This window comes from Pseudomonas sp. NMI760_13, assembly GCF_021283245.1.
Lineage (GTDB): Bacteria > Pseudomonadota > Gammaproteobacteria > Pseudomonadales > Pseudomonadaceae > Aquipseudomonas > Aquipseudomonas peradeniyensis.
Genome location: NZ_JAJSRC010000006.1, coordinates 56974 through 113876 on the forward strand (window position 1 = coordinate 56974; position 56903 = coordinate 113876).

Below are 56903 nucleotides of genomic sequence, written 5' to 3' on the forward strand. Positions count from 1 at the left end.
CACTGCGTGCTGCTCTATCACCCGCCGCTGTCGCAGATCGGCCGCGAGCGCCTGGGCATCATGCGGGAAACCAACGACGGATTCGTCATAGCAGAGAAGGACCTGGAGTTGCGTGGCCCCGGCGAGATGCTCGGGACCCGCCAGACCGGCCTGCTACAGTTCAAGGTCGCCGACCTGATGCGCGACGCCGACCTGCTGCCGGCCGTACGCGACGCCGCCCAGGCCCTGCTGGCACGCTGGCCCGACCACGTCAGCCCGTTGCTCGATCGCTGGCTGCGCCACGGTCAACAATATGGCCAGGTGTGACGCCCGTCCCATAATGGATCCAGCTTGTCGGACAGGCTGGTTATACTTCGCGTTTACAGAATGATTGGATACAGGCCATGACTGAAGTTGCCCTGGATACCGCAACCCTACACGCACCGTCTGTCATCCGGCTGTTGCTCGACAAGCTCGGCGTCAGCTTCCGCGAGGTGCCCGAGCACCCGGGGCTGCCGGCCGCCTCGCGGGTGCAGGCCGTGCTGCTCGATGACGAGATCGGTGCCTTGATGGTGCTGTTCCCGCAAAGCCAGTTGCTGGACCTCAAGCGCCTTGAAGAGCTGACCGGCCGCAAGCTCAAGGCCGTGCCGCTGGAGCGCCTGAAGCAGATGCTCGACAAGCATCACCTCAAGGCCCTGCCGGCCATTCCCGCCCTGACCAGCTCGCCGTGCCAGTACGAAAAGAGCCTGCTCGACAACGAGACGCTGCTGATCCAGTCCGGCGAAGCCGGCCTGCTCCTGGAAATCGGCAGGACAGCCTTCAAGAAGATGCTGTTCAAGGCCAGCGCCAGCACCTTCGGACAGCAGATCAGCGATATTCGCCTGAGTTTCGATCAGTTGGACGGCCCTCCCAAGGAAGTCATCCGCGCCGTCCAGGCCTTCACCGCCCGCCGCATCCAGCAACGCCTGGAGCAGACCATCGAGATTCCGCCGCTGGCCGACACCGCGCAGAAGATCATCAAGCTGCGCGTCGACCCCAATGCCAGCATCGACGACATCACCGGTGTGGTGGAGACCGACCCGGCCTTGGCCGCGCAGGTGGTCAGCTGGGCTGCCTCTCCGTACTACGCCTCGCCCGGCAAGATTCGCTCGGTGGAGGACGCCATCGTCCGCGTGCTGGGCTTCGACCTGGTGATCAACCTGGCCCTGGGCCTGGCGCTGGGCAAGACCCTGAGCCTGCCCAAGGACCACCCGCAACAGGCCACGCCGTACTGGCAGCAGTCGATCTACACCGCCGCGGTGATCGAGGGCCTGACCCGCGCCATGCCGCGCGCCGAGCGCCCGGAAGCGGGCCTGACCTACCTGGCCGGCCTGCTGCACAACTTCGGTTACCTGCTGCTGGCCCACGTCTTCCCGCCGCATTTCTCGCTGATCTGTCGTCACCTGGAGGTCAACCCGCACCTGTGCCACAGCTATGTGGAACAGCACCTGCTGGGGATCAGCCGTGAACAGATCGGGGCCTGGCTGATGAAGCTGTGGGACATGCCCGACGAGCTGTCCACGGCCCTGCGCTTCCAGCACGATCCGGCGTACGCCGGCGATTATGCGGCGTTCCCCAACCTGGTGTGCCTGGCGACGCGCCTGCTGCGCGCCCGGGGAATCGGCTCGGGGCCGAAGGACGAGATCCCGGATGCCCTGCTCGAGCGCCTGGGGCTGACCCGGGACAAGGCCGAAGAGGTGGTGAACAAGGTGCTGGAGGCCGAGGCCCTGCTGCGCGAGCTGGCGTCGCAGTTCCACGCGCCGCACTCGCATTAAGATCACTCTGTAGGAGCGGCCTTGCGCCGCGAAAGGGGCGCGAAGCGGCCCCAGCAATTTCAATAATGGCGCAGACCAGCTGGGGCTGCTACGCAGCCCATTCGCGGCACAAGGCCGCTCCTACAGAGAAGCCCTGCGCCTGGGGCTCAGGCCTTCCTCTTCGGCTTCAGGTACTTCATCAAGCCCTGGAACCAGATCACCAGCGCCGGATTGCCCTTGATCTGGATGTTCTTCTCCTGGATCCCCTGCATGAACGCCAGCTGCTTGTTGCCGGCCTGCAGCGTGGCGAAGCCGTAGGCGGCGTCCTTGAAGGCGATGGCGAAGGCCGGCTGCGGGTGCAGGCCGCCCTTGCTGCTGATGCGCAGGTCCTTGACGATGAAGTGCCGGGCGACCTTGCCATCGAGCGTCTGCATCTGGAAGACCAGGTCCTTGTCCTGCAACTGCTGCTGGAACGCCGGGTTGTTGCGGCTGGCCTTGGCCATCAGCAGACCCATGGCCCAGAGAAGAAAGCGAAACTTCATCAACACGCCTCGAATGAAAAGTGACTGAGTCGCGCAGTTTATCCGTTTCTCGCCCTGATTATGCAAGTTCGCTGCATTTGCTTACCAGAAACGCAACGGGCGCCTCCAGGCGCCCGTCGGGTGAAACTGTTCGATCACTTTTTCTTGGCAGGTTTGGCCGGGACGTTGACGCTGTCACGCAGGTTCTTGCCTGGTTTGAAAGCGACGGTATTGCTGGCCTTGATCTTCACCGGCTGGCCGGTCTGCGGGTTCTTGCCGGTGCGGGCGCCACGGTGGCGTTTTTCGAAGGTGCCGAAACCGACCAGGGTGACGGTGTCCTTGTCGAGCGCGCCGGTGATGCTGTCGAGAATCGCGTTGAGGACCTGGTTGGCCTTTTCCTTGGTCAGATCGGCCTTTTCGGCGATGACGGCGGCGAGTTCTGGTTTACGCATAGTGAAGCCTCTTTGACGGGATTTCTTGTTGTTATGCCGTGCTGCCGAAGGGAGCAGCGTTCAAGGCACCGCAGGCTCTAGGCTGCGGCAGACGCCAGTGAGGATGGCACGCCGACCGGGGCCGCGCCAGTATCTGGGCGGCCATTGTCGCGGCAAGAACAGGATAATTCCGACAGAACGCCCGCTATTTACGCCATCAAGGGCGGTAACTGGCGATTCAGCGCCAGTTTCTCCATGACCGCGCCGCCGGTCAGGGCGTAGCCCAGCAGCTGGCCATCGGCACCGTGGCAGAGCACTTTCAGGTCGGCGCCGCTGCCTTCGACCACCCAGGTGCCCTCATGGCCGGGCGGCACCGGGGATACCACCAGTGGACAGGCCGGGGTCTTCACGGTGACCGGCATCGGGCCGTAGGCCACCGCGGTCGGGTTGCCGGCCAGGGTCTGGGCCAGGGCACGGGCGCAGGTCATCAGCGGCATGACGTACAGCAGGTTGATGCCGTCGACCTCGGCGCAGTCGCCCAGGGCGAAGATATTGGCATGTGAAGTGCGCAGCTGGCGGTCCACCACCACCCCACGGTTGACCTGCAAACCCGCCGCCGCCGCCAGGTCGGTGCGCGGACGCAGGCCGATGGCTGACACCACCAGGTCGCAGGGAATCACGCTGCCATCGGACAGGTGCGCCTCGAGCGCCTCCCCTGCCCGCTGCAGGCGGGTCAGCACCGGGCCGAGGTGAAAGCGCACGCCCAGTCCTTCCAGGCCCGCCTGCACGGCTGCGGCGGCAGCTGGGTGCAGCAGAGTCGGCATCACCTGCTCACAGGGGGCGACGACCTCGCAGTGCAGGCCGCCCAGGCTGAGGTCGTTGGCGAATTCGCAACCGATCAGGCCGGCACCGAGGATCAGCACACGCTGCTTGCCCGCGGCCGCAGCGCGAAAGCGTGCGTAGTCCTCCAGGTCGTTGATCGGGAAGACCAGCTCGCCGGCATCGCCTTCCACAGGCACCTGCACCGTCTGCGCGCCCCAGGCCAGTACCAGGTCGCGGTACTCCACCGCTTCCTCGCCAATCCACAGGCGCTTGTGGCCCGGGTCGATGCCGCTGATACGGGTATGGGTACGAATCTCGGCCTTGAGCTGCTCGGCCATCGCACCCGGTTCGGCCATGCACAGGCCGTCGGCGTCCTTCTGCTTGGCGAAGCCGGTGGACAGCATGGGCTTGGAGTAGGAGCGACCGTCGTCGGCGGTGATCAGCAACAGCGGCGTATCGCCGTCGAGCTTGCGAAACTCTCGCGCCAGGTTGTAGCCGGCAAGGCCGGTACCGATGATCACCACGGGGGACGTCATGTCGTGCGTTCCTTCTTCAAGCCAGGGTTGCGATCAGCCGATGGCGATCATTTCGAAATCACTCTTGCCCACGCCGCAGTCGGGGCACAGCCAGTCTTGCGGTACATCTTCCCAGCGGGTGCCGGGGGCGATGCCGTCGTCCGGCCAACCTTGGGCCTCGTCGTAGATCAGGCCGCAGACAATACATTGCCACTTCTTCATTTACTGCTGTTCCTCGGTCAGGCTTAAGGATGCGTTGCAGCTGACGGCCTCATCGCGGGGCAAGCCCGCTCCTACAAGGGACGCGCAGTTCCCGAGGGCTGCACTGTACCTGTGGGAGCGGGTTTACCCGCGAAGGGGCTACCGCGCAATTCGTGGGGGCTTTGTACTGGCCCTGCCAGCAGTATGCAAGCAGTCCGGGCAAACATGCTAAGCTCGCCGCCTCTCTGGCCTGTATCAAGCATACCGACGTGCCGTACGAAACCCCGCAAGCAGCCGCTGTCGCGTGGCTGGCGTATCCGCAGCTGGCGACCACCCTCGACCTGCCGACCCTGGGCTGGCTGTTCGACGAGGGCTCCCTGACCCGTCGCCTGACCCGTCTCTCCCACGATCACTTCAGCGTCACGCCCCTGTTCGAAGGCTGGCAGCCCCTGCGCGACGACGAGTGCGCCGCCTTGGGCCTGGCGCCTGGCGCGCAGGGCTGGGTGCGCGAGGTCTACCTGCGCGGCCACGGCCATCCGTGGGTGTTCGCCCGCAGCGTGGCCAGTCGCACGGCGCTGGAACGCGGCGGGCTGGACCTGGAGACCCTGGGCAGCCGCTCGCTGGGCGAGCTGCTGTTCTGTGACCAGGCGTTCGTCCGCCACCCGATCGAAGTGTGCAGTTATCCACAGGGCTGGCTGCCCGCCGAGGTCGCCGGCGCCGGATTGTGGGGGCGGCGCTCGCGCTTCGAGCGCGACGGCCTCGACCTGCTGGTGGCCGAGGTGTTCCTGCCCGCCCTGTGGCACGCGGCCAAGGAGGAGAACCGCTGATGTACCTGCAACTGCTCAAGTCGCTCAACCGCCTGCACCCACGGGCCTGGGACTTCATCCAGCTGAGCCGCATGGACCGCCCGATCGGCATCTACCTGCTGCTGTGGCCGACGCTGGTGGCGGTGTGGATCGCCGGCAACGGTTCGCCGACCCTGGCCAACGTGCTGATCTTCGGTTTGGGCGTGGTGCTGATGCGCGCCGCCGGCTGCTGCATCAACGACTTCGCCGACCGCAAGGTGGACGGCCACGTCAAGCGCACCGCTGACCGGCCACTGGCCAGCGGCCGGGTGAAACCCCGCGAAGCGCTGGCGCTGTTCGCCCTGCTGGTGGGGCTGAGTTTCCTGCTGGTGCTGTGCACCAACGCTACCACGGTATGGCTGTCGTTCGGCGCGGTCGCCCTGGCGTTCTGCTACCCGTTCATGAAGCGCTACACCTACTACCCGCAGGTGGTGCTGGGCGCGGCGTACTCCTGGGGTATCCCCATGGCCTTCACCGCCGCGGGCGGCGAGCTGCCGGCCAGCGCCTGGCTGCTGTACATCGCCAACCTGCTATGGACGGTGGGCTACGACACCTACTACGCCATGGTTGACCGTGACGACGACCTGAAGATCGGCGTGAAATCCACCGCCATCCTGTTCGGCGAGGCCGACCGGGTGATCATCCTGACCTTGCAGTTGCTGTCGCTGGGCTGCCTGTTGCTGGCGGGCAACCGTTTCGAGCTGGGCGGCTGGTTCCACCTGGGGCTGTTGGCGGCGGCGGTGTGCTTTGCCTGGGAGTTCTGGTCGACGCGCAAGCTGGATCGGGAGTCGTGCTTCAAGGCGTTTCTGCACAACCATTGGGCGGGGATGCTGATTTTTGGCGGGGTGGTGCTGGATTACGCGTTGCGCTGAGGCTCACCGTCTCTGTGGGAGCGGGTTTACCCGCGAATGCTGCGGTGCCGCCGCCATCGCATTCGCGGGTAAACCCGCTCCCACAGGGTCAAATATCAACCTTCAGGGCTTGGCGATATGCCAGACGTCCTTCATGCCATCACCGGTGGTCTCCCCGGCCTGCTTGTCCTTGACGAAGGTGTACAGCGGCTTGCCGTCGTAGGCCCACTGCTTCTTGCCGTCGTCACGCTTGATCTGCGTCCACTTGCCTTCGGCCTTCTCACCATCGCTGACCATCAACGGCGGCCAGTTCTTGGCGCACTCGCCGTTGCACATGGACTTGCCGCCGGCATCCTTGTCGAAGGTGTACAGCGTCATGCCGTTGTGATCGACCCACATGCCGTCCTTTTCCGTGGCGTGATGAGCCGACGCCACCCCCGGCACTGCCAGCGCAGCGCAAAGGGCCATCCAGCTCAGCGTATGTCGTGTCATTAGAATCACCATTGTTTCGGGGGTGGATTGAATGTCCGCGCCGCCTTCGCGGCCCCCTGAAGCCTAGCCCAGTCACGCAATGTCGCCAGAATGGCCAACACCCTGTCACACAGCTGCAATAATTCCGTTATCTAATGCGGGCCAAGACACCGTTCCTGGGAGAGGTAATTGAGCATGGTTGGCAGAAACATTCTGATCGTCGACGACGAAGCGCCTATCCGCGAGATGATCGCCGTTGCATTGGAAATGGCCGGCTATGACTGCCTCGAGGCCGAGAACTCGCAACAGGCCCACGCCATCATCGTCGACCGCAAGCCGGACCTGATCCTGCTCGACTGGATGCTGCCGGGCACCTCGGGCATCGAGCTGGCCCGCCGCCTCAAGCGCGACGAACTGACCGGCGACATCCCGATCATCATGCTCACCGCCAAGGGTGAAGAGGACAACAAGATCCAGGGCCTGGAAGTCGGCGCCGACGACTACATCACCAAGCCGTTCTCCCCCCGCGAGCTGGTGGCGCGCCTGAAGGCCGTGCTGCGCCGCACCGGCCCGAGCGACAGCGAGGCGCCGATCGAAGTCGGTGGCCTGCTGCTCGACCCGATCAGCCACCGCGTGACCATCGACGGCAAGCCGGCCGAGATGGGGCCCACCGAATACCGCCTGCTGCAGTTCTTCATGACCCACCAGGAGCGCGCCTACACCCGTGGCCAACTGCTCGACCAGGTCTGGGGCGGCAACGTCTACGTCGAGGAACGCACCGTCGACGTGCACATCCGTCGCCTGCGCAAGGCGCTGGGTGAAGCCTATGAAAATCTGGTACAAACCGTCCGCGGCACCGGCTATCGCTTCTCGACCAAGAGCTGATCGAAGCCCCAGCGCCCGCTGTACAAGGACTGTCAATTGAACCAGAACTGGCACGCGACCCTGATTCGCCACATGCTCCTGCTGATCACCGTCTGCCTGATCGGCGGGCTGGTCAGCGGCTACTACGGCTGGAGCCTGGCCATCGGCCTGGCCCTGTACCTGGGCTGGACGCTGAAGCAGCTGCTGCGCCTGCACGACTGGCTGCGCAACCACCAGCCCGACGAAGCGCCCCCCGATGGCTACGGCCTGTGGGGCGAGGTGTTCGACAGCATCTACCACCTGCAACGCCGCGACCAGCGCGTGCGCGGCCGCCTGCAAGCAGTGATCGACCGGGTCCAGGAGTCCACCGCCGCCCTGCGCGACGCGGTGATCATGCTCGACAGCGAAGGCAACCTGGAGTGGTGGAACCGCGCCGCCGAGACCCTGCTGGGCTTCAAGACGCCGCAGGACGGCGGCCAGCCGGTGACCAACCTGGTGCGCCACCCGCGCTTCAAGGAGTATTTCGAGTCGGACAACTACGCCGAGCCGCTGGAGATCCCCTCGCCGATCAACGACCGCCTGCGCGTGCAACTGCACCTGACCCGCTACGGCAACAACGAACACCTGATGCTGGTGCGCGACGTGACCCGCATCCACCAGCTGGAACAGATGCGCAAGGACTTCGTCGCCAACGTTTCCCACGAGCTGCGCACGCCGCTGACGGTGATCACCGGTTACCTGGAGACGCTGCTGGACAATGTCGAGGACGTGAACCCACGCTGGAGCCGCGCCCTGCAGCAGATGAGCGCGCAAGGCTCGCGCATGCAGACCCTGCTCAACGACCTGCTGCTGCTGGCCAAGCTCGAGGCCACCGACTACCCCTCGGACAACCAGCCGGTGCTGGTCGACACCCTGCTCGGTGCCATCAAGAACGACGCCCAGGCCCTGTCAGGCCCGCGCAACCAGCGCATCAGCCTGGAGGCGACGCCCGGCATTCGTCTCAAGGGCAGTGAGTCGGAGCTGCGCAGCGCGTTCTCCAACCTGGTGTTCAACGCGGTCAAGTACACCCAGGACGAAGGCAATATCCGCATCCGCTGGTGGGCCGACGAACAGGGCGCGCACCTGAGCGTGCAGGACTCGGGGGTGGGGATCGAAGCCAAGCACCTGCCACGCCTGACCGAACGCTTCTACCGGGTCGACTCAAGCCGTGCGTCCAATACCGGCGGCACAGGGCTGGGGCTGGCGATCGTCAAGCATGTGCTGATGCGCCATCGCGCACGCCTGGAAATCAGCAGCGTGCCGGGGCATGGCAGCACCTTTACCTGCCACTTCGCGCCGGCGCAATTGGTGTCAAGCAAAGCCTGAATCATCGCGGGGCAAGCCCGCTCCCACGCACTGCCTAAGCGATCGTGGGAGCGGGCTTGCCCCGCGATGGGACGCATCCCCTTTGCTTTTGCGGCTCCAGCCGCTACATTGGATCCCCCGTGCCAGCCATCGCTGGCACTTTTTTTCTCTTCAATTCAAAGACGGACCCCGTAAAAACTCCATCATGGACCCTTCCCCTGGTATCAGCCTCACCTCGTTGTTCGCCGATTTCGGCATGATTCTCTTCGCCTTGTTCCTGGTGCTGCTCAACGGCTTCTTCGTTGCCGCCGAGTTCGCCATGGTCAAGCTGCGTTCCACCCGAGTCGAATCCATCGCCGAGCTGCACGGCTGGCGTGGCAGCATCCTGCGCAAGGTGCACAACCAGCTCGACGCCTACCTGTCGGCCTGCCAGCTGGGCATCACCCTCGCCTCCCTGGGCCTGGGCTGGGTCGGCGAGCCGGCGTTCGCCCACCTGCTCGAGCCGCTGCTGGCCGCCGTGGGCGTGGACAGCCCCGAGCTGATCAAGGCGATCTCGTTCTTCGTCGCCTTCTTCGTGATCTCCTACCTGCACATCGTGGTCGGCGAGCTGGCACCGAAGTCGTGGGCGATCCGCAAGCCCGAGCTGCTGTCGCTGTGGACTGCCGTGCCGCTGTACCTGTTCTACTGGGCAATGTACCCGGCCATCTACCTGCTCAACGCCAGCGCCAACACCATCCTGCGCATCGCCGGCCAAGGTGAGCCCGGGCCGCACCACGAGCACCACTACAGCCGCGAGGAGCTCAAGCTGATCCTGCACTCCAGCCGCGGCCAGGATCCGAGCGACCAGGGCATGCGCGTGCTGGCCTCGGCCGTGGAGATGGGCGAGCTGGAAGTGGTCGACTGGGCCAACTCCCGCGAAGACATGGTCAGCATCGACGCCCATGCGCCACTGAAGGAAATCCTCGCCCTGCTGCGCCGTCACAAGTTCAGCCGCTACCCGCTGTATGACGCCGAGCGCGAGGAGTTCACCGGCCTGCTGCACATCAAGGACCTGCTGCTGGAGCTGGCCGAACTGGACCACCTGCCCGAGACCATCGACCTCGAGGACCTCGCCCGCCCGCTGGAGCGCGTGTCGCGGCACATGCCGTTGTCCCAGCTGCTGGAGCAGTTCCGCAAGGGTGGCGCGCACTTCGTGCTGGTGGAGGAAGCCGATGGCAAGGTGATCGGCTACCTGACCATGGAAGACGTGCTGGAGGTGCTGGTCGGCGATATCCAGGACGAACACCGCAAGACCGAGCGCGGCATCCTCGCCTACCAGCCGGGCAAGCTGCTGGTACGCGGTGATACGCCGCTGTTCAAGGTCGAGCGCCTGCTGGGCGTCGACCTCGACCATATCGAGGCGGAAACCCTGGCCGGCCTGGTCTACGAGACCCTCAAGCGCGTGCCCGAGGAAGAGGAAGTGCTGGAGGTCGACGGCCTGCGCATCATCATCAAGAAGATGAAAGGACCGAAGATCGTGCTGGCCAAGGTGCTCAAGCTCGATTGATATCCCTGGGGCTGCTTTGCAGCCCTATCGCGGCACAAGGCCGCTCCTACAGTAGATCGCATTCCCCTGTAGGAGCGGCCTTGTGCCGCGAAAGCCTCAAGGGTTGCCGGCAGTAAAATCCGGTAACCCGCCAATCGGCCGGTCGAACTGATACGGTATCGACTCCAGCGCCAACCCCACATTGCGCTGCACCACGAAATGCAGGTGCGGCCCGCTGCTGTTGCCGGTGTTGCCCGACTTGGCCAGCGCCTGCCCCTGGGCCACCCGCTGCCCCTCGCCCACCACCACCGAACCGCGCATCAGGTGCAGGTACACGCCCATGGTGCCGTCCGGGTGCAGGATCCTGACGAAGTTGCCCGCCGGGTTGTTGCCCCGCCCGCTCTGGTTGTTCTCGATCTTCACCACCACCCCACCCCGCGCCGCGATAATCGGTGTACCTTCGGGCATGGCGATGTCCATGGCGTAGCGACCCTTGGGCCCGAAGTGGCTGAAACGGCCGTTGGGCCCCTGGCTCAGGCGAAACGGCCCGCCCTTCCAGGGGAAGGGATAGCGATAGCCCTGCGGGCGCTGCCCCGGGTCACCCATGGCATAGCGAAACCTGGTGTCGTACCTGAGGCCGGCCCCCTGGCGGGCCTGGACCACACTGAGCACCTGGGTCGAGCGCGGCGGCACCAGGCGCCGGACGATACGCGGCGCGTTGCCGCCCTGGGCATTGGCCAGGCGCTCCACGCGCAGTTCCACCTCCATCGGCACGAACAGTTCGTTGCGGGCGACAAAGCGCACGCCACCGGCAAAGGGCTCGGTCTTGAGGCGAACCTGGCCATCCAGGCGCTCGACCATGGGTTCACGGAACACAAAGGCTTTCGCCCCCGGGCTCGGGCGGTCTGAATAGGAGACCACGCCGAAGGTGTCGGTGGTCTTGTAGACGGTCATGCCCAGGCTCGACGCCGAGGCCGTGAGCAAGGCACAGAACAGCAGCAGGCGGGCGGGCGGCATGATGGTGGCTTTTTGACAGTTGTGTTCTGTCGAAGCCTAGCAGCCCGAATAAAGACAAGTTGTGACAGCTGGTCGGAAGTTTCAGAGGATCAAGCAGAGAGCATTGATCTCTGTGGGAGCGGGTTCACCCGCGAATGCGTCGGCGACAGCACCATCGTATTCGCGGGCAAACATGCTCCCACAGGGTTCACGTCGACCTATCCAACCCAGGCCATCAGGCCCCGGGCGTGAAGTGCTTCTGCGCCGTACCGCGAGCGATCAGCCGCGACAGGTAGTCGAGCTTCTGCGCATCCTGGTCGACGAACTTGAAGGTCAATTGCAGCCAGTCGCTCTCGGGCTTGGGCTCCAGCGCCGCAATGGCGTGCAGGTAGCCGTTCAGCCGCGCCGTTTCGGCATTCTCGCCTTGCTCCAGGTCCAGCACCGCGCCTTCGAGCACCTGCGGCAGGTTGGCGCCGCGGCGCACCACCAGCAGGGCTTCTTTCAGGCTCAGGGCCTTGATCATGCACGGCTGGGTTCCGCTGGACAGGCGCAGTTGGCCTTGGCCACGGCCAGTCTGGGCCGCGGCGGCGGCAGTCTTTGGCGTGGGGGCGTTGATCAGCGGCTTGGCCGCTGCTGCCACGGGTGCGGCGGCAGGCGCGGTCACCTTGGCCGCTTCCGGACGACCGCCGGTCAGGGCGCTGAGCGAGTCGTTGGCGAACGCCGAGTTGACCCGCGCCGGCGCGCTGGACATCAGGGCATCGAGCTTGCCGATCTTGGTCAGCGACTTCTTCACCTTGGTCAGCAGCTGCTCGTTGGTGAACGGCTTGCCGACGAAATCGGAAACACCGGCCTGGATGGCCTGGATCACGTTTTCCTTGTCACCACGGCTGGTCACCATGATGAACTGCATGGTCTTCATCTCTTCCTGCTGGCGGCACCAGGTCAGCAGCTCGAGGCCGGACATCTCGGGCATCTCCCAGTCGCACAGGACCAGGTCGAAACGTTCCTTGCTCAGCATGGCCATGGCCTTGCGACCGTTGACCGCGTCCTCGATCACCACGCCGGGAAAGGCATTGCGCAGGCACTTTTTTACCAGGTCGCGGATGAACGGGGCATCGTCCACGACCAGCACATTCACTTTACTCATCGATACTCCTCTTGAATCCCGGCTAGCATACCGCCGACTGATGGCCATTTGCCAAACCACTGGTCACGCCGGGACTTCTCACACGGTTCGCGGGTGCCTGCTGGTGCTCGACCGCAAACGAAAACGCCCGGCGGTTGCCGGGCGTTCATGCTCGGGAGCAATCCTATTTATCGTCCGGTTCAGCCGGAACATTAGCGATTTCGCCCTCATCGAACGCTTCGCCCTGCACCTCGGCTTTCATGCGCTTGAGGCCCATGTGGCGCACGTCGGTGCCACGCACCAGGTAGATCACCAGCTCCGAAATGTTGCGCGCGTGGTCGCCGATGCGTTCCAGCGAACGCAGGGCCCAGATCACGCTGAGCACACGGGAGATCGAGCGCGGGTCTTCCATCATGTAGGTGACCAGCTCGCGCAGCGCGGTCTTGTACTCGCGGTCGATGGTCTTGTCGTACTGGGCCACCGACAGCGCCAGCTCGGCGTCGAAGCGGGCGAAAGCGTCCAGTGCGTCGCGAACCATGTTGCGCACCTGGTCGCCGATGTGGCGCACCTCGACGTAGCCACGCGGCGACTCGCCTTCCTCGCACAGCTGGATGGCGCGGCGGGCGATCTTGGTCGACTCGTCGCCGATGCGCTCCAGGTCGATCACCGACTTGGAAATGCTGATGATCAGGCGCAGGTCGGAGGCCGCCGGCTGGCGACGGGCGAGGATGCGCACGCACTCCTCGTCGATGTTGCGCTCCATCTGGTTGATCTGTTCATCGACCTCGCGCACTTGCTGGGCCAGGCCCGAGTCGGCCTCGATCAGTGCAGTGACGGCGTCGTTCACCTGTTTCTCGACCAGCCCGCCCATGGCCAGCAGGTGGCTGCGCACCTCCTCGAGCTCGGCGTTGAACTGCTGGGAGATATGGTGGGTAAGGCTTTCTTTGTTGATCATCGTTTCGCTCCGCGAAGCAGCTGCAGGCTTCAAGTCGTTCGTGTCGTCCTGGCAATGAAAATCCAGCGTGGGAGCGGGCTTGACCCGCGATTTCCGGCGGCAGCACCGACGCAATCGCGGGGCAAGCCCGCTCCCACTGAGCCTACCTAGCCGTAACGGCCAGTAATGTAGTCTTCGGTCTGCTTCTTCGCCGGGTTGGTGAACAGGGTGTCGGTGTCACCGAATTCGACCAGTTTGCCCATGTACATGAACGCGGTGTAGTCCGAAACGCGGGCCGCCTGCTGCATGTTGTGGGTGACGATGACGATGGTGTACTTGGATTTCAGTTCGTAGATCAGCTCTTCGACCTTCAGCGTCGAGATCGGGTCCAGCGCCGAACACGGTTCGTCGAGCAGCAGCACTTCCGGCTCCACGGCGATGGTACGGGCGATCACCAGACGCTGCTGCTGGCCACCGGACAGGCCCAGGGCCGAGTCGTGCAGGCGGTCCTTGACCTCATCCCACAGCGCCGCGCCCTTCAGCGCCCACTCGACGGCTTCGTCGAGCACGCGCTTCTTGTTGATGCCCTGGATGCGCAGGCCGTAGACCACGTTCTCGTAGATGGTCTTGGGGAACGGGTTGGGCTTCTGGAACACCATGCCCACGCGGCGGCGCAGCTCGGCCACGTCCTCGCCCTTGCGGTAGATGTTGCTGCCGTACAGGTTGATGGCGCCTTCCACGCGGCAGCCATCGACCAGGTCGTTCATGCGGTTGAAGGTCCGCAGCAGGGTCGACTTGCCGCAGCCGGACGGGCCGATGAAGGCAGTCACGCGCTGCTTGGGGATGTTCATGCTGACGTCGAACAGCGCTTGCTTGTCGCCGTAGAACAGGGACAGCCCGGGTACTTCGATGGCCACGGTCTCTTCGGCCAGGCGCAGGCTCTGCTTGTCGCGGCCCAGGGCCGACATGTCGATGCCGTGGGCGTGGGATTCATGCTGCATGGTCAACTCCATACGCTATCAATTCGTTTCAAAGGGCCGCCCGGCGTTCGGGCGGCACGCTTGCAATCAGGATCAGTGGTCGAGGGCCTTGTACTTCTCGCGCAGGTGGTTACGGATCCACACCGCCGAGAGGTTGAGGGTGGCGATCACCAGCACCAGCAACAGCGCCGTGGCGTACACCAGCGGCCGCGCGGCCTCGACGTTGGGGCTCTGGAAGCCGACGTCGTAGATGTGGAAGCCCAGGTGCATGATCTTCTGGTCCAGGTGCAGGTACGGGTAGTTGCCATCCACCGGCAGCGACGGCGCCAGCTTCACCACACCCACCAGCATCAGCGGCGCCACTTCGCCGGCGGCACGGGCCACGGCGAGGATCATGCCGGTCATCATGGCCGGGCTGGCCATCGGCAGGACGATCTTCCACAGGGTCTCGGCCTTGGTCGCGCCCAGGGCCAGCGAGCCCTCGCGCACCGTGCGCGGAATCCGCGCCAGGCCTTCCTCGGTGGCCACGATCACCACTGGCACCGCCAGCAGCGCCAGGGTCAGCGAGGCCCACAGCAGGCCGGGGGTGCCGAGGGTCGGCGCCGGCAGCGACTCGGGGAAGAACAATCGGTCGATCGAGCCGCCCAGCACGTAGACGAAGAAGCCCAGGCCGAACACGCCGTAGACGATCGCCGGAACACCGGCCAGGTTGTTCACCGCGATGCGGATCAAGCGGGTCACCGGGCCCTGCTTGGCGTACTCGCGCAGGTAGACCGCCGCCAATACGCCGAACGGGGTGACGATCACGGCCATGATCAGGGTCATCATCACGGTGCCGAAGATGGCCGGGAAGATACCGCCTTCGGTGTTGGCCTCACGCGGGTCGTCGCTGAGGAACTCCCAGACCTTGGCAAAGTAGGCGCCCATCTTGGTCATGCCCGACATGGCGTTCGGCTGGATGGCGTGGACCACCTTGCTCAGGTTGATCTCCACCTCGCGGCCGTTGCCGTCGCGGGCCACCAGGCTGTCGCGGGCGAAGGCCTGGTGCAGGCCGGTCAGGCGCTCTTCGATGGCCTTGTAGCGGTTGTTCAGCTCGGCGCGCTCGGCGTCCATGTCGGCCTGGGCGGCAGCGTCCAGCTTGCCGTCCAGTTCCAGCTTGCGGCTGTGCAGGCGCAGGCGCTCGAGGCCATGGTTGATGGCACCGATATCCTTCTTCTCCAGCTTCACCAACTGGTCGTTGAACTCGCTGGCGCGCTTGAGGCGGGCCTGCAGCTCGTTCCAGGCCTCGGGGCCCTGGGCGACCACGCGGCCCTCTTCCTTGACGCTGACCAGGTAGCCGTAGAAGTTGCCCCACTCACGACGCTCCAGGGCGATCAGGTCGACCGGCTTTTGCTGGTCCACCAGCCACTCGCCAACGACCCAGGTGAAGTCGCTGCCGTTGAGGTCGCGGTTACCGACCTTGATCAGCTCGCGGGTCATGAACTCCGGGCCCTGCTCGGGCACCGGCAGGCCGGCACCCTTGAGGCGTTCACGCGGTACTTCTTCCTTCTGCACCACTTCACCGACGACCACGTGGTCGGCCTGGCCCGGCACCTTGTAGGTGGCCTGGACCAAGTCGGCCGGCCAGAAGTGGCCCAGGCCGCGCACGGCGATCACGGCCAGCAGGCCGACGGTCATGATGACCGCCATGGCGACCGCGCCACCACTGATCCAGACGCCGGGGGCGCCGCTCTTGAACCAGCCTTTGAGGGAATCCTTTTTCACGGATCTCTACCTTTCTATCAAAGCGACGAGTATTTCTTGCGCAGGCGCTGGCGAATCAGCTCGGCCAGGGTGTTCATCACGAAGGTGAACATCAGCAGCACGAGGGCGGCGAGGAACAGCACACGATAGTGGCTGCCGCCGACTTCCGATTCGGGCATTTCCACGGCCACGTTGGCGGCCAGGGTGCGCATGCCCTCGAACAGGTTCATCTCCATCACCGGGGTGTTGCCGGTGGCCATCAGCACGATCATGGTCTCGCCCACCGCACGGCCCATGCCGATCATCAGCGCCGAGAAGATACCCGGGCTCGCGGTGAGGATGACCACGCGGGTCAGGGTCTGCCACGGCGTGGCGCCCAGGGCCAGCGAACCCAGGGTCAGGCTGCGCGGCACGCTGAACACGGCGTCTTCGGCGATGGAATAGATGTTCGGGATGACCGCGAAGCCCATGGCGATACCGACCACCAGGGCGTTGCGCTGGTCGTAGGTTATGCCAAGATCGTTGCTGATCCACAGGCGCATGTCGCCCTTGAAGAACCAGCTCTCGAGGAGCGGGCTCATGTACAGGGCGAACCAACCGATCACCAGGATCACCGGGATCAGGATCGCCGCTTCCCAGCCATCCGGGATACGCAGGCGGATCGACTCCGGCAGGCGGCTCCAGCTGAAGCCGGCGAGCAGGATGCCGATCGGCATGATCACGAACAGGCTGAACACGCCCGGCAGGTGGCCTTCGAGGTACGGCGCGAGGAACAGGCCGGCGAAGAAGCCGAGGATCACCGTCGGCATCGCTTCCATCAGCTCGATCACCGGCTTGACCTTGCGGCGCATGCCCGGGGCCATGAAGTAGGCGGTGTAGATGGCGGCGGCGATGGCCAGCGGCGCAGCCAGGATCATCGCGTAGAACGCGGCCTTGAGCGTACCGAAGGTCAGCGGCGACAGGCTCAGCTTGGGTTCGAAGTCGGTGTTCGAGGCGGTCGACTGCCAGACGTATTTAGGCTCGTCGTAGTTCTCGTACCAGACCTTGCCCCACAGCGCGCTGAAGGAGATCTCCGGGTGCGGGTTGCGCAGGCTCAGCGGCAGCAGCTTGCCGCCTTCCTCGATGATGATGCGGTTGGCGCGTGGCGACAGGGCCAGCACGCCCGCGCCTTCGGCGACCGACTCGACCAGCAGGGTGCGGTGCGCGGTGCTGTGGAACACGCCCAGCTTGCCTTCGCTGTCCAGGGCGATGAAGCCCTTGCGGCGCTCTTCGGCGTCGATCTGCACCACCGGGGCCTTGCCCAGCTGGAAGCTGCGGATCAGCTTGAAGCGCGACTCGCCATCCGGATCGCGAGCCATGAACCACTGGCTCAGGCCACCCTTGGAGTCACCGAAGATCAGCGAGATGCCGCCGACCAGCTGGGCGGTCGCGGTGATCTCGGCGTTGCCGTCTTCCAGCAGCTTGTAGCGGCCATTGAGGCTCTTGTCGCGCAGGCTGAACACATCGGCGGTGGCGCGGCCGTTGACCACGTACAGCCACTGCTGGCGCGGGTCGATGAAGATGTTCTTCACCACCTCGGTCATCTGCGGCAGCTCGATGCGGTTCTGCTCGATGGTGACCTCGTCGGTCATCATGTTCTCGGTGCGCGACAGTTCGAGCACCTGCAGGTGCGCGCCGGTGGAACCGGCCAGCAACAGGGTGTCGCCATTGACGTTGACGCTCACGTGTTCCAGCGCGCGGCCCTGGTCATCCAGGGTGAACAGGTCCTGACCATAGGGGTAGTCGATACCCGGCTCGATGGTCTTCTTGTTGTCCGGATAGGTGATCTTGTAGGTGTGATGGAACACCAGCGCCTGGCCGTTGGACAGGCCCAGCACCACCAGCGGGCTGCCGGGCTGGTCGGTACTGATCGAGCTGACCTGGGCGCCGGCGGGCAGTGGCAGGTCGACGCGCTTCAGTTCATTGCCGGTCTTGGTATCGAAGAACAGCGCCTGGCCCTTGTCGGACACGCGCATGCCCACGAGGTTCTGCTCCTCGAGGGCGATCATCAGGGGTTTGCCGGCGTCCTGTTGCAGCCAGGTCGGCTCCAGGGCTTTCTTGCTGGTCAACTCGGCACCCTGGAACAGCGGCAGCACCACGTAGGCCAGGTAGAAGAAGATCAGCGTGATCGCAGCCAGCACGGCAAGGCCGCCCACCAGGACGTACCAGCGGGTCAGACGGTCCTTGAGGGCGCGCATGCGGCGCTTGCGTTGCAACTCGGGCGTATTGAAATCAATGCGCACGGGAGGAGAATTTTGGGTCATTGTGGAGTTGGCCAGATCATTCATGCGCACACCCTAGCGGTCCCGTATGACAAAAACATGACAGTGCAGTGACGCAAAAAAGCCCGCCGCTCAGGAGCCCTGGCTTCGGACTAAGGAATTCGTGGAGGAGGCCGGGCATAGTTGGCACCGGCCTCATCCTCAGTTACTTACTTCTTTGCAACGTTACCCGCGTGGGACAGGCCCAGGTCGGCCAGGGTCTTGTCGACCACTTTGGCTGGCAGCGGGATGTAGCCGTCCTTCACGACAACTTGCTGGCCGGCCTGCGACAGCACCAGCTTGACGAACTCGGCTTCCAGCGGGGCCAGAGGCTTGTTCGGGGCCTTGTTGACGTAGACGTAGAGGAAGCGCGACAGCGGGTAGGTGCCGTTCAGGGCGTTGGCTTCGTTGTCTTCAACGAAGGCGCCGCCTTCTTTCTTGGCCAGGGCCACGGTCTTGACGCTGGCGGTCTTGTAGCCGATGCCCGAGTAGCCGATGCCGTTCAGCGAGGAGCTGATCGACTGCACGACCGAGGCCGAGCCAGGCTGTTCGTTGACGTTAGGCTTGAAGTCGCCTTTGCACAGGGCTTCTTCCTTGAAGTAGCCGTAGGTACCCGATACCGAGTTGCGGCCGAACAGCTGCACTGGCTTGTTGGCCAGGTCGCCGGTCACGCCCAGGTCGCCCCAGGTCTTGACGTCAGCCTTGGCGCCGCACAGGCGGGTGGAGGAGAAGATGGCGTCAACCTGAGCCATGGTCAGGCCCTTGATCGGGTTGTCCTTGTGCACGAACACGGCCAGGGCGTCGACGGCGACCGGGATGGCGGTCGGCTTGTAGCCGTACTTCTGCTCGAAGGCCTGCAGCTCGACGTCCTTCATCTTGCGGCTCATCGGGCCCAGGTTGGCGGTGCCTTCGGTCAGCGCGGGTGGCGCGGTCGAGGAGCCGGCGGCCTGGATCTGGATGTTTACGTTCGGATATTCCTTCTTGTAGGCCTCGGCCCACAGGGTCATCAGGTTCGCGAGGGTGTCGGAACCGACGCTGGAGAGGTTGCCCGATACACCGGTGGTCTTGGTGTAGGTCGGGATTGCAGGATCGACAGCGGCGACCGCATTGGCGGCAGCGACGCCAGCGGCGGCAAAGGTCAGGGCCGCCATCAAACGCTTCAGTTTCATGCCTTGCTCCTAGCAGGAATATCGTGGGTTGTGAGATGGAACGGGCCCAAGTATCTGCAGGCCGCATGAACACTCTATGACTCGAATGTGACAATTGGATGAAAGGCCATCACCGGTTATCCGGGATGGCCTTTCAAGATGTTTCTGGAGGGGGTCGGAGCACGCCCCTGTAGGAGCGGCCTTGCGCCGCGAAAGGGCTGCAAAGCAGCCCCCGACGTTCTTGCAGGAGGCCGAGATCCTGGGGCCGCTGCGCGCCCCTTTCGCGGCACGAGGCCGCTCCTACAGGTCCGCGATTTTTGTTCGGCTCAGCGCTTGTTGACGAGCAGATAGGTACCAACCAGCAGACCAACGGCACACAGGCACGCCACATAATAGGCCGGTGCCATAGGGCTGAACTTGAGCAGCGCGGTCACCACCATCGGCGTCAGCCCGCCAAAGATCGCGTAGGCCAGGTTGTAGGAGAACGACAGGCCACTGAAGCGCACCACTGGCGGGAAGGCCTTGACCATCACGTAGGGCACGGCGCCGACGATACCCACGCACAGGCCAGTCAGGGCGTACAGCGGGAACAGCAGGTCCGGTCGAGTCGGCAGGCTGTGGTAGAAGGCCCAGGACGACGCCAGCAGCGCCAGGCTGCCGACGATGAACACGCGCCCGGCGCCGAAACGGTCGGCAAGGCTGCCAGCCCCGATGCAGCCCAGGCTGAGCAGCACGATGGCCAGGCTGTTGGCCTTGAGCGAATCGGTGGGGCTGACGTGATAGATGCTCTGCAGCAAGGCCGGGGTCATCAGGATGATCACCACGATGCCTGCCGACAGCAGCCAGGTGAGCAGCATCGACAGGATGATCGCGCCGCGGTGGTCGCGCAGCACCGCGCGCAGCGGCAGTTCCTCGGCCAGCGCCTTGCGCGCCTGCATCTCGGCGAACACCGGGGTTTCATGCAGCCAGCGGCGCAGGTAGACCGCGAAGAAGCCGAACACCCCACCGAGCAGGAACGGGATACGCCAGGCAAAGTCCGCCACTTCGTACGGGGTATAGATCGTGTTGATCAGCGTCGCCACCAGCGAGCCAAGCAGGATGCCCGAGGTCAGGCCCGCGGTCAGGGTGCCGCAGGCATAGCCGGTGTTGCGCGCCGGCACGTGCTCGGAGACGAACACCCAGGCCCCCGGCACCTCGCCGCCGATGGCCGCGCCCTGGATCACCCGCATCAACAACAGCAGAATCGGTGCCCACAGGCCGATCTGCTCATAGGTGGGCAGCAGGCCCATCACCAGGGTCGGCACGGCCATCAGGAAGATGCTCAGGGTGAACATCTTCTTGCGTCCGAGCAGGTCGCCGAAGTGGGCCATGACGATGCCGCCCAGGGGGCGGGCCAGGTAGCCGGCGGCGAAGATGCCGAAAGTCTGCATCAGGCGCAGCCATTCGGGCATGTCGGCCGGGAAGAACAGTTTGCCGACCACCGTGGCGAAGAACACGAAGATGATGAAGTCGTAGAACTCCAGGGCCCCGCCGAGGGCGGACAGCGAGAGGGTCTTGTAGTCACTGCGGGACAACGGCCGGGACGGCTGCTCGATACTGCTCTGCACGGAGGTCATCGCTGTTCTTTCTCTTGTAGGTCTGCGGACCGCTTGGCATGCGGCTTCTGGATTGGCTAGGCAGCGAAGATAGCAAATTGCCGAGCCGCGCTCATAGCGGTACAAAATCCGTACAGATATTCATGAATGTGCGGTCGTCGCTGGCTGTGCAGGTATATATACTGCCCGCTCGTAGGAAAAGGTTGCTTCCATTGTGGGAAGTTGTGCGAAAACGTCGGTCATTGTTGTCAGACTGTTTCGCAGAGTTTCCCTTTGGCCGCCTCGCGAAGCGAAATCAGCGTAGTATGCGTGTTGCTGAATCGTTTTTACGGCGTCCTTCATTGCGCCACCAACGAAGCTTCACGGGTCAGAGGCCCCACGGCATGATTGAGCTCGAACAAGAAGATCCTATCCCGCAGGGCGACCTGGCCTTGCAGATCACCGCGCTGCCACGCGAGACCAATGGTTTCGGCGATATCTTCGGCGGCTGGCTGGTCGCCCAGATGGACCTGGCCGGCACCGCCATGGCCAGCCGCGTCGCCGGTGGCCGAGTGGCCACGGTGGCCATCGACCGCATGGCCTTCCTGGTGCCGGTGGCGGTGGGCGCGCAGCTGTCCTTCTATACCCAGACCCTGGAGATCGGCCGCAGCTCGATCCAGATGATGGTCGAAGTGTGGAGCGACGACCCGCTGTCCAGCGAATGGCGCAAGGTCACCGAAGCCGTGTTCGTGTTCGTCGCCATCGACGGCAGCGGTCGCACCCGCTCGGTGCCTCGTCGCTGAGCCGAGCGAGCGGTAAACTCATTGCACGTCACCGGGTCCAACGGCCTGACAGACAATCAATGAGATGAGCGCAATGGCTAACTTCACGGTCGAGACCGAGCTTCACGGCGAACTCAATTGCTGGCGCATCACCAGCGAGCATGCCGAACTATTGATCGCCCAGCAGGGCGCGCAGGTCCTCAGCTACCAGCGGATCGGCGAACCGCCGCTGCTGTGGCTGAGCGACCAGGCCATCTTGCGCAAGGGCAAGTCGGTGCGCGCCGGCGCACCGGTGTGCTGGCCATGGTTCGGCATCTTCGAGCGCAACCCGGATTCGGTCAAAGCCATGTTCAAGGGCGAGCAGCCACCGACCCACGGCCTGGTGCGCGGGCGCGACTGGCAGTTGCTGGGGGCCGAGGAGCGCGGCGAAAGCCTGCACATCGAATTCGAACTGCCCGAAGCCCAGGGCAACCTCCCGGGCTGGGTCCACAAGGTCCAGCTCAAGCTGCTGGTGGAACTGGGTGACCAGCTGAAGCTGACCCTGACCAGCCACAACCTCGGCAATACCGATGTCACCCTGAGCCAGGCCCTGCACAGCTACTTCGCGGTAAGCGACGTGCGCCAGGTACAGGTGCAAGGTGTGGACGGGTTGGCCTATATCGAAACCCTGGCCAACTGGGAGCAACGCCAACAGCAGGGCAACCTGGGCTTCGCGGGCGAGACCGATCGCATCTACCTGAACGCCCCTGAGCGCCTGGCCATCGTCGACCCACACTGGAACCGCCGCATCACCCTGCAGGCCGGCGGCTCACGCACCGCAGTGATCTGGAACCCCTGGACCGAGCGCGCCCGCGACCTGCCGGACATGGCCGACGATGGCTGGCAGCGCATGCTGTGCATCGAGACGGCGAATGTGATGGACGACGTGGTGGTGCTCAAGCCGGGGGCGAGCCATGCGATGAGCGTGGCGATCGGTAGCGAAGTGCTCTGATCCGTAATTTTCAGAGTCAGTGCCGCCCCTTTCGCGGGTAAACCCGCTCCCACAGGCCCTCCACTGTTCTCAAGGTCAGTGAAATACCTGTGGGAGCGGGTTTACCCGCGAAGAGGCCGGCACAGGTAAATCAGAGGTCGGCATCCTCCACCACCCTAACCTGCCCCGCCTCCAATGCATACGCCGCATCCGCCAGGTCATTGCTGACCGTCTCCACCTTCAGCGTGCCGGTCACCCACAACGGCGTGTAGATGTCGTCGATCTTCAAACCTTTCGGATAACGCACCAGCACCAGCTGGTTCGGCGGCGGCGGCGGTACGTGGATGCAAGCGCCCGGGTACGGCACCAGGAAGAACAGCGTGCTGTTGCCCTTGGCATCGCTCTCCAGCGGCACCGGATACCCGCCCAGGCGGATCTGCTTGCCGTTCATCGCTGCCACGGTCTTGGTCGAGTACATCACCGCAGGCAAGCCCTTGCTCTGCTTCAGGCCACCCTTGGCAGTAAAGGTCCCCTGGGCTTCCGGGGAGTCGTGGTCGATCTCGGGCATCTGCTCGAGGGCTTTCTGGTCCGACTTGGGCATCAGCTCAAGCCAGTCGGTCTCGGGCAGTTCGGCATGGGCCAGGGCGCTGGCCAACAGCAGGGGGACGAGGAATAACGCACGCATGGGAATGCTCGACAACTCGGGATTGAATTGCCGGGCATTCTAGCCTGTGTTCAGTTCTTCTTGATGAAGCCGTAGATCACCAGAAGGATGATGGCGCCGACCAGGGCCCCGAAGAAGCCTGCGGCCTGTCCGGCCTGGTAGATGCCCAGGGCTTGCCCGCCATAGGTGGCGGCCAGGGAGCCGGCGATGCCGAGGAGGATGGTCATGATCCAGCCCATGCTGTCGTCACCCGGTTTCAGGAAACGCGCCAGCAGGCCGACGATCAGGCCGATGAAGATGGTTCCAATGATGCCCATGGCAATCCCTCTGTGATGAACATGAAACATGCCAAAGCCTAGTCAGCGCTTTGGCATGTTGCCATCTCAGAGCGGCATTGCCGGGCAGAAGTTCGATCAGCCGGCGATCAACGCCTCTACTTCGGCGATCTTGGCCTTTAGGGTGGCCATGTCGGCGCAGCGCAGGGTGGCATGGCCGACCTTGCGTCCGACCTTGAACGCCTTGCCGTAGTGGTGCAGGTGGCAATCGTCGATGGCCACGACCTTGTCCACCGGCGGCACTTCGCCGATGAAGTTGAGCATGGCGCTCTCGCCGACCTTGGCGGTCGAACCCAGCGGCAGGCCGGCGACGGCGCGCAGGTGGTTCTCGAACTGGCTGCACTCGCTGCCTTCGATGGTCCAGTGCCCGGAGTTGTGCACGCGCGGGGCGATCTCGTTGGCCTTCAGGCCGCCGTCGACTTCGAAGAACTCGAAGGCCATGACGCCGACATAGTCCAGCTTCTGCAGCACGCGACCGACGTAGTCTTCGGCCAGGGCCTGCAGCGGGTGCGCGTCGCTGGCCACCGACAGTTTCAGGATGCCGCTGTCGTGGGTGTTGTGCACCAGCGGATAGAAGCGGGTTTCGCCATCGCGGGCACGCACGGCCACCAGCGACACTTCGCCGGTGAACGGCACGAAACCTTCCAGCAGGCAGGGCACGCTACCCAGCTCGGCGAAGGTATCGACCACGTCCTCAGGCTTGCGCAGGACCTTCTGGCCCTTGCCGTCATACCCCAGGGTGCGGGTCTTGAGCACGGCCGGCAGGCCGATGCTGGCGACGGCCGCATCCAGGTCTTCCTGCGAGAGGATGTCGGCGAAAGCCGGGGTCGGAATCCCCAGGTCGCGGAACATGCTCTTCTCGAACAGACGATCACGGGCGATGCGCAGGGCCTCGGCACTCGGGTAGACCGGCACAAACTGCGAGAGAAAGGCGACGGTTTCCGCCGGCACGCTCTCGAACTCGAAGGTTACCAGGTCGACTTCGTCGGCCAGCTGGCGCAGGTGGTCCTGGTCGCCGTAGTCGGCGCGCAGGTGCTCGCCCAGCGGGGCGGCGCAGGCGTCCGGGGCCGGGTCGAGGAAGGCGAAGTTCATGCCCAGCGGGGTGCCCGCCAGGGCCAGCATGCGGCCCAGTTGGCCGCCACCGATTACACCGATCTTCATAGCGTCAACCTCAAGCCTGGCGCGGGTCTGGATTGTCCAGCACGGTGTCGGTCTGCTCGGTGCGGAACTGCTTGAGCGCCGCGTGGAACTGCGGGTACTTGGCGCCCAGGATGCTCGCCGACAGCAGCGCGGCGTTGATCGCGCCGGCCTTGCCGATGGCCAGGGTGGCTACCGGCACGCCGGCCGGCATCTGCACGATCGACAGCAGCGAATCGACACCCGACAGCATCGACGACTGCACCGGCACGCCCAGCACCGGCAGGTGGGTCTTGGCGGCGCACATGCCTGGCAGGTGGGCGGCGCCGCCGGCACCGGCGATGATCACCTCGATGCCGCGGCCTTCGGCCTCCTCGGCGTACTGGAACAGCAGGTCCGGGGTACGGTGGGCGGAAACCACCTTCACCTCGTAGGGGATGCCGAGTTTTTCCAGCATATCGGCGGTGTGGCTAAGGGTGGACCAATCGGACTTGGAGCCCATGATCACGCCAACCAGTGCACTCATCGTCGAGCCTCTTCGCTTGTGCGCCCGCAGGCGCGTCAAAAAACAACAAGCCACGCGGGACGACCGGCGTGGCTTGTTTGCTGATCATGACCGGATCTATCCGGTCGAGGGGCCGCGCAGTATAGCGTAACGCGAGGCGATCACGGCACCCCCGGCGACCAACTGTCGCCCTTATTTTTCGGGGGTTTGGCTGACTTTCGGGTCAACTGAGCCGCCCTCCAGCTTGCGCCACAGCAACCGCACGTTGGCCTTGCGCACCAGCGCGCAGCGATACAGGCGGATTTCCAGCGGCACATGCCACTGGCTGCCGCCACAGATCACCAGTTCGCCGCGCTCCAGCTCACCACGCATCGACAGCCTCGGCACCCAGGCGATGCCCATGCCTTCGAGGGCCATGCTCTTGAGACTGTCGGCCATCGCGGTTTCATAGACAGTGGTATAGCGCAGGTTGCGCTGGCGCAGCAGCAGATTGACCGAACGGCCGAGAAAGGCGCCGGCGCTATAGGCCAGCAGCGGCACGCTACCCTCGCCCTCCAGGTCGAACAGCGGCTTGCCGTCCGGGCCCACCGCGCACACCGGAAGCATTTCGGTGGTGCCCATGTGCAATGAGGGGAATATCTCGGCGTCCATCTGCAGGGCGGCGTCCGGGTCATAGAAAGCCAGCATCAGGTCGCAGCCACCTTCGCGCAATGCATGAACGGCATCACCGACGTTGGTGGCCACCAGGCGCGTGGCGATGTTCAAGCCATCGTTGCGCAACTGCGCCACCCAGCGCGGGAAAAAGCCCGACGCCAGGGAGTGCGCCGCCGACACCTGGATCACCTCGCCCTGCCCGCCTTCGAGGTGATGCAAATGGCGGAGAACTTCGCTCAACTGGTCGACAACGGTACGCGCAGTGACGAGAAACAGCTGACCGGCTTCGGTCAGTTCGATGGGTGTGCGGGAACGATTCACTAAGGTCAGCCCCAGCGCCGCCTCCAGGCTGCGTATACGTCGGCTGAAGGCCGGCTGGGTGACAAAACGGCGCTCGGCCGCCTGGGAAAAACTGCGGGTGGAGGCCAAGGCACTGAAGTCTTCCAGCCATTTGCTTTCGAGGTTCATCGACTACTCCGCAACGCGTGCACCAAAATGGAACACGCTCGATTGTCAATCGGCGTCACATCAAACCGTATGCCGTTTGTGCATAGGTTAGCGTGCAACAGCATTGGCCGCAAAATCCGGGCAGCCCTAGCATTGGCGCCATTCCGGCAGGTGCCGGGTCAAAATCGAGATGATATCCATCATGTCCTCCGCTGCATCGTTCCGCGTCGAAAAAGATCTGCTTGGTACCCTTGAAGTCCCTGCCGATGCCTACTACGGCATCCAGACTCTGCGCGCTGCCAACAACTTCCACCTCTCCGGCGTTCCGCTGTCGCACTACCCGAAACTGGTAGTCGGCCTGGCGATGGTCAAGCAGGCTGCTGCTGACGCCAACCGTGAGCTGGGGCACCTGAGCGATGCCAAGCACGCTGCCATCACTGCAGCCTGCGCCCGACTGATCAAGGGTGACTTCCACGATCAGTTCGTCGTGGACATGATCCAGGGCGGTGCTGGCACCTCCACCAACATGAACGCCAACGAAGTCATCGCCAACGTCGCGCTGGAGCACATGGGCCACCAGAAAGGTGAGTACCAGTACCTGCACCCGAACAACGACGTGAACATGGCGCAGTCGACCAACGACGCCTACCCGACCGCGATCCGTCTGGGCTTGCTGCTGGGTCACGACGCCCTGCTGGCCAGCCTCGACAGCCTGATCCAGGCCTTCGCCGCCAAGGGTAAAGAGTTCGACCACGTACTGAAGATGGGCCGCACCCAGCTGCAGGACGCCGTGCCGATGACCCTGGGCCAGGAATTCCGCGCCTTCGCCACCACCATGACCGAAGACCTGCAGCGCCTGCGCTCGCTGGCTCCGGAACTGCTGACCGAAATCAACCTGGGCGGCACCGCCATCGGTACCGGCATCAACGCCGACCCGGGCTACCAGATGCTGGCCGTTCAGCGCCTGGCGATCATCAGCGGCCAGCCGCTGGTCCCGGCTGCCGACCTGATCGAAGCCACCTCCGACATGGGCGCCTTCGTGCTGTTCTCCGGCATGCTCAAGCGCACCGCAGTCAAGCTGTCGAAGATCTGCAACGATCTGCGCCTGCTGTCCAGCGGCCCACGCACCGGCATCAACGAGATCAACCTGCCGGCGCGCCAGCCAGGCAGCTCGATCATGCCAGGCAAGGTCAACCCGGTGATCCCGGAAGCCGTCAACCAGGTGGCCTTCGCCATCATGGGCAACGACCTGGCGCTGACCGTCGCCGCCGAAGGTGGCCAGCTGCAGCTGAACGTGATGGAACCGCTGATCGCCTACAAGATCTTCGACTCGATCCGCCTGCTGCAACGCGCCATGGACATGCTGCGCGAGCACTGCATCGTCGGCATCACCGCCAACGAACAGCGCTGCCGTGAACTGGTCGAGCACTCGATCGGCCTGGTCACCGCCCTGAACCCGTACATCGGCTACGAAAACGCCACCCGTATCGCCCGCGTCGCCCTGGAAACCGGCCGCGGTGTACTGGAACTGGTGCGCGAAGAGAAGCTGCTGGACGAAGAGATGCTCAACGACATCCTGCGTCCGGAAAACATGATCGCTCCCCGTCTGGTTCCGCTGAAGGCGTAACCCAGACCGCTGCAAACAGTCTCACCAGGTCGAGGGACTAGACACCTCTCAACCTTTCAAGGGCCCGAGCGCACGCTCCGGGCCCTTTTTTTGTACCTGCACTTCAAGCCATGCGCGCCCCCTGTAGGAGCGGCCTTGTGCCGCGAAAGGGCCGCAAAGCGGCCCCGCCGATCTTTGCGTCAATGCTGAAATCCCGGGGCTGCCATGCAGCCCTTTCGCGGCACAAGGCCGCTCCTACAGTCTCGGGCGGCACACAACTTGCTCCATTATCCGCTCAGCCCAATGGGACGCCGAGCATGCTGCACAGCCACCTCACCACCCTCAACGCGGTTTCGCTGATCCTCCAGGTGTTCCAGGAGGCCGGCGTCGACTCGCGGCAGCTGCTCGCCGGCAGCGGCATAGGCCCGGCGGACCTGGGCCACGCCGATGCGCGCATCACCACCCAGCAGGAGCTGCAGGTGTGCGCCAACGCCGTGGCCAGACGCGAGGACATCGGCCTGGAACTGGGCCGACGGATGCATGTTTCGTGCTACGGGATGCTGGGTTACGCCCTGCTCTCCAGTGCCACTTTGGGTGACGCCCTGCGCCTGGCGCTGAGTTACCCGGCACTGCTGGGAACAGTCTTCCAGCTGCGCCTGGTGGACGACGGCCAGCGGGTCTGGCTCTGCGCCAGCGATCATTACGACGCCCCCGGCCTTGCCGCCTTCAACGCCGAGTTCTGCCTGGTGTCGCTGAAAGTGATCTGCGATGACCTGCTCGGCCGCCCGCTGCCGCTGCTGGCGGCGCGCTTCGAACACTCGCGCCCCGGCTACCACACGCTCTACGACGGTGCATTCCAGTGCCCGCTCGGCTTCGAGGCCGGCGATAACGCCTTCGCCTTCGAGCGCCGCTGGCTGGACATGCCGCTGCCGCTGGCCGACCCGATCACCCACAAGGCCATGGGCGAACGCTGCCGGCGCCTGAACCTGGAGTTCACCGGACGCCAGGCCTGGCTCGGGCGCATTCGCCAGTTGCTGGTCCAACAGCTGGATGCCGCTCCCGGGCTGGAGGGGCTGGCACGGCAGATGAACTGCTCGTCGCGCACCTTGCGCCGGCACCTGCAGGCGCTGGGCAGCAGTTATCAACAGCTGCTCGACGAGTTGCGCTTCGAACGGGCCAAGCAACTGCTGGCCGAAGACCAGATGCCGATCTATCGCATTGCCGAATCGCTGGGGTTCAGCGAGACGGCGAGTTTCAGGCATGCCTTCCAGCGTTGGAGCGGCGTGGCGCCCAGTCATTTCCGCGGTTGATCTGAGCCGACCCTATCGCGGGGCAAGCCCGCTCCCACGGAAGATCTGGCGTGGGAGCGGGCTTGCCCCGCGATGAGGCCAGCACATGCCTTGGCCACATCGATCCCCTTTTGGCCATCCGCACCGTTCTCTCCTCACTGGCCCACCCAGCAGAATGGCCTCACGCCAGTCATAAACGGAGAACAACAAATGCTGACGGTCTATTCCGATGACCACCGCCTGCACCATGGCCGCTGCGAGCTGATCGACGGCCAGCTGATGCCCTGCTTTGAAATGCCCTCCCGCGCCGACCACGTCCTGGAGCAGGTGCAAAGGCGCAACCTCGGCCCTGTGCAAGGCCCCACCGATTTCGGCCGCGCTCCGCTGCAACGCATCCACAGCACCGACTACCTGAACTTCTTCGAAGGCGCCTGGGCCCGCTGGGCCGCACTGGGCCACGACGGCGACCTGCTGCCCTTCACCTGGCCGGCGCGCACCCTGCGCCAGGTCAAGCCCACCGGCCTGCACGGCGAACTCGGCTACTACAGCTTCGATGCCGGCGCGCCGATCACCGCCGGTACCTGGCAGGCCGCCTACAGCGCAGCGCAAGTGGCCCTGACCGCCCAGGCCGCGATCCAGCAAGGCGCCTACGCGGCCTTCGCCCTGTGCCGCCCGCCGGGACACCACGCCGCCGCCGAGGTGATGGGTGGCTACTGCTACCTGAACAACGCCGCCATCGCCGCCCAGGCCTTTCTCGACCAGGGCCGGCGCAAGGTGGCCATCCTCGATGTCGACTACCACCACGGCAACGGCACCCAGGACATCTTCTACACCCGCAACGATGTGTTCTTCGCCTCAATCCACGGCGACCCGCAGGACGAGTTCCCGTTCTTCCTGGGCTATGCCGACGAGGTCGGCGAAGGCGCGGGTGAAGGCTGCAACATCAATTACCCACTGCCCGCCGGCAGTGACTGGGCGGCCTGGAGCGCGGCACTGGAAGCCGCCTGCCAGCGCATCGCCACCTACGATGCGGATGTACTAGTGATCTCGCTCGGCGTCGACACCTTCAAGGACGACCCGATCTCCCAGTTCAAGCTCGACAGCCCGGACTACCTGGAGATGGGCAAGCGCATCGCCCTGCTGGGCAAGCCGACCTTGTTCGTGATGGAGGGCGGCTACGCTGTGGAGGAAATCGGCATCAACGCGGTCAATGTGCTGGAAGGCTTCCAGCGCGCCCAGCCAGGAGCCTGAACATGGTCCGACTCAAGCGTCTGCTCGCCCCGCTCATCACCGCCGGCCTGCTCGCCGGCGCGCTCCAGGCCCACGCCGACCAGCGCACCCTGCGGGTCTACAACTGGTTCGACTACATCACCCCGCAGACCCTCACCGACTTCCAGAAGGACAGCGGGGTGAAACTGGTCTACGACATCTTCGACACCAACGAGGCGCTGGAGGCCAAACTGCTGACCGGCAACTCCGGCTACGACGTGGTGGTGCCGTCCAATGTGTTCCTCGCCAAGCAGATCGAGGCCGGCGTGTTCCAGCCGCTCGATCGCACCAAGCTGCCCAACTGGCAACATCTGGACCCGGCGCTGATGAAGCTGATCGAGGCCAACGATCCCGGCAACAAGTTCGCCGTGCCCTACATGTACGGCACCGTGCTGATCGGCTTCAACCCGGACAAGGTCAAGGCCGTGCTCGGCGACAACGCTCCGGTGGACAGCTGGGACCTGATCTTCAAGCCGGAGAACATCGCCAAGCTCAAGCAATGCGGCGTGGCACTGCTCGACTCGCCGTCGGAGATCCTGCCGCTGGCCCTGTCGTACCTGGGCCTGGACCCCAACAGCGGCAAGCCGGCCGACTACCAGAAGGCCCAGGACCTGCTGCTGAAGATTCGCCCGCATGTCACCTACTTCCACTCCTCCAAGTACATGGCCGACATTGCCAACGGCGACATCTGCGTGGCGGTGGGCTATTCGGGCAGCTTCTCCCAGGCCGCCAACCGCGCCCACGAGGCGAAGAACGGCGTAGTGGTGGACATGCGCCTGCCCAGGGAAGGCGCACCGATCTGGTTCGACATGCTGGCAATCCCGAAGAATGCCGCCAACCCGGAGGATGCCCATGCCTTCATCAACTACCTGCTGCGGCCTGAGGTGATCGCGCCGATCAGCGATTTCGTCGGCTACCCGAACCCGAACAAGGATGCGACCGACAAGGTCAGCCCGGCGATCCGCAACAACCCGAACCTGTACCCGACGGCGGAGGCGATGGCCAAGCTGTATACCCTCAAGCCGTTGCCGCGGGATGCCGAACGGGCACGGACGCGGGCCTGGACCAAGATCAAGTCCGGTACCTGAACACCATCGCGGGGCAAGCCCGCTCCCACGCCGATTGTGTTGGCTGCGTGGGAGCGGGCTTGCCCCGCGATGGCTAGCGCCAGGTCTTGCGCAGGCGCATCAAAGCCTGCGCAATCTCCCCCTCCGGCACCGCGGCAAACCCCAGCACCAGCCCCGCCCTTTTATCCACAGGCTCCTCGCTGTCCTCCAGCCAGTAGCTGCTCAGCGGATTGACCTCCACCCCCACCGCTTCCGCCCGAGCCACCAGGTCCTGTTCCTGCGCGAAGTTATCCACATCCACCTTCACATGAAGCCCCGCCGCCACCACCGGCATGGCCCCCAGCCCCGGCACATCCTGTGGCCAGCCAGCCTGGAGCACATTGCGCCGCGCCAGCGCAGCCCGGCGCATGCGGCGGACATGCCGCTGGAAATGCCCCTGGGCCATGAACTGCGCCATCACGCACTGGGTACCAACCTCCGAATGGCGCACCGCCAGCGCCCGGCATTGACTGAACGCCTGCACCAGACGCCCAGGGAGCACCAGGTATCCCAGGCGCAGGGCCGGCAGGGCGATCTTGCCAAAGGTCCCCACGTACAGCACGCGCCCTTGGCGGTCCAGCGCGGCCAGTGGCGCCAGCGGCGCACCGCTGTAACGGTACTCGCCGTCGTAGTCGTCCTCGAGGATCCAGCCATCCTGGCGCTCGGCCCAGGCCAGCAACGACAGGCGACGAGCCAGGCTCATGGTGATACCCGTGGGGTACTGGTGGGCAGGCGTCACGTAGGCCAGCCGGCACTCGGGCATCTCGGCCAGTCTCGCGCAGTCCATGCCCTCGGCATCCACCGGCACACCCCTGAGCGTCGCCCCAGCCATCGCGAACGCATGCCCGGCAGCCCGGTACCCCGGGTTTTCCACAGCCACGCCATCGCCAGGCTGCAACAGCAGCTGTGCACAAAGGCTGATGGCCTCCTGCGCGCCACTGGTGATCACAATTTGTTCAGCCGCGCAGTAAAGCCCCCGCGAGCGTCGCAGGTAGGTGGCAATCAACTCGCGCAGCTGCCACTCACCCGCCGGGTCGCCATAACCCAGCATCGCCGGGTCGGGATTTCGCCAGAAACCCGCTTGCAGCTTGGCCCACACCTCGAACGGGAACAGGTCGAACGCCGGCACACCCACGCGAAAAGCCCTGGGTGCCCCGCCCCTGGGCAGCGGCAAATGATGATTTTTCAGACGTTGCAGGGGCTCGCTGATGACAGCCTGACTGGATAAATCCTCAGTATCCGCAGTGCGAAATGTGGATAAGTCTGTTGATAAACCCAGGGATAACCCTGTTGATAATTGTGTGGATAGTTTCGGTAGCTGGCTCACATAGGTGCCATCGCCGACCCGGCTCTCGATGAAGCCTTCGGCATACAGCTGGTCGTAGGCCCGCACCACGCTGTTTCGCGACAGCGTCAGCATCGCCGCCAGGTCGCGGGTGGCCGGCAACCGCGTGCCGCTGCCCAAACGCCCATCCAAAACCCTGGCGCGCAAGGCATGGTAGAGCTGCTGGCTCAGCCCGCGGCGGCGGTCCAGGACGATACCCGTGGGGTCGAAAGGCAGAGGATGGCAACGTTCGATCATGGCATTGGACCTATGAAAACAGCCGTGAATGGCTCTTACCCAGAGCCAATAGCCTGCCTAGCATGGAGCCATTCAACAAGGACATCCAGCATGTACAACAACAAGCCCCACCAGGAACACGACCTCGACCGCCTGCACCGGCACATGCTGCAAACCCGCCTGGCGCTGCTGGTCAGCCAGGGTGAACAGGGCCTGCTGGCCACCCACCTGCCGGTACTGGTCGAGACCGGCGAAGGCGAGTTCGGCACGGTCTACGCCCACCTCGCTCGGGCCAACCGCCAGTGGCAGGACCTGGAGCAAGGGGGCGAGGCGCTGCTGGTGTTTCCCGGTGCCGATGCCTACGTCAGCCCGAGCTACTACCCGAGCAAGGCGGACAACCCCAAGGTGGTGCCGACCTGGAACTACCTGGCTGTGCACGCCTACGGCCCGGTCGAAGTTATCCACAACGCCCAGTCGTTGCTGGGCATCGTCACCCGCCTCACCGAACGCCATGAACAACACCGCAACGAACCCTGGAAAGTGTCTGACGCCCCCAGCGACTACCTCGACGGCATGCTCCGCGCCATCGTCGGCATCCGCCTGCCCATCAGCCGCCTGCAAGGTGCGCGCAAGCTGAGCCAGAACCGCTCGGCGCAGGACATTGCCGGCGTGTGCGAAGGCCTCGGCGCCAGCAATGACCACTTGGACAACCAACTCGCCGCGCACATGCGCGATCTCTGAAGGAAAAGCCCATGAGCCACGTTACCCTGCGCCCGGTCGGCGCCCACGATCACGCCGCCTGGCGCTCCCTGTGGCAGGCCTACCTGCGCTTCTACCAGACCGAACTGGCCGACGAGATCTACGTCAGCTCCTGGCAACGCCTGCTCGACCCCAACGAGCCCACCCATTCGACCCTGGCCTGGGTCGACGGCAAGGCAGTGGGCCTGGTCAACTTCATCTACCATCGCACCAACTGGAGCATCCAGAATTCCTGCTACCTGCAGGACCTCTACGTGGACAGCGAGCAACGCGGTCTGGGTATTGGCCGCCAGTTGATCGAGCATGTCTACGCGACGGCCAAGGCCGCCGACTGCACGAAGGTGCACTGGCTGACCCATGAGACCAACGCCACCGCCATCAGCCTGTACGAACAGGTCGCCGAGCGGCCAGGCTTCATTCAATTTCGCAAAGCACTGTAGGCCGAACATGAACGACGCATTGAACTGGAAGCCCGCCGGCACACCCAAGGCCGACCCTATGGAAGGCCGTTTCATCCGCCTGGAAAAGCTCGATCCGGCCCGCCATGGCGACGACCTCTGGGAAGTACTGCAAGGTCCGGGTTCGGACCCGGTGCTGTGGGACTACCTGCCCTACGGCCCATTTGCCGAGCGCGCCGGCTTCGACCACTGGCTGCAAGGCAACGCCGCCAGCCGCGATCCGCTGTTCTACAGCGTGATCGACCGCGCCAGCGGCCAGGTTCAAGGCATCCTGAGCTACATGTCGATCGTCCCGGAACAGGGCCGCTTCGAGATCGGCCACATCGCCTTCGGCGCCGCCATGCAACGCACGCCGAAAGGCACCGAGGCGGTGTACCTGCTGGGCAAGCTGGGCTTCGAGCTGGGCAACCGCCGTCTGGAATGGAAGTGCAACGACGCCAATGCCCGCTCCAAACGCGCGGCGGAGCGCTTCGGCTTCGTCTTCGAAGGTGTGTTCCGTCAGCACATGGTGGTCAAGGACCGCAACCGGGATACGGCGTGGTATTCGATTACCGACGGCGAATGGCCGGCGGTGGCGGCGGGGTTCGAGCGATGGTTGAGTGTGGATAACCAGCAACCTGAAGGTCAGGCGAGGACGCTGGAGGCCTGTCGCCAGGGCTGACCTTATCGCGGGGCAAGCCCGCTCCCACGCTGGAACTCTGTTACCTGCGCGACAGCGTAGCCTGAAGGGCTGGGCGATCTCCCACGGTAATGCGTGGGAGCAGACTTGCCCCCAAGGTCCTCATCTGATCTGACGATGACGCCTGACGACGCCCATCTGCAGCCCGAACGGCTTGAAGACCGCATTCAGCGATTTGAGCGTGGGGTTGCCCTCCCCCTGTTCGATCTGGATCAACGTGCGAACCGAAACCTTGCACATCCGCGCAAACTGGGTCTGCTGCATCTTCGCCACTTCCGTACGCAAGCGCCTGACCGCTGCGCCCAGCTCCAGGCTGCCGTCGGCGATTCCCTCACGCACACCGTCAATCAACAACCCGCGGGCATCGATGGATACCGTCATGCCAACCCCCACTCGGCCATCCGCCGCTCAAGCTTGCCCAGCGCAATCGCCGGGTGATTCATGACTCGGCTTGCCAACCCCAGTCCGCTCAGGATATCGGGCAATGCCAGCAACTGGCGGGCATCCTCGCGCAAACGCTGGTACGCCTGCTCCGGGTCAATGACCGAGGCCAGGGCGTCGCACACCGCCATCCAGTCGATTTCACCAGCCCGCTCGATCGGCACTGGCCATTTGGTTGTCCGGGTTACCCCCTCCTGATCCATCACCATCGGCGCAAGGTCATAGATTGGCGCCAGGCGCACCGTATCGCGGGTGCGGATGATGGCGGTATTGCGTCCATGGTTGTCGGAGTTGCCCAGGATCTTGTTGATCAGGTCGCGGCGCAGGTAGTCCGCAATCAGCCCAGGCACCTGATCCGACTGCCCAGCCTCATGCCATAGGGCGACAAGGGTATCGATCACTTCCAGGTGACCCATACGGCTGCCGGGCTCGGTCACGCCGCACAACGAGTAGACCGACTCCACCGCAAGGCGCTGCACCCCCCCTGCGGACACCTTACGATCGAAGCGCGCCATCCAGAGGCTGGGCTTGCGGCCCTCCTCCAACGCCATATGTTCACTGGCGACCGTATCAATACCTAAACGCTGCAAGGCTTTGTAGTAGAGGTGCTCGGCTCGCAGAATCTCCTGGTCATCGACCAGTGCCTGGTTTCTGGCAAATTTGATGAACCAGTGACGGCGAGCGTGTTCGTCGGCAAGCACGGCATCCGGGTACAACTGCCCGCTTTCGTCCTCGGTCATCAACAGCTTCGGCGCTTCTCCGCCAGCACCGGTCGCACCGCCAATGGCCGCTCCCTGCTCATAGGCGTACTCGAGAAAGCGCTGATCCCGGGAAACGACATCCTCGCGGGTAAAACCGATGGGGCTTGCCAGATCCAGTTGCTCGAAGGACTCCTTGATGCGCAGGTTGCCGATCGGCGCAGGGGTGGAGCGCCCAAGCAGAAACAGGTCCTCTCCCATGCCGGCCGGCTTCTCGCGGCCAATATGCTTGAGCAGGAAACGCTTGGCGGCACCAGCAGGCGCGATGTCGTAAAGGAATGCAGGGGCGTGGGGCAGGCGATGGTTGCCAAAATCCACCGGCAGCATTGCACTCGCCGCCCGGCAGAACAGGCTGTCATAGCCATCCGGATTCGCCCTGACGTAATCGGACAGATAGCCAAACTCGCAAGGGCTGGCGAGGCTGTGCTCCGGCTGTGCGAAGGCCATCGCCAGAGCGTCCTGCCACTTGCCGTCGTCATGGAGCTGGAGCGTAAGTCTGTGCATGGGCCGCCTGTGATTGACTGCATGTGAAGGGGTCAACCATTCCTTCGATATGCAGCATAGTGCAGATTTTTACAAAGGTTCAACAAATAATCTGCATCAAAATACATAAGCTTTAAAGCCTCCATGTCTTGTTCTGCAAAATAGTGCAGATGGAATGACAAAAAAAGGGGAGCATTCGCTCCCCAGAGGTTAACCGCTTGCAGATGAAGGCTTCTGTCAGCCTTCGATCTCGATCAGGATCTCGCCCGGGGTTACCCGGTCGCCCTTGGCCACGTGGATGGCCACGACCTTGCCGGCGATGGCCGCCTGGACTTCGGTCTCCATCTTCATCGCCTCGGTGATCAGCACTGCCTGGCCGGCCTTGACCACATCGCCTTCCTTGACCAGCACATCGACGATGTTGCCCGGCATGGTGGTGCTGACATGGCCCGGTTCGCTGGCCTGCTTGCGCTTGCTGCCGCCACCGCCGACGAAGTCGTTGAGCGGCTCGAACACCACTTCTTCCGGCATGCCGTCGATGGACAGGTAGAAGTGGCGCTTGCCTTCGGCCTTGACGCCCACGCCGGTGATGTCGACGCGGTAGGTCTCGCCGTGCACGTCGATGACGAACTCGGTCGGTACGCCCTCACCGCCCACCGAGCCCACCGCGCCGGCTTCCGGAATCGGCAGCAGGGCTTCGGGCTTGAGGGTGCCGGCTTCGCGCTCCTCGAGGAACTTGCGGCCAATGTCGGGGAACATGGCGAAAGTCAGCACGTCTTCCTCGGAGTGCGCCAGGCTGCCGATATCGGCACGCAGCTTGGCCATCTCCGGCTTGAGCAGATCGGCCGGGCGCACGTCGATCACTTCCTCGCTGCCGATGGCCTGGCGGCGCAGCTGCTCGTTGACCACGCCCGGAGCCTTGCCGTAACCGCCCTGCAGGTACAGCTTCACTTCGTTGGTAATGGTCTTGTAGCGCTCGCCGGCCAGCACGTTGAAGAACGCCTGGGTGCCGACGATCTGCGAGGTCGGGGTCACCAGCGGCGGGAAGCCGAGGTCTTCACGCACCCGCGGGATCTCCGCCAGCACTTCGTTCATGCGGTTGAGCGCGCCCTGCTCCTTGAGCTGGTTGGCCAGGTTGGAAATCATCCCGCCCGGCACCTGGTTGACCTGCACGCGGGTGTCCACGGCGGTGAACTCGCTCTCGAACTGGTGGTACTTCTTGCGCACGGCGTAGAAATACAGGCCGATCTCCTGCAGCAGCTCCAGGTCCAGGCCGGTGTCGAACTCGCTGCCCTTGAGCGCGGCGACCATCGATTCGGTACCCGGGTGGCTGGTGCCCCAGGCGAAGCTGGAAATCGCGGTGTCGATATGGTCGGCGCCGTTTTCCACCGCCTTGAGCTGGCACATCGCGGCCAGGCCGGCGGTGTCGTGGGAGTGGATGAACACCGGCAGCGACTGCTCGGCCTTCAGCGCCTTGACCAGCTCGCCGGTGGCGAACGGGGTCAGCAGGCCGGCCATGTCCTTGATCGCCACCGAGTCGCAGCCCATGGCTTCCATCTGCTTGGCCTGCTGCACGAAGGCATCGATGGTGTGCACGGGGCTGGTGGTGTAGGCGATGGTGCCCTGGGCGTGCTTGCCGGCGGCCTTCACCGCCTCGATGGCCACGCGCAGGTTACGCACGTCGTTCATGGCGTCGAAGATGCGGAACACGTCGATGCCGTTGACCGCCGCCTTGGCGACGAAGGCCTTGACCACGTCGTCGCTGTAGTGGCGGTAGCCCAGCAGGTTCTGGCCGCGCAGGAGCATCTGCAGGCGGGTGTTGGGCAATGCGGCGCGCAGCTTGCGCAGGCGCTCCCACGGGTCTTCCTTGAGGAAGCGCACGCAGGCGTCGAAGGTGGCGCCGCCCCAGACTTCCAGCGACCAGTAGCCGACCTTGTCGAGCTTGTCGCAGATCGGCAGCATGTCTTCGGTGCGCATGCGGGTAGCCAGCAGGGACTGGTGGGCGTCGCGCAGGATCGTGTCGGTAACAAAGATTTTCTTGGACATTGTTCGGTTCCTCACAGGCCTGCGTGCGCGGCGATGGCGGCGGCGATGGCCAGGGCCAGCTCTTCGGGTTTGCGCTTGATCGAGTAGTTGGTCAGTTCAGGGTGGCTTTCGACGAAGCTGGTGTTGAACTGCCCGCTGCGGAATTCCGGGTTGCGCAGGATTTCCTGGTAATACGCGGCGGTGGTCTTCACCCCCTGCACGCGCATGTCGTCCAGGGCTCGCAGGCCGCGGTCCATGGCTTCTTCCCAGGTCAGTGCCCAGACCACCAGTTTCAGGCACATGGAGTCGTAGAACGGCGGGATGGTGTAGCCGGTATAGATCGCCGTGTCAGTGCGCACGCCGGGGCCGCCGGGAGCGTAGTAGCGGGTGATCTTGCCGAAGCTGGGCAGGAAGTTGTTCTTCGGATCTTCGGCGTTGATGCGGAACTGCAACGCGAAGCCGCGGTGCTGGATGTCTTCCTGCTTGATCGACAGCGGCAGGCCGGAGGCGATGCGAATCTGCTCGCGGACGATGTCGATGCCGGTGATTTCCTCGGTGATGGTGTGTTCCACCTGCACCCGCGTGTTCATTTCCATGAAGTACACCTCGCCATCGGCGAGCAGGAACTCCACGGTACCGGCGTTCTCGTAGTCCACCGCCTTGGCTGCGCGCACCGCCAGGTCGCCGATATAGGCGCGCTGCTCGGGGGTGAGCTGCGGGCTCGGAGCAATCTCGATGAGCTTCTGGTTGCGGCGCTGGATCGAGCAATCGCGCTCGAACAGGTGCACCACGTTGCCGAAGCTGTCACCGAGGATCTGCGCCTCGATGTGCTTGGGGTTGACGATGCATTTTTCCAGGAACACTTCCGCCGAGCCGAAGGCCTTGGTGGCCTCGGAGATGACACGGGGGAAGTTCTGCTCCAGCTCTTCACGGCTGTTGCAGCGGCGGATGCCACGCCCGCCGCCACCGGAGGTGGCCTTGAGCATCACCGGGTAACCGATGCGGTCACCCTCGCGCAGGGCTTCATGGATATCGGCGACGTTGCCTTCGGTGCCGGGGGTGACCGGGACACCGGCCGCGATCATGGTGCGGCGCGCTTCGGTCTTGTCGCCCATGCGGCGAATGACATCAGCGGACGGGCCGATGAACTTGATTCCACGTTCGGCGCAGATTTCTGCCAGTTCGGCGTTTTCCGACAGGAAACCGTAGCCTGGATGCAGGGCATCGCAGCCGGTCTCGACAGCAAGGTTCACCAGCTTGCGCGGGTTCAGGTAGCCGGCCAGGGGCTCGGCACCGATGCTGTAGGCCTCGTCGGCGCGCTTGACGTGCAGGGCGTGACGGTCGGCGTCGGCATAGATCGCGACGGAGCGAATGCCCATCTCGGCGCAGGCACGCACGATCCGAACTGCGATCTCACCCCGGTTGGCGATCAGGATTTTTGTTATCACTGGAGTCTTCCCAAAGCCGTAGGAACAGACGATCCGGTTTTACCGGTCGGCGCGTGACCAGACGTCGCTGGCCAGTCGCATATTCACCCTAGCGCTGAAGATCGATAAACAAAAATCAATATTTGTTAGGGGCAGTATTAGCAAAAGCTTATAGTGAGGTAACAAGGTTTTGCCGGAGCCCCGGAAAAAATGCGTAAGTCCTTGATGCGTATGACTTTACGTCAACTGCAGGTGTTCAACGAGGTGTGTGATCTGCGCTCCTACAGCCGGGCGGCCGAGGAGATGGCGCTGACGCAACCCGCCGTTAGTCTACAGATCCGCCAACTCGAGGAGCTGGTCGGCCAGCCGCTGTTCGAGTACGTCGGCAAGAAGCTCTACCTGACCGAGGCGGCCGAGGCGCTGCAACGCGCCAGCCGGGATATCTTCGGGCGCCTGGAGAACCTCGACATGCAGCTGTCGGACCTGCAGGGCTCATTGCAGGGGCAGCTGAAACTGGCGATCGAGTCCAGCGCCAAGTACTTCGTGCCACACCTGTTCGCCGCCTTCAAGCAGCGCCACCCGGAGGTCAACCTCACCCTCACGGTGGTCAACCGGGCCCAGGCGATCCGGCGCCTTTCGGACAACCGCGACGACCTGACCATCATGTCCATGGTGCCCCAGGACATGGGTCTGGAATTCCTGCCCTTCCTCAACAACCCGATCATCGCCGTGGCACCGCCGGACCACCCGCTGTGCAAGCTGGAGCAACTGCGCCTGCAGGACCTCGAACCTCATACCCTGCTGGTTCGCGAGCAGGGCTCGGGCACGCGCAAGGCCTGCGAGGAGTTCTTCAAGGACAAGCGCGTGCACTTCACCCAGACCCTCGAGGTAGCCTCAACCGATGCCCAGCGCGAATGCGTGGTGGCCGGCCTGGGCATCGCCCTGCTGACCCGCCACGCAGTCAATTTGGAGCTGGCCACCGGCGTGCTCAGGGAACTGCCGGTGGAGGAGTTGCCGCTGTACCGCAGCTGGTGCCTGGTGCAATCCAAAAGCAAGCGCCAGTCGCCGGTCGCCTTGGCGTTCCAGGCGTTCATCCGCGGCGAACGTGCGCAAATCAGTGGGCTTGTTGAGCGTTTCTCGGGGAAGTTGCCGCCGATACCTGCCACACCGTGATGTCCTGCAGGTCGGGGTAGTCGGCCAGTTCGCGCAGCAGCTGGCGCTGGTCGCAGTAGCTTTCGATCGCGCGACGGAACTCCATGCGGCGCTGGTCCTTTTCCTGTTGCTTGCGAGCCTTGGCGTTGGGTTGGTACACACCTGCGTGATCATGTGCCATTGCCTGTCTCCCAGATAGGATGCGGGAGTTTCAGACTGGCCTTGGCGGTTTACGGTTTGGCGGAGGAATGGTGACGAAATGATGAAATCTGCGTGGGAGCGGGCTTGCCCCGCGATTGCAATCGCGGGGCAAGCCCGCTCCCACGGAACCTCTGCATTGCTCAGTCGTCGGTGGCCTTGATCGACTTCGGCGACAAACGCAGGCTGCGCAAGCTGCGCTTCACGCTCTTGAGGTGGTTGACCAGGCTTGGCCCACGGGCCATGGCCACGCCCATGGCCAGCACGTCGATCACCACCAGGTGGGCGATACGCGAGGTCAGCGGGGTGTAGATCTCGGTGTCTTCATGCACGTCGATGGCCAGGTTGACCGTCGACAATTCGGCCAGCGGCGTCTGGCTCGGGCACAGGGTGATCAGGTTGGCGCCGCTTTCACGCACCAGGTTGGCGGTGATCAGCAGGTCCTTGGAACGCCCCGACTGCGAAATGCACACCGCCACATCGCCCGGCTTCAGGGTGACCGCTGACATCGCCTGCATGTGCGGGTCGGAATAGGCCGCGGCGCTGAGCAGCAGGCGGAAGAACTTGTGCTGGGCATCGGCCGCGACCGCGCCGGAAGCGCCAAAGCCGTAGAACTCCACGCGCTGGGCCAGGGCCATGGCGGTCACCGCCTGCTGCAGCGCTTGCGGGTCGAGGTGCTCGCGCACTTCCATCAGCGTGTGCAGGGTGGTGTCGAAGATCTTCAGGCTGTAGTCGGCGACCGAGTCGTCTTCATGGATGGCAAACTGGCCGAAACTGGCGCCGGCGGCCAGGCTCTGCGCCAGCTTGAGCTTGAGGTCCTGGAAGCCCGAACAGCCTATCGCCCGGCAAAAGCGCACGATGGTTGGCTCGCTGATCCCCACGCTGTGCGCCAGGTCGGCCATCGAGCTGTGCATGACGGCAGCCGGATCGAGCAGCACATGGTCGGCCACTTTGAGTTCCGATTTACGCAGCAGGTGCCGCGATTGGTCGATATGTTGCAACAGATTCACGGGCTGGACTCGGTTATGATCGGCGTGCCGGGATGTAGCTTTCTTGTAGTTATACTACATGCTTGCCAACCCGCCCAGCTAAACGAACGTGGAGAGTGGTGGTTTGACGATTCCTTGCGACATCCTGGTCTTCGGCGGCACGGGCGACCTGGCCCTGCACAAACTGCTCCCGGCGCTCTACCACCTGTATCGCGAGGCCCGCCTGCACAACGCCGTGCGAATCATTGCCCTGGCCCGGCGCAACCTTTCGCGCAACGACTACCTCAAGCTCGCCGAACGCCACTGCCGGGCGCAGATCGCCCGCCAGGACTTCGACGAGGACGTCTGGCAGCGCTTCTGCGCACGCCTGGACTATTTCCCCATGGACGCCGCGCAAAGCGCCGACTTCGGTCGCCTGGCCCGCTACCTGGGCGAACCTGGCGGGTTGACCCGGATCTTCTACCTGGCCACCGCGCCCAAGCTGTTCGTGCCCATCGCCAACCACCTGCGCATCGCCGGCCTTGCCGACAGCGAGGCGCGCATCGTGCTGGAGAAGCCCATCGGTCACTCGCTGGAGTCGGCCACCGCGATCAACGAGGCCATCGGTGCGGTGTTCAGCGAACCGCAGGTGTTCCGCATCGACCACTACCTGGGCAAGGAAACCGTGCAGAACCTCATGGCGCTGCGCTTTGCCAATGCCCTGCTGGAGCCGGTGTGGCGCAACGGCCAGGTCGACCATGTGCAGATCAGCGTCTGCGAGACCCTTGGCGTGGAAAACCGCGGCGCCTACTACGACCGTGCCGGCGCCACCCGCGACATGCTGCAGAACCACCTGCTGCAATTGCTCTGCCTGGTGGCCATGGAGCCGCCGGCGCAGTTCGAGGCCGAGGCGGTGCGCGACGAAAAGGTGAAGATCCTCCGCGCGCTCAAGCCCATCACCGGCCAGGACGTGCAGGACAAGACCGTGCGCGGCCAGTACGGCACCGGCAAGATCGGCGGCCAGGAAGTACCGGCCTACTACTTCGAGAAGGACGTGGACAACGACAGCGACACCGAGACCTTCGTCGCGGTGCAGGCGCACATCGACAACTGGCGCTGGGCCGGCGTGCCCTTCTACCTGCGCACCGGCAAGCGCATGGCGCGGCGCTCGTCGCAGATCGTCATCCAGTTCAAGCCGGTGCCCCACGAGCTGTTCAGCGGCGGCCAGGTCAACCAGTTGCTGATCCAGCTACAGCCGGACGAGCACATCAGCCTGCGCATGATGACCAAGAGCCCGGGCAAGGGCATGCGCCTGGCACCGGTCGAACTGGACCTGAACCTCGCCCAGGCCTTCGCCCAGACCCGCCGCTGGGACGCCTACGAGCGGCTGCTGCTGGATGTGCTGGAAGGCGACTCGACACTGTTCATGCGCCGCGACGAGGTCGAGGCCGCCTGGGCCTGGATCGACCCGATCCTGCAGGGCTGGGAGGAGCACTTCCAGGCGCCACGTCCCTACCCCGCCGGCAGCAATGGCCCGGAACAGGCCAACAGCCTGTTGGCCCGCCAAGGCCAGGCCTGGCACCTGTAGGAGCGGCCTCGTGCCGCGAAACGGCTGCAAAGCAGCCCCGGCAACTCCAAGCCGGGCGCCTATTATCAACGCCTTGAAAAGGCCGACCTTCAGCGCAACAGGTCGGCCGTCGAGCGATCAAGCAGCGCGCGGAACGAGGTCGCATCCACCGGCCGGCTGATCAGGTAGCCCTGCACCTCGTCACAGCCATGCTCGCGCAGGAACTGCAACTGCTCGCGGGTTTCCACCCCTTCGGCCACTACCTTCAGTCGCAGGCTCTTGGCCATGGCGATGATCGCCCGGGTGATGGCCGCGTCCTGAGTCCCTTCGAGCAGGCCGCGAATGAACGCCTGGTCAATCTTCACGTAGTCGACCGGGAACCGTTTGAGGTAGCTCAGCGACGAGTAGCCGGTGCCGAAATCGTCGATGGCCAGCTTCACCCCCAGCGCGTGCAGCTGTTCGAAGGTGGTGATGATGTGCTCGACGCTGTCCAGCAACTGGCTTTCGGTCAGCTCCAACTCCAGCAGGTGCGGCGCCAGGCCTGACTCCTGCAGGACCTGGCGCACCAGGCTGACCAGCTTGCCTTGGCGCAGCTGGTACACCGACAGGTTGACCGAAACGCGTACCTCCAGGCCCTGGCGCAACCATTCGCACGCCTGCCAGCAGGCCTGGCGCAGCACGAACTCACCCATGGGCGCGATCAGCCCGGTCTCTTCGGCCAGGCCGATGAACTCACTGGGCGGCACCATGCCCCACTCGGGGTGCTGCCAGCGCACAAGCGCCTCGGCCGCGTGCAACTGGCCGGTGCGCAGGCACAGCTTGGGCTGGTAGTAGACCAGCAACTGGCGCTCGTCGATGGCCTTGCGCAGCTGGTTCTCCAGTTGCAGGCGCTCCAGGGTGCTGGCGCGCAAGCTCTCGGTGTAGAACTGGAAGCTGTCGCCGCCCAGATGCTTGGCATGCTGCTTGGCCATGTCGGCCTGGCTGACCAGGGCATTGAGGTCCTGGGTGGCGTCGGACAACAGGCTGATACCTACCGAGGCGCTGATCACCACCTCGTGCCCACCGACGCGCTGGGGTACGCGCAGCTTGTCGAGCAGCCGGGTGGTGACGCGCACCAGGCTCGACAGGTTGGTGTAGCCGTCGAACAGCACGGCGAATTCGTCGCCGGACAGGCGCGCCACGGTGTCGGCCTCCGGCACCGCGTTGGCCAGGCGCTGGGCCATCTTCTTGAGCAGCTGGTCCGCCAGTTCATGGCCCAGGCTCTCGTTGAGCAGCTTGAAACGATCCAGGTCCACATGCAGCAGCGCCAGGCTGCGGCCGTTCAGGCGCATGCGCTGCGCCGCCTCGTGCAGGCGCAGGCGGAACAGCGCGCGATTGGCCAGCCCGGTGAGGTCGTCGTAATGCGCCAGGTAGCGCAGGCGCTCCTCGGATTCGCGGCGTGCGGACAGGTCGGTGAAGAAGCCGACGATGTTGACGATCCGTCCCCGAGGGTCATTCACGCTGTTCAGTTGCAGCCACTGCGGGTAGAGCTCGCCGTTCTTGCGCGCCTCGACCAGCTCGCCCTGCCAGCGGCCCTGCTGCTCCAACGCCTGGTCGATAGCCTGGCTGTGGCGCCGGGCATCGCGGCTGCAGGGCAGTTCCAGGGCATTGCGGGCGATCAGCTCGGCCCGGCCGTAGCCGGTGACATCGCAGAAGGCCTGGTTCACCGCCAGCAACTGGAAGTCCGCGTCGAGAATGGCGATCCCTTCGCTGGCCGCCTCGAACACCGTCGCGGCCAGGCGCTGCTGCTCTTCCTGCTCCTTCTGCGCGGTGATGTCGCGGCGGGTGCCGAGCATGCGCAGGACCTTGCCCTGGTCATCGGACTCCACCGCCCGCCCACGGTCCTCGATCCAGCACCAGTGCCCCTGGGCGTGGCGTACCCGGTACTCGACCCGGTAATCCTCGGTGCGCCCCTTGAGGTGCTCGACCAGCGTGCGCCGCAGCACAGGCAGGTCATCAGGATGCAGCCGTGGCTTGAGGTCGGCGCGCACCGAGCGCACTTGCTCCGGATCCAGACCGAACAGCGCATGCAACTGGGTGTGATGGACCTCGTCGGTTTCCAGGTTCCAGTCCCACAGCCCGAGCTCACTGGCCTGCAAGGCCAGGGCCAGGCGCTGCTCGCTCTTGCTCAGGGCCTGGTTGGCCAGATCCAGCTCATGACTGCGTTGGGCCACCCGCTGCTCGAGGCCGGCATGGGCCTTGCGCAGGTCGTCCTCGGCCCGGCGTCGTTGGGCGATCTCGGCGCTGAGCTGACGGTTGAGGCCCTCGCCATGGCGCTGGGCGTTCTGCAGGTGCTCGATCAGCGCCTGGTTCTGGAAGCGGCGCAGCAGGCCGCGCTCGATCAGGCGATTGACCTGCCAGGCCACCACCATCAGCGCCACCAGCAGGATCAGCCCCAGCCAGCCCCAGCCGCGCTGGTGCCCGGCGTCATAGACGAACAGAAACGCGATCGGCGGCAGCAGGCACGGCAGGGCGAAGCTGAGAAACGCCGGCAGGCTCACCGCGTAGGCGACACTGGCGGACAACGCCGCCGCGCCGAGCAGGCCGAAGACCCAGGCCTGCTGCACGAAGTTGTCCGCCGGCGCCAGGGCGATGACCGCGCTGGCCAAGGTCAGGCCGCTGAACGCCGAGCCGAGCAGGAACATGCGCCGCCAGGTCGGCTTGGCCTGGCGCGCCGGCGTCGCCGCGTCGAAGGCCGCCACCTGGATCACCCGCAGCGCCACCAGCGCCAGCAACCAGGCCAGCCACACCCCGACCAGCAGATAGCGCGCAGGGCTCCACAGCAGCCAGGCGCAGAGCAGGCCGTTGAGCAGCATGAACAAGGTGGGCAACAACGAGCCCTGGTACAGCAGGCGAGTACGCTCGATCGACAGCTGGGTGGCGAATTGCCTGCGAACGCTCCTTGTCGTCTCCGGCGATGCTCCGATCGCCCCGCAATCCTGGGTCATATTGGCTGGTTTCTTTTGTGTTCTTGTTATGGCTGACCGCAAATGTGCAGGGAGCATACACAAGCACCGCGTCGGACCAAACTGCTCTGCGTCATGATTTCGAAAATGTCTGCTGCGTCCAGGTCTGACCGCTCAACCACGGGTGCCGGGCAAGACCACCGATGAACGGTCGAGCGTCCGCCCGGCGATTTGCACCCGGGGCGTTTGCCCCTGCCTTCGCGCGGCCATAGAATGCCCGGATGCATAATGACGACCTCTCCCTCCTGCTGAACTCCCTCAACGACGCTCAACGCCAGGCCGTGGCGGCCTCGGTGGGGCGCCAACTGGTTCTGGCCGGCGCCGGCTCGGGCAAGACCCGCGTGCTGGTGCACCGCATCGCCTGGCTGATCCAGGTCGAGCAGGCCTCGCCGCACTCGATCCTGTCGGTGACCTTCACCAACAAGGCCGCGGCGGAAATGCGCCAGCGGATCGAGCAACTGCTGGGCATCAACCCGGCCGGCATGTGGGTCGGCACCTTCCACGGCCTGGCCCACCGCCTGCTGCGGGCGCACTGGCAGGAGGCGGGGCTGGCGCAGAACTTCCAGATCCTCGACAGCGACGACCAGCAGCGCCTGATCAAGCGGGTGATCCGCGAGATGGGCCTGGACGAGCAGAAATGGCCGGCGCGCCAGGTCCAGTGGTTCATCAACGGGCAGAAGGACGAAGGCCTGCGCCCACGCCATATCCAGGCCAGCGGCGACCTGTTCCTGGCCACCATGCGCGACATCTATGTCGCCTACGAGCAGGCCTGCGACCGCGCCGGGGTCATCGACTTCTCCGAGCTGCTGCTGCGCGCCCTCGATCTGTGGCGAGACCACCCGGACCTGCTCAGGCACTACCAGCGCCGCTTCCGCCACCTGCTGGTGGACGAGTTCCAGGACACCAACGCCGTGCAGTACGCCTGGTTGCGCCTGCTGGCCTCCGGTGGCGACAGCCTGATGGCGGTGGGCGACGACGACCAGTCGATCTACGGCTGGCGTGGCGCCAAGATCGAGAACATCCACCAGTACACCGCCGACTTCCCGGACGCCGAGCTGATCCGCCTGGAGCAGAACTACCGCTCCACCGGCGGCATCCTCAAGGCCGCCAACGCCCTGATCGCCAACAACAGCGGGCGCCTGGGCAAGGAACTGTGGACCGACATGGGCGAAGGCGAGCCGCTGACGCTCTACGCCGCCTACAACGAGCATGACGAAGCGCGCTACGTGGTCGAGACCATCGAAAGCCTGATCAAGCAGGGCAACGCGCGTAACGAAGTGGCCATCCTGTACCGCTCCAACGCCCAGTCGCGGGTGCTGGAAGAGGCCCTTCTGCGCGAACGCATCCCGTACCGCATCTATGGCGGCCAGCGCTTCTTCGAGCGCGCCGAGATCAAGAACGCCATGGCCTACCTGCGCCTGCTCGAAGGTCGCGGCAACGACGCGGCGCTAGAGCGGGTGATCAACGTGCCGCCACGGGGCATCGGCGAAAAGACCGTTGAGGCCATCCGCGACCACGCCCGCCACAGCCAGCTGTCGATGTGGGAAGCCATGTGCCAGCTGCTCGCCGCCAAGGCCCTCAAGGGCCGCGCCGCCAGCGCCCTGGGCGCGTTCATCGAGCTGCTCGAGAACCTCGCCGCCAAGGTGCTGGACATGCCGCTGCACCTGATGACCCAGACGGTCATCGAGCAGTCCGGGCTGATCGTCTATCACCAGGAAGAAAAAGGCGAGAAAGGCCAGGCCCGGGTGGAAAACCTTGAGGAACTGGTCAGCGCGGCGCGCAACTTCGAGACCAGTGACGAAGACGCCGACCTCTCGCCGCTGTCGGCGTTCCTCGGCCACGCTTCGCTGGAGGCTGGCGACACCCAGGCCGACGAGCACGAGGACAGCATCCAGCTGATGACCCTGCACAGTGCCAAGGGCCTGGAGTTCCCGTACGTGTTCCTGGTAGGCATGGAGGAAGGCCTGTTCCCGCACAAGATGAGCCTGGAAGAGCCCGGTCGTCTTGAAGAGGAGCGCCGCCTGGCCTACGTGGGGATTACCCGGGCCATGCGCCAGCTGGTCATGACCTACGCCGAGACCCGTCGACTATATGGCAGCGAGACCTACAACAAGGTGTCGCGCTTCGTCCGGGAGATCCCCGCCGGACTGGTGCAGGAGGTGCGCCTGTCGAACACCGTCAGCCGTCCGTTCGGTGGCGCGAAGACGCCGGCCAGCAGCCTGTTCGCCAACGCCAGCATCCCGCAGACCGCCTTCAGCCTCGGCCAGCGGGTGCAGCATGCGGTGTTCGGCGAGGGCGTAATCCTCAACTTCGAGGGCTCCGGGGCCCAGGCACGGGTGCAGGTGAACTTCTCCGAGGGCAGCAAATGGCTGATGCTGGGCTACGCCAAGCTGGAAGCTATCTGACTGGACTGAACGACACGCGCCTGTAGGAGCGGCCTCGTGCCGCGAAAGGGCCGCAAAGCGGCCCCGGCAATTTCAGCGTCACACCGCAACAGGGGCTGCTGCGCAGCCCTTTCCGGCCGGTCCGACGCCTCGGCAAGGCCGCTCCTACAGGTGAACGCGTAGATCCGGGCGATCAGGCAAAAGCTCGAAACATCTTGTCGCTGGCTATGTCTGCCAGTTCATGTGCACCATGACGCGCGTGCAATCCACACAAACGGGAATCCCCATCTTATGCAACGTTTTCTTAGCATCGCTCTGGCGCTCTGCGTCGGCCTGACGCTGAGCCTCGACGCCAACGCCAAGCGCTTCGGTGGTGGCAAGAGCTCGGGCTCCGCGCCTATCCACCAGACCCGCCAGGCCACCCCGACCACGCCTGCCGCCGCCCCGACCGCTCCTGGCCGCGCACCCGCTGCCGCCAGCGGTGCCTCGCGCTGGCTGGGCCCACTCGCCGGCCTCGCCGCCGGTGGCCTGCTGGCCTCCATGTTCATGGGCGACGGCTTCGACGGCATGCAGATCCTCGATTTCCTGATCATGGGCCTGATCGCCTTCCTGGTCTTCCGCTTCATCGCCGCGCGCCGTCGCCAGCAGCAGCCGCAACACGCTGCCGCCGGCCACGCCCCGTACCAGCGCGAAGCACAGCCGCAGGCCGCACCGCAGTCGATCTTCGGCGGCTCCGCCGCACCGGCCGCCTCGCCTGTGATCAACGCCCCGGCCTGGTTCAACGAAGCCAGCTTCCTGTCCGCCGCCCGTTCGCACTTCCAGTCGCTGCAGCAGCACTGGGACGCCAACGAGATGGACAAAATCGCCGAGTTCGTCACCCCGCAGATGCTCGAGTTCCTCAAGCGCGAGCGCGCCGAGCAGGGTGAAGGCTTCCAGTCCACCTACATCGACGACCTCGATGTGCAACTGGACGGCGTCGACGAGCGCGCCGACCAGACCGACGCCACCCTGACCTTCCGTGGCGTGTCGAAGACCTCGCGCTTCGACCAGGGCGAAGCCTTCAGCGAAAGCTGGCACATGGTTCGCGCCCATGGCGAAAACCAGCCTTGGCTGCTGGCCGGTATCCGCCAAAACGGTTAACCGTCGCACGTTGCAGAAAAAACCCCGGGCCTGTCCCGGGGTTTTTGCTTTTGCCAGAGCGGCCTACTAGGGTATAACGCGCAGCGTTGTCATAAGGTCAGAGGATGTGAACCGTGGAAGAAGTGATCGAACAACTCCGTGAAGCCAACGAGCCGGTACCGGTGCCGCTGGAGCTGCCGGACGAGGATCAGCTGGTCGAGATCGAGGAAGAGCTGTTCATCAACATCCCGTTCGTGTTCAAGGAATACCTGCTGACCGTCAGCGACGTGGTGTACGGTAGCCTCGAGCCGGTGACCGTGACCGATCCGCAATCCCACACCTACCTGCCGGAAGTGGCGGCCAACGCCTGGGACGCCGGTGTGCCCCGCGATCTCATTCCCATCTGCCAGGACGGAGACGACTACTACTGCGTCGAAGAGGACGGCACCGTGGTGCTGTGGTCCGGCGAAGAAGAAATCGTCACCGAGGAAAGCTGGGAATCGGTCTGGCACTGGGCACGGGATGTCTGGCTGGAAAGCTGAATGAGAAATACCCGCATAAAGTGATGGCTTATAGCTACCAATCACTCGTAGAATCGCCAGGCTCTCTGCGCCTGGCGACACTGCTACCGCTCCATCCCCTCGGACGACGGTGAAATCTTGCGCAGAAAGCGTTAACCGCCCGCTCAGTGCGAATGATCGCGGCTGTTCTCCAGCGTCTCCAGCAACGCCACCTGCATCCGCGTATGCACCCGGATCAACCAGCGCCACAGCAGCGCCACCACCACCGCCGCCACCACCACGATGACCAGCAGCAGTTCGCTGGTCGGCAGGATGCTTGCCGACAAGGCCGACAGCAGCAGGAAGATCACCAGCAGTGACAGCAGCGGAATCACCTCGGCGATCACCCGCCGTACCCGCTGGGTATGCCGCCCGGCCATCTCGGGCTTGACGCCCATCTCCGCCAGCAGCATCGACAACGCCTTGAGCTTGCGATACGCCGCGATCAGGAACGGCAGCGACAACAGCAATGCCGCGCCCCAGATCATCGCCTTCTGCTGGCCGGCGTCCGCCACCCACTCGCTCAACCAGCTGCCGATGCGCCCGGCGAAGTAGCCGCCACTGAAGAAGATCGCGATCACCAGCGCCAGGTTGACCCCGACTTGCAGCAGAATGCGTCGGATCATCGCCGCCAGCATGGCCCCCTCGCCCTGCGGCTGGATGCTGCGCAACCACTCGCCGTACAACGACAGCACCCGTGCCACGCGGCTCGGCACCACCTTGCCCAGCCTGATCGACAACGGATCGGCGGCACGGATCAGGTACGGTGTCAGCAAGGTGGTGATGGCCGACACCGCCACTGCGACCGGATAGAGAAAGTCACTGGTGACCTGCAGGGTCACCCCCAGGGCGGCGATGATGAAGGAGAACTCGCCGATCTGCGAAAGCCCCATCCCCACGCGCAACGAGGTGCGCCCGTCGTTGCCGGCGATGAACGCGCCCAAGCCGCAGGAGAGCATCTTGCCCAGTACCACCGCCAGGGTGATGACCACGATCGGCCAGGCGTACTCGACCAGGATCGACGGGTCGATCATCAAGCCGATGGCGACGAAGAAGATGGCGCTGAACAGGTCGCGAACCGGCTCGATCAGGCGCTCGATCTTCAGCAGCTGGCGCGACTCGGCCATGATCGCACCGATCAGGAAGGCGCCGAGCACCATGCTGTACTCGAGCTTGACCACCAGCAGGCAGAAGCCGAAACACAGGCCTAGCACGGTGATCAGCAGCATCTCGTTGCTTTCGAATTTCGCCACGTAGGCCAGCAGCCGCGGCACCAGCAGGATGCCGATGACCAGCGCGACGATCATGAACAGCGACAGCTTGCCCACGGTGGAGAACACTTCGCCGGAGCTCACCGAGCCACTGACGGCGATGCCCGACAGCAGTGCGATGATACCGATGCCGAGGATGTCCTCGACGATCAACACGCCGAAGATCAGCTGGGCGAAACGCTCGTTCTTCATCTTCAGGTCGTTGAGCGCCTTGACGATGATGGTGGTCGAGGAGATCGCCAGGATCGCCCCGAGGAACAGCGAATCCATGGTGTTCCAGCCGAACCAGCGACCGATCTCGAAACCGATCCAGATCATCAGCACGATTTCCAGGAAGGCCGCGATGAAGGCCGTGGCGCCGACCTTGAACAGCTTGCGCAGGCTGAACTCCAGGCCCAGGCAGAACATCAGGAAGATCACCCCCAGCTCGGCCAGGGTCTTGATGGTGTCTTCGTCGTGGATCAGGCCGAACGGCGGCGTATGCGGGCCGATGATGAAACCAGCGACGATATAACCCAGCACCACCGGCTGCTTGAGGCGATGAAAGAGGATGGTGACCACCCCGGCAACCAGCATGATCACCGCCAGGTCCTGGATGAAGCTGATGGCATGCATGGCGTGATACTCCTTGTTTTCAGTGCTCGGGGCGAACCGCTCCTCTGCCGGACGATCCTTCGGCGCGGAGCAGGCACATACTCTTGTGATAGACGCAAAAGCCCACGTTGCATGGGCGTCGTCAGGTTAACATCGCGCCTTGCCACAAATTGCCGATGCAATATGCAGAAACAGATCGGCCGATTCGACACCGCCGATGGCAAGATTGGCGTGACGATGGAGCGTCAGCCGACGTCCCGTACCAGGATGGGAAACCTCAACGAGGGGAAACAGAAGTGTCTGCAGATACCCGCCCCGAATCCGTGCAAATTCACCGTGAGCTCTCTATGGAACCTGGAAACGCCCAGCTGACCATGACCGTCCTGATGACACCGGACATGGCCAATTTCTCTGGCAACGTACACGGCGGCACCCTGCTCAAGTACCTCGACGAAGTCGCCTATGCCTGCGCCAGCCGCTATGCCGGCACTTATGTGGTGACCCTGTCGGTGGACCAGGTGATTTTCCGCGAACCGGTGCATGTCGGCGAGCTGGTGACCTTCCTCGCCTCGGTCAACTACACCGGCAACACCTCGATGGAGGTGGGCATCAAGGTGGTCACCGAGAACATCCGCGAGCGCTCGGTACGCCACTCCAACAGCTGCTTCTTCACCATGGTCGCGGTGGACGACGACCGTCGCCCGGTGAAGGTGCCGCCGCGCCAGCCGCAGAGCAGCGAGGAGAAGCGCCGCTTCCTGCAAGGCCAGCAACGCCGCCAGATCCGCCAGGAGCTGGAACAGCGTTACCAGAACCTCAAGGCTGATTCGATCTAGTACATCAGGCGCTGCGCCTCGAAGCGCACCCGTGGATGGGCGATGCGATCCTGGGCCCGCACCAGCTGCAGTTCATAGCTGGTACAGGCCTGGGTTTCCAGCAGCACCTCATGTACCGCGGCGGCGGTGAATTCGAAAGCCTGCAACCAGTCGTCACCCAGCAGCACGCGGGCGAGGAACAGCCCGGAGGTCAGGTCGCCCACGCCCACCGGCTGGCGTGGGAAGGCCAGCAAGGGCCGGCGCAGGTGCCAGCTGGCATCACGGGTCACCAGCAGCATCTCGAAGGCGTCGTCCGCCCGCTGTGGATAATTCAGGTGCTTGACCAGCACCACCTGCGGCCCGCGCTCCAGCAACCCGCGCGCCATGCTCACGCAATCGTCCAGGGACTGCGCGCGACGGCCACAGAAGCTATCCAGCTCGAGCTGGTTCGGGCACAGGATATCGGCCTTGGCGACGGCCTCCTCGAGCAGGAACTCGCTGACCTCTGCCGGTACGATGCAGCCCTTCTCGGCATGCCCCATGACCGGGTCGCACAGGTACAAGGCCTTGGGATTGACCGCCTTGATCCGCTCGACGCCGGCCAGGATCGCCCGCCCCTGCTCGGCACTGCCCAGGTAGCCCGACAACACCGCATCGCAGTGGCCCAGCTCACCGATATTGGAAATGCCTTCCACCAACGCGGGAATTTGCGCTGGGGCAAGCACTTCCCCAGCCCACTGTCCATACTGAGTATGGTTGGAGAACTGTACGGTGTTGAGCGGCCAGACGTTGACCCCAACCCGCTGCATGGGAAACACCGCGGCGCTGTTTCCGGCGTGTCCAAAGACCACGTGGGACTGAATGGCGAGCAGGTGCGGCGTACGTTTCATGCGGGACGATTCCGAAACTGTGTGAATAAGTGTGCGGCCCGCAGTATGAACCCGATTGCCATCTGTACGACAGGCCAGAGACGCAGTTAAGCTGGATCGACCTATCTGGAGCTTACGCAAATGCTGACCCTGGAAAACCTCTTCGTCCTGATGCTGGTGGCGACCGCAGGCGCCTGGCTGTGGCACAACCACGGGCTGCGCGAAAAGGCCCTGGCACGGGTCAAGCAGCATTGCGCCAAGCTCGACCTGGAACTGCTCGACGACGCCGTGGCGCTCAAACGCATCGCCTTCGTGCGTGACGCCAATGGCAGGAAGCGCCTGGCGCGCATCTACAACTTCGAGTTCACCGTCACCGGTGAACAACGCCACCCCGGCACCGTCACCCAGTTCGGCGCCCACACCATGCAGATTGAACTCGCGCCCTATCCGTTCGAGATCAAGACCCCGCCGCGTACCGACAACGTCATCGAGATGCAGCAGTGGCGCCAGGAACATAACCGCTGGCGCAATTGATCAACGGATCAACGGATCAGCTGGCAGCCGCCGATGGCCGCTTGCAGGGCCTGCAAGGGTTGCGGTCGATCGAAGATCAGCTCGATACGCGAGTCCTTGCGCCATTCGCTGGAACGCCACTCCAGCGTCCCGCCTTCCAGGCCGTTGAACGACTGCCAGCCTTCCGTGCTGTGGATAACACCCTTCGCCCGGCGCCACACCCATTGCTCGAGAACACCGCGCAGCACCGCATTGTCGAAGCATTGGTCGGGATGCCAGCGCCAGCCGACGCTCCAACCTCCCTCCCCCTGCTGAAACTGGCAGATCGGCTGTCGTGGATCGGTCCACAGGGTGGGCAACGGCACTGCACCGTTATCCACAGGCAGGCTGCCAAGGTCGAGAGTGCCTACTGCTACGGGGGTTGAAACAGGCAATACAGCAAGCGGCAGTACCCCGTGATCCGTCCAGCGCGCCGGTAATGCGGGTAGTGATTCACTTATCAACAGGCGTTCGGCTTCATCCACACCACCCGCCTTGTTGAACACCAGTATCCCAGCCTTCGCCAGTGCCTGGCGCTGGGCCTCGGGCAAGACGTCGCCCCGGGACAGCGCCGCGGCATCCAGCACCATCAGCAGTGGCTGGACCGACAGCACGCCAGTCCAGGGCGCACGCCCCAGTTGCTCCAGCAACTCGACCGGGTGACCGAGGCCGGACGGTTCGATGAACAGGCGGTCCGGGCGAGCCTTGCGCAGCAAGCGGCCAAGCCCCACCTGGAATGGCGCGCCATTGACGCAGCACAGGCAGCCTCCCGCCACTTCTCCGATGGCGATGCCCGCCTCGTCGCGGCTGAGCAAGGCGGCATCGAGGCCGACCTGGCCGAACTCGTTAACCAGCACGGCCCAGCGCTCACCTGCCGGACGCTGGTCCAGCAGGTGGCGGATCAGGCTGGTCTTGCCGGCGCCGAGGGGGCCGGCGATCACATGGGTGGGGATGTTCTGCAGCATGGCTCGGTATCGGGGTGGATTGATGACAGTCTATACCGCCGGGCCCCCGACTCATGCCAACCAATCCAGGCTCAACAACAATCGGCGCTCCCCGGCAGGCGTCAGCGGTGACCGGTGGACCAATCCCGCGCCCTCGTTGCCCAGCCACTTCTCGCCCTTCAGCAAAGCCACCTCTCCCGCCGCCAGGCGCCGAACCTTATCCACAGGCGGCGACGACTGCTGCAAGCGCGCGCGATCGATCGCTCCCTCCGCCAGCCATTCGCTGCCCGCGCCGGCATAGGTGCTGAGCAGGCGCACCGGCACATGGTCCACATGCATGCGCGGACACATCGCCCCGTCCAGTACCCGCACGCGTACACCGAGACGACGGGCTCCCAGCAGGCAGGTATAGGCGGCCACCAGCCAGGCCACATCCGCGACGAAACCGTCATAGCCGTGCAGATCAGCGGCCTCCCTGAGCAAACCGGGCAAGGCCGGCGGGTGGCGTTCATCCACCTCGATCACCCGCTCATCGGCCAGGGACTGGCCAAGACTGAGCACCAGGTTGGCGAAGTCCTCCACCTGGGCCG

The 56903-nt window shown here is 64.4% G+C and carries 53 protein-coding genes (2 of these 53 only partly in view); 23 read left to right on the forward strand and 30 right to left on the reverse strand.

Features of this window, described 5'->3' with window-relative positions:
• Together recG and LU671_RS08365 are read left to right on the forward strand one after the other, a co-directional pair.
• A protein-coding gene (recG, locus tag LU671_RS08360) for an ATP-dependent DNA helicase RecG (RefSeq protein ID WP_203649376.1) crosses the window boundary here: on the forward strand, nt 1-306 show its end. It extends 1773 nt beyond the left edge of the window; the window shows 306 of its 2079 coding nt (coding positions 1774-2079); its start codon lies off the left edge, out of view; the stop codon is at nt 304-306.
• 77 nt (nt 307-383) lie between these two features.
• Entirely contained in the window at nt 384-1793 is a 1410-nt protein-coding gene (locus LU671_RS08365) for an aminoacyl-tRNA deacylase and HDOD domain-containing protein (RefSeq protein WP_232855398.1), read from the forward strand.
• 146 nt (nt 1794-1939) lie between these two features.
• On the opposite strand, the gene LU671_RS08370 is transcribed toward LU671_RS08365, so the two are convergent.
• From LU671_RS08370 to LU671_RS08385, 4 genes are all read right to left on the reverse strand, one after another.
• A complete protein-coding gene (locus LU671_RS08370) occupies nt 1940-2314 on the reverse strand; it encodes a helicase (RefSeq protein ID WP_232855399.1) in 375 nt (124 codons plus the stop codon).
• A gap of 134 nt (nt 2315-2448) precedes the next feature.
• The gene (locus LU671_RS08375) at nt 2449-2745 is read right to left on the reverse strand and encodes an HU family DNA-binding protein (protein WP_027917040.1); all 297 of its coding nucleotides are present in this window, start codon (nt 2743-2745) and stop codon (nt 2449-2451) included.
• 188 nt (nt 2746-2933) lie between these two features.
• On the reverse strand, nt 2934-4082 hold the full coding sequence (locus LU671_RS08380; protein ID WP_203649372.1) for an NAD(P)/FAD-dependent oxidoreductase: 1149 nt from the start codon (nt 4080-4082) through the stop codon (nt 2934-2936).
• A gap of 33 nt (nt 4083-4115) precedes the next feature.
• Entirely contained in the window at nt 4116-4283 is a 168-nt protein-coding gene (locus tag LU671_RS08385) for a rubredoxin (RefSeq protein WP_012312109.1), read from the reverse strand.
• Nucleotides 4284-4531: 248 nt separating this feature from the next.
• Between LU671_RS08385 and LU671_RS08390 the strand changes: the two genes are divergently transcribed.
• Together LU671_RS08390 and ubiA are read left to right on the forward strand one after the other, a co-directional pair.
• Nucleotides 4532-5089: a chorismate--pyruvate lyase family protein gene (locus LU671_RS08390; protein ID WP_232855400.1), complete on the forward strand. Its 558-nt coding sequence runs from the start codon at nt 4532-4534 to the stop codon at nt 5087-5089.
• Entirely contained in the window at nt 5089-5979 is an 891-nt protein-coding gene (gene ubiA / locus LU671_RS08395) for a 4-hydroxybenzoate octaprenyltransferase (protein WP_232855401.1), read from the forward strand. Before LU671_RS08390 ends, ubiA begins: the two co-directional genes overlap by 1 nt.
• A gap of 102 nt (nt 5980-6081) precedes the next feature.
• Here ubiA and LU671_RS08400 read toward each other — a convergent pair whose 3' ends face one another.
• A complete protein-coding gene (locus LU671_RS08400; protein ID WP_232855402.1) occupies nt 6082-6450 on the reverse strand; it encodes a COG4315 family predicted lipoprotein in 369 nt (122 codons plus the stop codon).
• A gap of 174 nt (nt 6451-6624) precedes the next feature.
• Between LU671_RS08400 and phoB the strand changes: the two genes are divergently transcribed.
• The 3 genes from phoB to LU671_RS08415 all read left to right on the forward strand — a co-directional run bounded on the left by phoB (nt 6625) and on the right by LU671_RS08415 (nt 10183).
• Complete coding sequence (gene phoB / locus LU671_RS08405) at nt 6625-7314, forward strand: phosphate regulon transcriptional regulator PhoB (protein WP_003253341.1); 690 nt, start codon at nt 6625-6627, stop codon at nt 7312-7314.
• 72 nt (nt 7315-7386) lie between these two features.
• Nucleotides 7387-8658: a phosphate regulon sensor histidine kinase PhoR gene (gene phoR / locus LU671_RS08410; protein ID WP_232855495.1), complete on the forward strand. Its 1272-nt coding sequence runs from the start codon at nt 7387-7389 to the stop codon at nt 8656-8658.
• Nucleotides 8659-8842: 184 nt separating this feature from the next.
• Entirely contained in the window at nt 8843-10183 is a 1341-nt protein-coding gene (locus tag LU671_RS08415) for a hemolysin family protein (RefSeq protein ID WP_203649361.1), read from the forward strand.
• Nucleotides 10184-10279: 96 nt separating this feature from the next.
• Here the strand turns inward: LU671_RS08415 and LU671_RS08420 are convergent, their stop codons facing one another.
• The 8 genes from LU671_RS08420 to LU671_RS08455 form a co-directional block, all read right to left on the reverse strand.
• Nucleotides 10280-11179 (reverse strand): peptidoglycan DD-metalloendopeptidase family protein, encoded by a 900-nt coding sequence (locus tag LU671_RS08420; RefSeq protein WP_232855403.1) that lies wholly within the window; start codon nt 11177-11179, stop codon nt 10280-10282.
• Between the two features lie 214 nt (nt 11180-11393).
• Nucleotides 11394-12305 (reverse strand): response regulator, encoded by a 912-nt coding sequence (locus LU671_RS08425; RefSeq protein ID WP_232855404.1) that lies wholly within the window; start codon nt 12303-12305, stop codon nt 11394-11396.
• Between the two features lie 163 nt (nt 12306-12468).
• Entirely contained in the window at nt 12469-13239 is a 771-nt protein-coding gene (gene phoU, locus LU671_RS08430) for a phosphate signaling complex protein PhoU (RefSeq protein ID WP_110736220.1), read from the reverse strand.
• Nucleotides 13240-13385: 146 nt separating this feature from the next.
• A complete protein-coding gene (gene pstB / locus LU671_RS08435) occupies nt 13386-14219 on the reverse strand; it encodes a phosphate ABC transporter ATP-binding protein PstB (protein WP_028689970.1) in 834 nt (277 codons plus the stop codon).
• 72 nt (nt 14220-14291) lie between these two features.
• Nucleotides 14292-15962, reverse strand: a complete 1671-nt coding sequence (pstA, locus tag LU671_RS08440) for a phosphate ABC transporter permease PstA (RefSeq protein ID WP_203649355.1) — start codon at nt 15960-15962, stop codon at nt 14292-14294.
• Nucleotides 15963-15979: 17 nt separating this feature from the next.
• Nucleotides 15980-18268, reverse strand: a complete 2289-nt coding sequence (locus LU671_RS08445) for an ABC transporter permease subunit (RefSeq protein WP_232855405.1) — start codon at nt 18266-18268, stop codon at nt 15980-15982.
• A 143-nt stretch (nt 18269-18411) separates the two neighbouring features.
• Nucleotides 18412-19410, reverse strand: coding sequence for a phosphate ABC transporter substrate-binding protein PstS (locus LU671_RS08450; protein ID WP_232855406.1), 999 nt, complete (start codon nt 19408-19410; stop codon nt 18412-18414).
• 305 nt (nt 19411-19715) lie between these two features.
• The gene (locus LU671_RS08455) at nt 19716-21005 is read right to left on the reverse strand and encodes an MFS transporter (protein WP_232855407.1); all 1290 of its coding nucleotides are present in this window, start codon (nt 21003-21005) and stop codon (nt 19716-19718) included.
• A gap of 362 nt (nt 21006-21367) precedes the next feature.
• Between LU671_RS08455 and LU671_RS08460 the strand changes: the two genes are divergently transcribed.
• Nucleotides 21368-21766 (forward strand): acyl-CoA thioesterase, encoded by a 399-nt coding sequence (locus LU671_RS08460; RefSeq protein WP_003253317.1) that lies wholly within the window; start codon nt 21368-21370, stop codon nt 21764-21766.
• Nucleotides 21767-21839: 73 nt separating this feature from the next.
• Nucleotides 21840-22736, forward strand: coding sequence for a D-hexose-6-phosphate mutarotase (locus LU671_RS08465; RefSeq protein ID WP_232855408.1), 897 nt, complete (start codon nt 21840-21842; stop codon nt 22734-22736).
• 130 nt (nt 22737-22866) lie between these two features.
• On the opposite strand, the gene LU671_RS08470 is transcribed toward LU671_RS08465, so the two are convergent.
• The 5 genes from LU671_RS08470 to LU671_RS08490 all read right to left on the reverse strand — a co-directional run bounded on the left by LU671_RS08470 (nt 22867) and on the right by LU671_RS08490 (nt 26478).
• Complete coding sequence (locus LU671_RS08470) at nt 22867-23400, reverse strand: DUF3299 domain-containing protein (protein WP_028689975.1); 534 nt, start codon at nt 23398-23400, stop codon at nt 22867-22869.
• A gap of 50 nt (nt 23401-23450) precedes the next feature.
• Complete coding sequence (locus LU671_RS08475; protein ID WP_050707557.1) at nt 23451-23696, reverse strand: GlsB/YeaQ/YmgE family stress response membrane protein; 246 nt, start codon at nt 23694-23696, stop codon at nt 23451-23453.
• Between the two features lie 96 nt (nt 23697-23792).
• The gene (locus LU671_RS08480) at nt 23793-24875 is read right to left on the reverse strand and encodes a 5-(carboxyamino)imidazole ribonucleotide synthase (RefSeq protein WP_232855409.1); all 1083 of its coding nucleotides are present in this window, start codon (nt 24873-24875) and stop codon (nt 23793-23795) included.
• A 10-nt stretch (nt 24876-24885) separates the two neighbouring features.
• Nucleotides 24886-25377: a 5-(carboxyamino)imidazole ribonucleotide mutase gene (purE, locus tag LU671_RS08485; protein WP_050707559.1), complete on the reverse strand. Its 492-nt coding sequence runs from the start codon at nt 25375-25377 to the stop codon at nt 24886-24888.
• A gap of 171 nt (nt 25378-25548) precedes the next feature.
• Nucleotides 25549-26478 carry a LysR substrate-binding domain-containing protein gene (locus LU671_RS08490; protein WP_050707560.1) on the reverse strand — a complete coding sequence of 310 codons (930 nt, stop codon included), beginning with the start codon at nt 26476-26478 and terminating at the stop codon, nt 25549-25551.
• A 181-nt stretch (nt 26479-26659) separates the two neighbouring features.
• Between LU671_RS08490 and aspA the strand changes: the two genes are divergently transcribed.
• The 4 genes from aspA to LU671_RS08510 all read left to right on the forward strand — a co-directional run bounded on the left by aspA (nt 26660) and on the right by LU671_RS08510 (nt 31709).
• The gene (gene aspA, locus LU671_RS08495; RefSeq protein WP_110736208.1) at nt 26660-28084 is read left to right on the forward strand and encodes an aspartate ammonia-lyase; all 1425 of its coding nucleotides are present in this window, start codon (nt 26660-26662) and stop codon (nt 28082-28084) included.
• A 296-nt stretch (nt 28085-28380) separates the two neighbouring features.
• Nucleotides 28381-29373, forward strand: a complete 993-nt coding sequence (locus tag LU671_RS08500; RefSeq protein ID WP_232855410.1) for an AraC family transcriptional regulator — start codon at nt 28381-28383, stop codon at nt 29371-29373.
• Between the two features lie 189 nt (nt 29374-29562).
• Complete coding sequence (locus LU671_RS08505; RefSeq protein ID WP_232855411.1) at nt 29563-30603, forward strand: histone deacetylase family protein; 1041 nt, start codon at nt 29563-29565, stop codon at nt 30601-30603.
• 2 nt (nt 30604-30605) lie between these two features.
• On the forward strand, nt 30606-31709 hold the full coding sequence (locus LU671_RS08510; protein WP_203649344.1) for an extracellular solute-binding protein: 1104 nt from the start codon (nt 30606-30608) through the stop codon (nt 31707-31709).
• A gap of 73 nt (nt 31710-31782) precedes the next feature.
• On the opposite strand, the gene pdxR is transcribed toward LU671_RS08510, so the two are convergent.
• On the reverse strand, nt 31783-33309 hold the full coding sequence (pdxR, locus tag LU671_RS08515; protein WP_232855412.1) for a MocR-like pyridoxine biosynthesis transcription factor PdxR: 1527 nt from the start codon (nt 33307-33309) through the stop codon (nt 31783-31785).
• A 90-nt stretch (nt 33310-33399) separates the two neighbouring features.
• Here pdxR and LU671_RS08520 point away from each other — a divergent pair, with 90 nt between their 5' ends.
• From LU671_RS08520 to LU671_RS08530, 3 genes are read left to right on the forward strand one after another with little or no spacing between them, the layout of a single operon-like run.
• Nucleotides 33400-34029 carry an FMN-binding negative transcriptional regulator gene (locus tag LU671_RS08520; protein ID WP_232855413.1) on the forward strand — a complete coding sequence of 210 codons (630 nt, stop codon included), beginning with the start codon at nt 33400-33402 and terminating at the stop codon, nt 34027-34029.
• Nucleotides 34030-34040: 11 nt separating this feature from the next.
• Nucleotides 34041-34487, forward strand: coding sequence for a GNAT family N-acetyltransferase (locus tag LU671_RS08525; protein ID WP_232855414.1), 447 nt, complete (start codon nt 34041-34043; stop codon nt 34485-34487).
• Between the two features lie 7 nt (nt 34488-34494).
• Complete coding sequence (locus tag LU671_RS08530; protein ID WP_232855415.1) at nt 34495-35166, forward strand: GNAT family N-acetyltransferase; 672 nt, start codon at nt 34495-34497, stop codon at nt 35164-35166.
• 120 nt (nt 35167-35286) lie between these two features.
• Here the strand turns inward: LU671_RS08530 and LU671_RS08535 are convergent, their stop codons facing one another.
• The 4 genes from LU671_RS08535 to LU671_RS08550 form a co-directional block, all read right to left on the reverse strand.
• Nucleotides 35287-35565 (reverse strand): helix-turn-helix domain-containing protein, encoded by a 279-nt coding sequence (locus tag LU671_RS08535; RefSeq protein WP_186712271.1) that lies wholly within the window; start codon nt 35563-35565, stop codon nt 35287-35289.
• On the reverse strand, nt 35562-36887 hold the full coding sequence (locus LU671_RS08540; RefSeq protein WP_232855416.1) for a type II toxin-antitoxin system HipA family toxin: 1326 nt from the start codon (nt 36885-36887) through the stop codon (nt 35562-35564). Before LU671_RS08540 ends, LU671_RS08535 begins: the two co-directional genes overlap by 4 nt.
• A 216-nt stretch (nt 36888-37103) precedes the next feature.
• The gene (gene oadA / locus LU671_RS08545; RefSeq protein WP_203649335.1) at nt 37104-38912 is read right to left on the reverse strand and encodes a sodium-extruding oxaloacetate decarboxylase subunit alpha; all 1809 of its coding nucleotides are present in this window, start codon (nt 38910-38912) and stop codon (nt 37104-37106) included.
• A gap of 11 nt (nt 38913-38923) precedes the next feature.
• Nucleotides 38924-40339, reverse strand: coding sequence for an acetyl-CoA carboxylase biotin carboxylase subunit (locus LU671_RS08550; RefSeq protein WP_203649333.1), 1416 nt, complete (start codon nt 40337-40339; stop codon nt 38924-38926).
• A 204-nt stretch (nt 40340-40543) separates the two neighbouring features.
• On the opposite strand from LU671_RS08550, the gene LU671_RS08555 reads away from it, so the two are divergent.
• Entirely contained in the window at nt 40544-41491 is a 948-nt protein-coding gene (locus LU671_RS08555; RefSeq protein WP_203649331.1) for a LysR family transcriptional regulator, read from the forward strand.
• Here LU671_RS08555 and LU671_RS08560 read toward each other — a convergent pair.
• Together LU671_RS08560 and hexR are read right to left on the reverse strand one after the other, a co-directional pair.
• On the reverse strand, nt 41433-41651 hold the full coding sequence (locus tag LU671_RS08560) for a PA3496 family putative envelope integrity protein (protein WP_203649329.1): 219 nt from the start codon (nt 41649-41651) through the stop codon (nt 41433-41435). The genes LU671_RS08555 and LU671_RS08560 overlap by 59 nt on opposite strands.
• A gap of 160 nt (nt 41652-41811) precedes the next feature.
• Nucleotides 41812-42678, reverse strand: a complete 867-nt coding sequence (gene hexR / locus LU671_RS08565; RefSeq protein WP_232855417.1) for a transcriptional regulator HexR — start codon at nt 42676-42678, stop codon at nt 41812-41814.
• A 103-nt stretch (nt 42679-42781) separates the two neighbouring features.
• Here hexR and zwf point away from each other — a divergent pair, with 103 nt between their 5' ends.
• On the forward strand, nt 42782-44224 hold the full coding sequence (zwf, locus tag LU671_RS08570) for a glucose-6-phosphate dehydrogenase (RefSeq protein WP_232855418.1): 1443 nt from the start codon (nt 42782-42784) through the stop codon (nt 44222-44224).
• Between the two features lie 89 nt (nt 44225-44313).
• On the opposite strand, the gene LU671_RS08575 is transcribed toward zwf, so the two are convergent.
• Entirely contained in the window at nt 44314-47190 is a 2877-nt protein-coding gene (locus LU671_RS08575) for an EAL domain-containing protein (RefSeq protein WP_232855419.1), read from the reverse strand.
• A 239-nt stretch (nt 47191-47429) separates the two neighbouring features.
• Here LU671_RS08575 and uvrD point away from each other — a divergent pair, with 239 nt between their 5' ends.
• The 3 genes from uvrD (at nt 47430) to LU671_RS08590 (ending at nt 51253) form a co-directional block, all read left to right on the forward strand.
• A complete protein-coding gene (gene uvrD / locus LU671_RS08580; RefSeq protein WP_203649319.1) occupies nt 47430-49613 on the forward strand; it encodes a DNA helicase II in 2184 nt (727 codons plus the stop codon).
• Nucleotides 49614-49883: 270 nt separating this feature from the next.
• On the forward strand, nt 49884-50732 hold the full coding sequence (locus LU671_RS08585; RefSeq protein ID WP_232855420.1) for a Tim44 domain-containing protein: 849 nt from the start codon (nt 49884-49886) through the stop codon (nt 50730-50732).
• Between the two features lie 113 nt (nt 50733-50845).
• Nucleotides 50846-51253 (forward strand): SMI1/KNR4 family protein, encoded by a 408-nt coding sequence (locus tag LU671_RS08590; RefSeq protein ID WP_028689999.1) that lies wholly within the window; start codon nt 50846-50848, stop codon nt 51251-51253.
• A 143-nt stretch (nt 51254-51396) separates the two neighbouring features.
• Here the strand turns inward: LU671_RS08590 and LU671_RS08595 are convergent, their stop codons facing one another.
• Complete coding sequence (locus tag LU671_RS08595) at nt 51397-53157, reverse strand: cation:proton antiporter (RefSeq protein ID WP_203649317.1); 1761 nt, start codon at nt 53155-53157, stop codon at nt 51397-51399.
• Between the two features lie 326 nt (nt 53158-53483).
• Here LU671_RS08595 and LU671_RS08600 point away from each other — a divergent pair, with 326 nt between their 5' ends.
• Nucleotides 53484-53969 carry an acyl-CoA thioesterase gene (locus LU671_RS08600; RefSeq protein ID WP_050707577.1) on the forward strand — a complete coding sequence of 162 codons (486 nt, stop codon included), beginning with the start codon at nt 53484-53486 and terminating at the stop codon, nt 53967-53969.
• Here LU671_RS08600 and pdxY read toward each other — a convergent pair.
• A complete protein-coding gene (gene pdxY, locus LU671_RS08605) occupies nt 53966-54838 on the reverse strand; it encodes a pyridoxal kinase PdxY (protein ID WP_203649315.1) in 873 nt (290 codons plus the stop codon). The two genes, LU671_RS08600 and pdxY, sit on opposite strands and share 4 nt — an antisense overlap.
• Before the next feature lie 120 nt (nt 54839-54958).
• On the opposite strand from pdxY, the gene LU671_RS08610 reads away from it, so the two are divergent.
• Nucleotides 54959-55351 (forward strand): DUF3301 domain-containing protein, encoded by a 393-nt coding sequence (locus tag LU671_RS08610; RefSeq protein ID WP_023629680.1) that lies wholly within the window; start codon nt 54959-54961, stop codon nt 55349-55351.
• Between the two features lie 8 nt (nt 55352-55359).
• On the opposite strand, the gene LU671_RS08615 is transcribed toward LU671_RS08610, so the two are convergent.
• Complete coding sequence (locus tag LU671_RS08615) at nt 55360-56334, reverse strand: CobW family GTP-binding protein (RefSeq protein WP_232855421.1); 975 nt, start codon at nt 56332-56334, stop codon at nt 55360-55362.
• A 51-nt stretch (nt 56335-56385) separates the two neighbouring features.
• A protein-coding gene (locus LU671_RS08620) for a DUF1826 domain-containing protein (RefSeq protein ID WP_186732161.1) crosses the window boundary here: on the reverse strand, nt 56386-56903 show its 3' portion. Its footprint extends 100 nt past the window's final position; only the last 518 of its 618 coding nucleotides appear in the window; its start codon lies off the right edge, out of view; it ends in the stop codon at nt 56386-56388.

Bases quoted from the DNA above. Each gene is read 5' to 3' on its own strand.
- LU671_RS08365 (WP_232855398.1), top strand. From the start codon at position 384: ATGACTGAAGTTGCCCTGGATACCGCAACCCTACACGCACCGTCTGTC.
- LU671_RS08370 (WP_232855399.1), bottom strand. From the start codon at position 2,314: ATGAAGTTTCGCTTTCTTCTCTGGGCCATGGGTCTGCTGATGGCCAAG.
- LU671_RS08375 (WP_027917040.1), bottom strand. From the start codon at position 2,745: ATGCGTAAACCAGAACTCGCCGCCGTCATCGCCGAAAAGGCCGATCTG.
- LU671_RS08380 (WP_203649372.1), bottom strand. From the start codon at position 4,082: ATGACGTCCCCCGTGGTGATCATCGGTACCGGCCTTGCCGGCTACAAC.
- LU671_RS08385 (WP_012312109.1), bottom strand. From the start codon at position 4,283: ATGAAGAAGTGGCAATGTATTGTCTGCGGCCTGATCTACGACGAGGCC.
- ubiA (WP_232855401.1), top strand. From the start codon at position 5,089: ATGTACCTGCAACTGCTCAAGTCGCTCAACCGCCTGCACCCACGGGCC.
- LU671_RS08400 (WP_232855402.1), bottom strand. From the start codon at position 6,450: ATGACACGACATACGCTGAGCTGGATGGCCCTTTGCGCTGCGCTGGCA.
- phoB (WP_003253341.1), top strand. From the start codon at position 6,625: ATGGTTGGCAGAAACATTCTGATCGTCGACGACGAAGCGCCTATCCGC.
- phoR (WP_232855495.1), top strand. From the start codon at position 7,387: ATGCTCCTGCTGATCACCGTCTGCCTGATCGGCGGGCTGGTCAGCGGC.
- LU671_RS08415 (WP_203649361.1), top strand. From the start codon at position 8,843: ATGGACCCTTCCCCTGGTATCAGCCTCACCTCGTTGTTCGCCGATTTC.
- LU671_RS08420 (WP_232855403.1), bottom strand. From the start codon at position 11,179: ATGCCGCCCGCCCGCCTGCTGCTGTTCTGTGCCTTGCTCACGGCCTCG.
- LU671_RS08425 (WP_232855404.1), bottom strand. From the start codon at position 12,305: ATGAGTAAAGTGAATGTGCTGGTCGTGGACGATGCCCCGTTCATCCGC.
- phoU (WP_110736220.1), bottom strand. From the start codon at position 13,239: ATGATCAACAAAGAAAGCCTTACCCACCATATCTCCCAGCAGTTCAAC.
- pstB (WP_028689970.1), bottom strand. From the start codon at position 14,219: ATGCAGCATGAATCCCACGCCCACGGCATCGACATGTCGGCCCTGGGC.
- LU671_RS08445 (WP_232855405.1), bottom strand. From the start codon at position 18,268: ATGAATGATCTGGCCAACTCCACAATGACCCAAAATTCTCCTCCCGTG.
- LU671_RS08450 (WP_232855406.1), bottom strand. From the start codon at position 19,410: ATGAAACTGAAGCGTTTGATGGCGGCCCTGACCTTTGCCGCCGCTGGC.
- LU671_RS08455 (WP_232855407.1), bottom strand. From the start codon at position 21,005: ATGACCTCCGTGCAGAGCAGTATCGAGCAGCCGTCCCGGCCGTTGTCC.
- LU671_RS08460 (WP_003253317.1), top strand. From the start codon at position 21,368: ATGATTGAGCTCGAACAAGAAGATCCTATCCCGCAGGGCGACCTGGCC.
- LU671_RS08465 (WP_232855408.1), top strand. From the start codon at position 21,840: ATGGCTAACTTCACGGTCGAGACCGAGCTTCACGGCGAACTCAATTGC.
- LU671_RS08470 (WP_028689975.1), bottom strand. From the start codon at position 23,400: ATGCGTGCGTTATTCCTCGTCCCCCTGCTGTTGGCCAGCGCCCTGGCC.
- LU671_RS08475 (WP_050707557.1), bottom strand. From the start codon at position 23,696: ATGGGCATCATTGGAACCATCTTCATCGGCCTGATCGTCGGCCTGCTG.
- LU671_RS08480 (WP_232855409.1), bottom strand. From the start codon at position 24,875: ATGAAGATCGGTGTAATCGGTGGCGGCCAACTGGGCCGCATGCTGGCC.
- purE (WP_050707559.1), bottom strand. From the start codon at position 25,377: ATGAGTGCACTGGTTGGCGTGATCATGGGCTCCAAGTCCGATTGGTCC.
- LU671_RS08490 (WP_050707560.1), bottom strand. From the start codon at position 26,478: ATGAACCTCGAAAGCAAATGGCTGGAAGACTTCAGTGCCTTGGCCTCC.
- aspA (WP_110736208.1), top strand. From the start codon at position 26,660: ATGTCCTCCGCTGCATCGTTCCGCGTCGAAAAAGATCTGCTTGGTACC.
- LU671_RS08500 (WP_232855410.1), top strand. From the start codon at position 28,381: ATGCTGCACAGCCACCTCACCACCCTCAACGCGGTTTCGCTGATCCTC.
- LU671_RS08505 (WP_232855411.1), top strand. From the start codon at position 29,563: ATGCTGACGGTCTATTCCGATGACCACCGCCTGCACCATGGCCGCTGC.
- LU671_RS08510 (WP_203649344.1), top strand. From the start codon at position 30,606: ATGGTCCGACTCAAGCGTCTGCTCGCCCCGCTCATCACCGCCGGCCTG.
- pdxR (WP_232855412.1), bottom strand. From the start codon at position 33,309: ATGATCGAACGTTGCCATCCTCTGCCTTTCGACCCCACGGGTATCGTC.
- LU671_RS08520 (WP_232855413.1), top strand. From the start codon at position 33,400: ATGTACAACAACAAGCCCCACCAGGAACACGACCTCGACCGCCTGCAC.
- LU671_RS08525 (WP_232855414.1), top strand. From the start codon at position 34,041: ATGAGCCACGTTACCCTGCGCCCGGTCGGCGCCCACGATCACGCCGCC.
- LU671_RS08530 (WP_232855415.1), top strand. From the start codon at position 34,495: ATGAACGACGCATTGAACTGGAAGCCCGCCGGCACACCCAAGGCCGAC.
- LU671_RS08535 (WP_186712271.1), bottom strand. From the start codon at position 35,565: ATGACGGTATCCATCGATGCCCGCGGGTTGTTGATTGACGGTGTGCGT.
- LU671_RS08540 (WP_232855416.1), bottom strand. From the start codon at position 36,887: ATGCACAGACTTACGCTCCAGCTCCATGACGACGGCAAGTGGCAGGAC.
- oadA (WP_203649335.1), bottom strand. From the start codon at position 38,912: ATGTCCAAGAAAATCTTTGTTACCGACACGATCCTGCGCGACGCCCAC.
- LU671_RS08555 (WP_203649331.1), top strand. From the start codon at position 40,544: ATGCGTATGACTTTACGTCAACTGCAGGTGTTCAACGAGGTGTGTGAT.
- LU671_RS08560 (WP_203649329.1), bottom strand. From the start codon at position 41,651: ATGGCACATGATCACGCAGGTGTGTACCAACCCAACGCCAAGGCTCGC.
- LU671_RS08575 (WP_232855419.1), bottom strand. From the start codon at position 47,190: ATGACCCAGGATTGCGGGGCGATCGGAGCATCGCCGGAGACGACAAGG.
- uvrD (WP_203649319.1), top strand. From the start codon at position 47,430: ATGCATAATGACGACCTCTCCCTCCTGCTGAACTCCCTCAACGACGCT.
- LU671_RS08585 (WP_232855420.1), top strand. From the start codon at position 49,884: ATGCAACGTTTTCTTAGCATCGCTCTGGCGCTCTGCGTCGGCCTGACG.
- LU671_RS08595 (WP_203649317.1), bottom strand. From the start codon at position 53,157: ATGCATGCCATCAGCTTCATCCAGGACCTGGCGGTGATCATGCTGGTT.
- LU671_RS08600 (WP_050707577.1), top strand. From the start codon at position 53,484: ATGGAACCTGGAAACGCCCAGCTGACCATGACCGTCCTGATGACACCG.
- pdxY (WP_203649315.1), bottom strand. From the start codon at position 54,838: ATGAAACGTACGCCGCACCTGCTCGCCATTCAGTCCCACGTGGTCTTT.
- LU671_RS08610 (WP_023629680.1), top strand. From the start codon at position 54,959: ATGCTGACCCTGGAAAACCTCTTCGTCCTGATGCTGGTGGCGACCGCA.
- LU671_RS08615 (WP_232855421.1), bottom strand. From the start codon at position 56,334: ATGCTGCAGAACATCCCCACCCATGTGATCGCCGGCCCCCTCGGCGCC.